We start from the raw sequence: 57671 nt of genomic DNA on the forward strand, positions 1-57671 counted from the left end.
CCGTAGAGGAGCCCGGCCACGACCGGCACACCGATGACGAACCACCGCCCGAGCCCGGGCAACGACGGGTTGGCCGCCCCCGGCACGGCGGCGTAGTCGGCGTGGCCGGTGAACAGCTGGGTGAAGGCGCCGATCAGCCAGCGGAAGAAGACCGCGGCCAGGCCCGTTCCGGCACCGACGACCAGGGCGAGCGCCAGCATCCCGCCGTTCGACCCGCGGATGCGGTCGAGGGAGAGCAGCGCCCGGCGCCACGCCGGGGCGCCGATGCCTCCCGGGTCGGCTGATGGGGTGGCAGCATAGGAAGGCATGAATTGCAGTATGCAATAGTTGTACTGGCCAAGGGAAGTGGGAGGTTCGATGGCGCGCGACGCAGAGACCCAGTGCACGGCTGGGTCCCGAAGCGAGCGTGACTGCGCCGCAGCACAGCTCGATGTCACAGAGCCGGCAGACGCCGGTGAGACAGACGAGATCGTGACGGCACTGCTCACGGCATCCCGCGTTCTGGTCGGGGTCTCGGCTCGGTCACTGGCCGGGGCGGAGGACTCCGTGACACTCACCCAGTTCCGCACCCTCGTCGTGCTGCAGGGTCACGGGCCGACGCGGCTCATCGCTCTGGCCGAGCGCCTGGGCGTCAACGCCTCGACCGCGCTGCGCACCGTCGACCGCCTCATCGCCTCCGGAATGGTGCGGCGGCGTGAGAACGCGAACGACCGGCGCGAGGTCGTCATCGACCTCACGCCCGTCGGAGCCACCGTGGTCAGCGAGGTGACCGCACGTCGACGGGCTGCCATCGAGGGCATCGTCTCGGCCATGCCGGCGGGCCGGAGACGGGGACTGGTGACGTCGTTGACCGCCTTTGCGGATGCCGCTGACGAGCCTGCGAGCAGCGACGACCAGGCGAGCCGGCTCGGCTGGTGAACCCCGTTGGGCTGGCGGGTCAGACGGCTCCGACGGCGAGAACCTCGAGCAGGTAGCCCTGGGCGGGGCCGATCACCGGCACCGGCAGCCCGACCGAGGTCAGCACGGATCCGGGCACGACAAGACCCGACTCCCCAGTTGCCGGCTCCCACCAGGCAGGGGGTGCGGCCTGCACCAGTGCGGGCAGTCCGGCCTCGCGGCGAACGCGCACGACGTAGGTGCGGCTCGGGTCGAGACCGGGCAGCGGCAGCGCCCCCGTGACGGCGTCACGACCGGTGACGAGCCGCACGACGGTGAAGACCGCCCGGCCACCGTCAGGGGCGACGGTGCCGGTCACCTGCACCGTGCCGTCGGGGCTCTCGCTCCGGGCCAGGTCGCCGGTGTGCAGCAGCGAGCGCAGTTCGCGAACCAGGGCCGCCCAGTCGGTGAGGGCCGCCAGCTCGTCGTCGGAGCAGGTGGTGATGTCCCACTCGAGGCCGGCGTGACCCTGCAGGGCCAACAGCATCCGGAAACCCAGGTCGAGCGTGCGATGGGTCGTGTGGGCCGTCGGCGGCCCGATGTGGCTGCCGATCAGCTCGGGCGGCACGAGCAGGCTGGTCCACCGCTGGATCGACGCCCGCTCGAGCGCGTCGTTGCAGTCGCTGGTCCAGATGCGGTCGGTGCGCTCGAGCACGCCGAGGTCGACCCGGGCCCCTCCACTGCTGCACGACTCGATCTCGAGCCCCGGGTGCGCGGCCCGCAGGGCGTCGAGCAGTGCGTAGAAGGCCAGCGTCTGTCGGTGCACCACGGGCGCGTCGACGACCGGGCCGGATGCCGTCGCCGCAGTGTGCACCGCCTCGTGCAGGTCGCGGTTGTGGTCCCACTTGAGGTAGTCGATGCGGTACTGCCCGACCAGCCCGCTGATGCGGTCGAACACCTGCTGCCAGGCGTCGGGGTTGGTCAGGTCGAGCAGCTGCTGGAAGCGCCACTCACGGGGGGCGCCATCGGTCGGGCGCAGCATCCAGTCGGGGTGCTCGCGCACGAGATCGCTGTCGTCGTTGACCATCTCGGGCTCGAACCAGAGCCCGAACTCGAGGCCGAGCCCTTTGACGTGGTCGACGAGCGGGCCCAGGCCCTGCGGCCACACGTCACTCGACACGACCCAGTCGCCGAGGGCGGCGCGGTCGTGGCGACGGCCCCCGAACCACCCGTCGTCGAGCACGAAACGTTCGACGCCGATGTGGGCGGCCTGGTCGGCCAGCGCCTTGAGGTGGTCGAGGTCGGTCTCGAAGTAGACCGCCTCCCAGGTGTTGAGGGTCACCGGTCGAGAACGGCTCGGATGGTTCGGCCGGGCGCGGAGGCTGCGGTGCAGACGACGCGACAGGCCGTCGAGGCCCTCGGTCGAGTGGACGAAGACAACCGTGGGGGCGACGTAGGTCTCACCCGGCTCGAGGCGCACCTCGCCGGGAGCGAGCAGCTCGCCGCCGCCGATCACGGCGTGGTGGCGACCCGCCCCCTCGGGCAGCGCCTCCACCAGGTGCTCGTGGTTGCCGCTCCATGCCGTGTGCACCGCCCACACCTCGCCGGTGCGCCAGCCGAAGCCGCGGGTACCGGCCATCATCAGCAGGGTGGCGTCGTGACCGGTGCGTCCGCGACGCGAGGCGCGCAGATGGGTGCCGTGGTCGAGTCGGCTGCGCTGGGGCGACCGCTCGCGGCACCAGCGACCGGTGAGGTCGAGCACCTCGTCGGCACGCAACGGAAGGGGGAGCACGGAGCGCAGCGCCGCCACGTCGACGGCGACTCCCTCCGAGCGCGCGTTCGTCACGGATGCCGTAACCCGCAGCACACCGTTCGGGTCGAGGTCGTGCCGCAGCACGAGCACCACGCCGTCGGTCGACCGGGCGGTCGAGACGATCGCCTCGTCGATGACCTGGCAGGTCACCTCACCCCACCGCACGGCGCCGGAGCCGCCACCGCGATGGGCGGCATAGCCCGGCGTGCCCGACCAGCCGTCGGCCTCACCGGGCAGCACGGTCAGCGGCCACGGCGCGTCGAGGGCGCTCGGCGGCACCGCCGCCGAGGTGGCGACGAGAAGCGCGTCGTAGGCGGAGGCACCGCCCTCGAGCGCAGGCCCCCAGTGGAGCACCTCGGGTAGACCGACATCCGCCGGCACCACCACGAGAGCGGTGCCGGCGGACTCGATGAAGATCGGCGAACCAGGTTTGATGACAGTCACGCTCAGCCTTTCGTGGCGCCGAGCGTGAGCCCCGCCACAAAGTGTTTCTGGAGCAGGAAGAAGATCACGAGGGTCGGGACGGCGACGATGATCGACCCTGCCGCCACGAGGTTGTTGTCGGTGAAGAACTGGCCCACCAGGTTGTTCAGCGAGCTGGTGACGGGGAACTTGTCACCCTCCTGCAGCAGCACGGTGGCCCAGAAGAACTCGTTGTAGACCCAGGTGACCTGCAGGGTGGCGAGCGCCGCCAACGGCGGGCGACAGAGGGGCAGCGTGAGAGTGAAGAACTGCCGCAGCACACCGGCCCCGTCGATCACCGCTGACTCGTAGATCTCTCGGGGGATGGTCTTCATGTAGTTGCTCAGCACGAAGGCGCAGAAGCCGGTCTGGAAGGCCACGTTGACGAGCACGAGGCCGGCCAGGCTGTTGAGCAGGTGGCCCGAGTCGTTGAGCCACGTCGGAACCTCGATGGCGCGGAACATCCGGTACACCGGGATGAGCAGAGCCTGCGGGGGTAGCAGGTTGGCCGCGAGGAACACCGAGAGCAACGTGAGGTTGAACTTGAACGAGAACCGCGAGACGACGAAGGCGATGCAGCACGAGAGGAACAGGGTGAGCAGCACGGCCGGAACGGTGATGATCGCGGAGTTGACGAAGTGCTTGCCGAAGTCGGCCTGCTGCCAGGCGTTCTTGTAGTTGTCGAGGGTGAAGCCACCCCAGGAGACGTAGCCGTTCTTGGCGGTGTACGCGTAGTCGCGGAAGGAGTTGAGGGCGGCGAGCAGCATCGGGCCGAGCCAGATGAGGGCGACCACGGTGAGGAACAGCGGCAGCAGCCAGCGCCGCCCGCTCTGCGGGCCGCCCTCTCGCGTCTTCGACAGCGGCGCCTGCTGTGCGGTGACCGGATCGGTGTCGGTGGCAGACACAGTCATTCCTCCTTCATGACGATGCGCAGGTAACCGACGACGAGCACGCTCGAGATCGCGAGCATGATCGTGGCCAGGGCCGAGCCGAAACCGATGCGGCTGGCCTCGCCCACGACGTTCTGGGTGACCAGCGTCGAGATCAGTTCGAGACCGTTACGGCCGCGGTTGATCACCCACACGAGGTCGAAGGCACGGAGCGACTCGATGAACGTCACGACGAGCACGATCAGGTTGATGGGGCGCATGACCGGGAAGACCACTTGGAAGAACGTCTGCCGGTCGGTGGCGCCGTCGACCTTGGCCGCCTCGCGAAGCGAAGGGTCGACGCCCTTGAGCCCGGCCAGGTAGAGCAGCATGATGTAGCCGGAGTGTCGCCAGGTGGCGGCCACCAGCACCGCCCACAGGTTGACGCTCGGGTCGCCGTACCAGTCGGTCGTGCCGCCGGTGATGGCGTTGAGCAGCCCCTGGTCTCGCGAGTAGATCAGCTGCCAGATGAAGCCCACGAGGGCGAGGGAGAGCACGACCGGGAGGTAGATGCTCGTCTGGTAGAACCTCGTGCCCCGCACCCCCTTGTCGATGAGTACGGCCAGGAACATCCCGAGGGGGGTCGCGATGAAGAACATCACTGCCAGCCAGATGAGGTTGTGCTGGATGGCCGGCCAGAACGGCGGGTAGATGGTGGCAATATCGACGTAGTTCTTGAAGCCCACCGACTTGATGCCGGAGAGCGGCCCGATGCCGTCCCAGTTCGTGAACGAGAGCAGCACCGAGCCGATCGCCGGCACCCAGACCAGCCAGAGCACCAGGGCGGTCGGCACGACCACCATCAGACCCACGACGACCTTGTCGCGCGTCGACAGCTGGTCGATGCCTTTGTACTTCCGTGCCATGGTGAAGCCCTCCGGGTCAGGAAGCGAAGATGCTCTTCTTCTGGGCCTCGATGCTGTTGGTCAGCCCGTCGATGTCCTTCGGGTTCTTCAGGAAGGTCTGGATGGCGGGAATCATCACGGTCGAGGCGAAGTCGGGGCGGGTGTCGCGGTCCATGAACTGGGCGATCGACTTGGCCGACTTGACGAACTCGGCCGACTTCTTCTGAAGCGAGGTGTACCCCGCCACGTCGGCGCCGTCGTTGGTGGCGATGACGCTCGGGTCGGCCTTGACCACAATGTTCTGTGCGTCGGCCGAACCGAGGTAGGCCAACAGCTTCTTGGCCGCGGCCTCGTTCTTCGGGTTCTTGCTCATCATCCAGCCGTCGATCGGGGCCTCGATAGCATCGGTGCCGACGGCCGGGTCGATCTCGGGGAAGGTGAAGAAGTCGAGGTCCTCCTGCTCGGCGCCCTTCTCGAACTGCTGGGCCACGAACGAGCCGAGAACGTACATGCCCGACTTCTTCTGCTGCAGCGACTGGGCCGCCTCCTGCCAGGTGCGACCGAGGGCGTCGGGCTGGTGGATCGGCAGCAGACCGGCCCAGGTGTCGAAGACCTTCTTGACCTTGGGGTCGGCCCACGACTCCTTGCCCGCCATCAGGCTGATGTGGAAGTCGTAGCCGTTGATGCGCAGGTTGAGCTGGTCGAAGGTGCCCATGGCGGGCCAGCCGTCCTTGTCGCCGAAGGCGATCGGGATGAGGTTGTCCTTCTTCATCTGAGCGCCGAGGGCGTTGAGCTCGTCGAGGGTCTTGGGCACCTCGTAGCCCTTGTCCTTGAAGACGCTCTTACGGTAGAAAACGGCCCACGGGTAGTAGGTGGCGGGCATGAAGTACTGCTTGCCGTCGTCGCCGGTCGACGCCTTCTTCAGGGCGTCGCTCATACCCGTGACGTTGGTCCACACGTCAGAGATGTCACCGGCGAGGTCCTTGTTCGCGAAGAAGCGCATGCGGTAGCCGGAGAACCAGGTGAAGACGTCGTCTGGCGCGCCCTGGAGGTAGTTGTTGATGTTCTCCTGGAAGCTGTTGTGGTCGATCGTGTTGATCTTGACCGTCGTTCCGGAGTTGGCTTTCTGGAAGGCGTCCATCACCGCCTTGATGGCGGCCTTGGGCGGGGCATCCGACTGGTTGGAGCCGGCGCTGACCGTGCCCGAGACCGGGCCGGTGGGCACACCGGTCGAACTGGGGCTGTCGCTGCCGCAGGCGGCGAGACCGCCGGCGCCGAGCAGCGCTCCGAGGCCCACGGCCCCGCGCAGCACCGTGCGACGGTTGACACCGCCGAGGGACGGGGGGATGAGCCGGGCGAGGTACTCGGCCTCGTTCGTCGGACGGGTCATGACGTGTCTCCTTTGACGCGGAACTGGGGCCCTGCCTCGGTCAGGTAGTGCAAAAGTCGAACATTCGCCCCCACAAACCACCAGCAGTGAACAGACTGTGGCAGCCCGAAACGGGCCTGTCAAGGGTGTCGACAGACGCTGTATCAACCTGTGACCTGACCTCAGAGGGCTGAACTGAGCCTGAATCGTGACGGATTCGCGCTCGGGCCGACGTCGGTTCATTCCACCGGACGACCGGGGGCTCCTCGGAAACAATGTTGGAAATTGTTGACATCTGCGAAGGAACGCACCAGCCTGTGTGTCATGCGAGCCTGGCCGACGAAGACCCTGTCCCTCGGTGGCGACTACAACCCCGAGCAGTGGCCCCGTGCCGTCTGGGACGACGACGTCACGCTGATGCAACGAGCCAACATCTCGTTCGTCAGCCTCGGCATCTTCTCGTGGAGCTGGCTCGAGCCCGCCAAGGGGGAGTACGAGTTCGAGTGGCTCGACACGATCATGGACAAGCTGCACGCGGGCGGCATCGCCGTCGACCTGGCGACGGCCACCGCCACCCCTCCCCCGTGGCTCTCCGCTGCCCACCCGGAGATCCTGCCCGTCGACGTGCTCGGGCACACCCTCTGGCCCGGCAGCCGTCAGAGCTGGTGCCCCACCTCACCGGTGTTCCGCGACTACGCGCTCGCGCTCACCCGCCAGCTGGCCGCTCGCTACCACGAGCACCCGGCCCTGGCGATGTGGCACGTCTCCAACGAGTACGCCTGCCACAACCTGCCCTGCTACTGCGACGAGTGCGCGAGACACTTCCGCTCGTGGCTGCGCCGGCGCTACGAGAGCCTCGAGCGGCTCAACGACGCATGGGGCACCGCGTTCTGGAGCCAGCGCTACACCGCCTGGGAGCAGATCCTGCCCACCCGACACTCCACGACGTTCAACAACCCGACCCAGGTGCTCGACTACAAGCGCTTCTCCTCCGACGCGCTGCTCGACTTCATGCGGGCCGAGCGCGCGGTGCTCGACGAGCTGTCGCCCGGCGTGCCGGTCACGACGAACTTCATGACCCTCGACCACTTCCGCCACCTCGACTACAACGCGTGGACCCCCACCGTCGACGTCGTCAGCACCGACCACTACATCGTCGATGCCTTGGAGCACCCCCGCTCCGAGCTCGCCTTCAGCGGCGATGTGACCCGTGCCCTCGCGGGTGGTGCTCCCTGGATGCTGATGGAGCACTCGACCAGCGCCGTCAACTGGCAGCCGACGAACCACGCCAAGGCACCCGGGCAGACCATCCGCGACGCGCTCGCCCACGTGGCCAGAGGCGCCGACGCCATCGCCTGGTTCCAGTGGCGACAGTCGCGGGCCGGCTCCGAGAAGTTCCACAGTGCCGTCGTTCCGCACGCCGGCCCCGAAACCGCCCGGTTCCGTGAGGTCGAGCAGCTCGGCCGCATCGCCGGCCGGCTCGGCGAGCTCGTCGGCAGCCGGGTGGAGGCCCGGGTCGCGATCCTGCACGACTACCAGGCGATCTGGGCCTCGGAGGGCCCGTGCCTGCCGTCGTCCGAGCTCGATGCGCTCGAAGCCGCCCGCACCATCCACCGCCTGCTGCACGACCGCGGGGTGACCGCCGACGTCGTGCACCCGGGGGCTGACCTCTCGAGCTACGCGGTCGTCGTCGTGCCGCAGCTCTACCTCGTCACCGACGAGCACGCCGATGCCGTGTCGGCGGCAGCGAGCGCCGGCGCCCAGGTGCTCGTCACCTACTTCTCCGGGATCAGCGACGAGCACGACCATGTTCGGCTGGGTGGTTACCCCGGCGCCTTCCGTGACCTGCTCGGGGTTCGCGTCGAGGAGTTCTTCCCGCTCGGCCCGGTCGAGACCGTGGCCCTGACCGACGGCACCGGAGGCTGGTGGAGCGAAGACGTGCAGGCGACCGACGCGACCGTGGTGGAGTCGTATGCCGCCGGGCCCCTCGTCGGCCGGCCCGCCATCACCCGGCGGGACGTCGGCACCGGGTCGGCCTGGTACCTCAGCACCCTGCCTGACGACGACCGCCTCGGGCGGCTGCTCGACACGCTCCTCGCCGCCGCCGGCGTCGAGCCGACCGTGGCCGGCCTGCCGGTCGGGGTCGAGGCCACTCGGCGCCGGGGCGACGACGGCTCCTGGCTGTTCCTGCTCAACCACACCGACCTGACGCACAGCCTGGCGGCGTCGGGGCATGACCTCGTGGCCGACACGGCCGTGGCAGGGTCGGTCGAGCTCGCACCCGGTGCGGTCGCCGTGATCAGGGAGACCTGAGGTGCTGGCCAGCCAGCGACGGTCGGTCATTCTCGAGCTGCTCGAGGAGGCGGGCGCGGTCAAGGTGTCCGACCTCGTCGAACGCCTCGGGGTCTCCGACATGACGATCCGCCGCGACATCGACCGGCTCTCGGGTGACGGGCTCGTCGAGCGCGTGCACGGAGGCGCTCTGGCCGTCGACGGTGAACGCAGCAGCGACGAGCCCGGGTTCTCGGCCAAGTCGCTGCTCCAGCGGGTGCAGAAGCAGGCCATCGCCCGGGCCGCTGCCGCACGCGTGGAGCCCGGCAGCGCCATCGGCATCTCGGCCGGCACCACCACCTACGAGCTGGCCAGGGCCGTCGCCGACATTCCCGGGCTCACCGTCGTGACGAACTCGATGCCGGTCGCCCAGCTGCTCCACGAGACCGGAGCCCTCGGTCAGACCGTCGTGCTCACCGGCGGCATCCGTACCCCGTCGGACGCCCTGGTCGGCCCGGTGGCGGTCTCGTCGCTGCGGTCGCTGCACGTCGACATCCTCTTTCTCGGAGCCCACGGCTACGAGGCGCGAGCCGGCCTCACCACCCCGAACCTGGTGGAGAGCGAGACCAACCGGGCGCTCGTGGCGGCAGCACGGCGCGTGTGCGTGCTCGCCGACTCGAGCAAGTGGGGCATCGTCGGGCTCAGTACCTTCGCCGAACTGCGCGACGTGGACGTGTTCGTGACCGACACCGGACTGTCCGAACGCGGCCGCGCCGCGCTCTCCGAGATTGTGGGCACGCTCGAGCTGACCCGCCCGTAGGGTGCGGTCATGAGTGCGACGACGCCGCCGCTCACCCGCGCGATGCGCCGGGGCTACGGCCTGGGGTCGGTGGCGACCGGTGCGTTCGGCACCGTGCCCGGCCTGCTGCTGCTGCCCTACCTCACCGACCGTCTGGGGGTGACGGCCGCCGTCGCCGGGGTCATCGTCTTCGCCCCCAAGGCGTGGGACGTCGTGCTCAACCCGGTCGCCGGTCGCATCAGTGACCGTTCGCAGCATCCCGACGGCCCTCGTCGGCCCTTCCTCATCCGCGCCGGCCTGCTGCTCGCGGTCGCCTTCGCCGTGCTCTTCCTCGGCCCGACCTCGCCACAGTGGGCGGGCGCCGCGTGGGTGGCCGTGGCCTACCTCGCCTGCGCCACGGCCTACGCCTTCTTCCAGGTGCCCTACGTCGCGATGCCGGCTGAGATGACCGACGACTACGACGAACGCACCCGGCTGATGACCTGGCGGGTCGCCATTCTCGCCCTCGCCATCCTCGTCAGCGGCGGGGCGTCCCCGGCCATCCGCGACGCTCTGGGCCTCGACTGGGGCTACCGCGCCGTCGGCCTGTTCGTGGCTTCACTGATCGCCCTCGGAGCCTGGGGCGCCTGGTCGGGAACGCGGGGGGTACCGGTGCGAATGACGACGCCGGTTTCGGTGTCGTTCCGCGAGCAGCTGCGGATCGTGCGCTCTGACAAGCCCTTTCGCCTGTTGCTCACGACCTTCGTGCTCCAGGCCCTGGCGACGGGAGCCATGCTGGCGGGGGTCGACTACGTGTCGCGCTGGATCATCGGCACGAAGATCTCGGCCACCCTGCTGTTCCTGTGTTTCGTCGCCCCCGCCCTGGTGGTCACTCCCCTGTGGCAGCGCTACGGCACCAGCCACGACAAGAAGCGCGGCTACCTGCTGGCCTCGCTGCTCCTCGGCGGCGGCGCACTGCTTCTCGTGCTCTCGCGAACGATGCCGACCTCGTTGCTGTACGGATGCGTGGCCGTCGTCGGGGTCGGCTACGCCGGGGCCCAGATGTTCCCCCTCGCGATGCTGCCCGACGTCGCCGGCCGCGGTGGTGACGCGCAGGCCCGAGCCGGTCTCTACACCGGGGTGTGGACGGCGGGTGAGACTCTCGGGCTCGCTCTCGGGCCCGCCGTGTACGCCGCCGTGCTGACGTTCGGCGGCTACGTGTCGTCGACGGGCGGGATCGTCGCGCAGACCGACGGGGCCGTCACCGCCATCGCCTACGGCTTCTCGCTGGTGCCCGCAGTCCTCGTTGCTCTCTCGCTGCTCGCCCTGCGCGGTTACCCCGCCGGAAAGGACAACCGATGACCCCGCTGTCGAACCACCAGGACCCCATGCGGGTGGAGCAGGTCAGGGCGGCACTCGAGAAGATGCGCGCCCATGACCTGCCCACGCACGGGGGGCGCACGCTGGCGTACGTCTACGACTCGGGCCTCGAGTCGGCCGACGCGGTCGGTCGCGAGGCCCTGGCCTCCTTCTGCTCGACCAACGGGCTCGACCCCACGGCCTTCCCGTCGCTGCTGCAGATGGAGAACGACCTCGTCGCCGTCGCCGGCAACCTCGTCGACGCACCAGACGGGTTCGCCGGCGTCGCCACCTCCGGCGGGACCGAGTCGATCCTGCTCGCCGTGCTGGCGGCCCGGGACTCACAGCCGGCCATCGGTGCCCCGCGGATGGTGCTGCCGACCACGGCCCACGCGGCCTTCCACAAGGCCGCCCACTACCTCGGCGTCGAGGTGGTTCCGGTCGCCGTCGACCCCCAGACCAAACGGGCCCTCCCGGAGGCGATGGCCGCCGCGATCGATGACCGCACCGTGCTCGTTGTCGCGTCCGCCCCCTCCTACGCCCACGGGGTCATCGACCCGGTCAAGCCCATTGCCGCCGCAGCGGCGGCGGCCGGGGTGCGGTGCCACGTCGATGCCTGCATCGGAGGGTGGGTGCTGCCGTACCTGCGAGCCTCCGAACCGCACCAGCTGCCGTGGACCTTCGCCTGCGAGGGGGTCACCAGCATCTCGCTCGACCTCCACAAGTACGCGTACACCCCCAAGGGGGTCTCGATCCTGCTGCACGCCTCCGCGGAGCTGCGTCGTACCCACCTCTTCGCGTCAGCCGCGTGGCCCGGTTACACGATGCTCAACACGACCACCCAGTCGACCAAGTCGGGAGGCCCCCTTGCCGCGGCCTGGGCCGTCGTGCACCACATCGGCGCAGAGCGTTACGCCGAGCTCGCCCGGACGGCACGCACAGCCACTATCGAACTCGCTACGGCGGTGAGCGACATCCCAGGGCTTTCCCTTGCCGCACAACCGGATTCCACGCTGCTGTCGCTCATGACGGATGACTCCTGCGACGTCTTCACCATCTCCGACGAGATGCTCACCCGCGGCTGGTTCGTGCAGCCGCAGATGCGGTTCGCCGACCTGCCCGCCACGTTGCATCTGACCTTCAGCGCGGCCACCGCTCGCTCCTCCGGCCAGATCGCACGCGATCTGGCCGCCTCCACCACCGCAGCCCGAACGGCCGGCCCGGTCACCGTGCCGGTCGAGCTGGTCTCAGCCGCGGGGGGCATCGACCCGTCGAGTCTGGACGAGCCCACCTTCGACGGGCTCCTGGCCCTGGCCGGCCTGGCCGGCGAAGGGGGACAGCTCGCCCTTCCGGACCGAATGGCACCGGTGAACGCCCTGCTCGATGCCCTCCCCCCAGCCCTGCGCGAGGCCCTTCTCATCGGCTTCATCGACCGCCTGACGCGGCCCAGCACTACCTGACCGGTCGCGGTCGCGCCTCAGTCTGAGGAGGCTCCGTGCACATCAAGGCCGTAAGCCTGACCAAGGCAAGCACGACTGAGGGCGGGCACCGACTCGGCGCCCGCCCTCTGACGTACCTACCTACTCACGCGGGGAGGATGAGGCCCGTCGTGGCCTTGGCCCGCTCGAGGCGAGCAGAGACGTCCTGCCAGTTGACCAGGTTCCACCACGCCTTGACGTAATCGCCCTTCACGTTCTCGTACTGCAGGTAGAAGGCGTGCTCCCACATGTCGAGCTGGAGCAGCGGGATCTGGCCCACCGGGATGTTTCCCTGCTGGTCGAACAGCTGCATGATGTGCGGCCGTGCGCCGATGGTGTCCCACGCGAGGATCGACCAGCCCGAGCCCTGGATCGCGTTGGCGTTGGCGTTGAAGTGGGCCTGGAACTTCGCGAAACCGCCGAAGTACTCGGTGATCGCCGCGGCGACCTCACCCTCGGGCTCACCGCCGCCGTCGGGGCTCATGTTCTGCCAGAAGACGGAGTGGTTGGTGTGACCACCCAGGTGGAAGGCGAGGTTCTTCTCCACCCCGTTAAGCGCCGCGTAGTCACCTGAGTCGCGCAGCTCCTCGAGCTTGGTGACGGCGGCGTTGGCGCCGTCAACGTAGGCCTTGTGGTGCTTGCTGTGATGCAGCTCCATGATGCGAGCGCTGATGTGCGGCTCGAGAGCTGCGTAGTCGTAGGGAAGTTCGGGCAGCGTGTAGGCCACGTGGCATTCCTTTCATCGGGAGTCGTCCGGCTTCTGTCACTCTATGCCGGTGGGTCGCCGGTGCGGCAAGGTGTCCCGGACGTCGCCTGATCCGGGCTTCCTCTGTCGCCGTCTGCCGACCTGCTTGTGACCTACCCGAGAACTGCGATCCGGCAACCCTGGGGCCGTTCGAGCAGGAGGGCGGATACGGTCGGCGATGGCGTCGCTGTAGCGGGCGAGCACGGGACCCGAGACGGCCAGCACGAGAACGTAGGCAGTGGCAAGGGGTTTGACACTGTCGTGCCCCGCCGCGGCGGCCAGACCGGCGATGACGATGGAGAACTCACCTCGAGCAATGAGGGCGGTTCCGGCGCGCAGGCGGCCCTTGAACGCCGCCCCGTCACGACCGGCCGCGTACCAGCCCGTGGCCACCTTGGTCGACGCGGTCACCACCGCCAGGGCCAGGGCCACCGGCAGCATCGGCACCACCTCGTGCACGTCGGCCGTCAGGCCGAAGCCGATGAAGAAGACCGCGGCGAAGAGGTCCCGCAACGGCTCGAGCAGGCCACGGGCCCGCTCAGCGACCTCCGTGGGCACCGCGATCCCCACGAGAAAAGCCCCCACCGCGGCACTGGCGCCGAGCCCCTCGGTGATGCCCGCAACAAGCAGGGTCAGCCCCAGGAGCAGGAAGAGCGACTCCTCATCCGATCGGGCGGCGAGCAGCTTCTCGATGCGTGACCCGGCGCGGCTCGCGGCCAGCAGGGCCAGCCCAACGGCCCCGACAGCGAGCGCGACGCCCGCCAGGGCCTGGAGCGGTCCACCGCCGGCGAGCATCACGATGAGGATCGGGAGGAACAGCGCCATGGCGATGTCTTCCAGCACGAGCACCGATAGCACCGACGGTGTCTCGCGGTTGCCGAGGCGGCCGAAGTCGGAGAGCAGCCGGGCGATCATCCCCGACGACGAGACCCAGGTGACTCCGCCGAGCGACAGTGCTGCCACGACCGGCAGACCGAGGAGCAGCCCCGCGGCGAGCCCCGGGGCGAAGTTGAGCACGAGGTCGACCACGCCTGAGGTTCGGTGCCGTCGAAGGCTCTGCACCAGCTCGTCCGCCGTGAACTCGAGGCCCAGCAGCAGGAGCAGCAGCAGCACGCCGATCTGCGAACCGACCTCGATGAAGGAGGCCGACTCGCGCACCGGGGCCAGCCCGCCCGTGCCGAAGGCGAGGCCGGCGAGCAGGAAGAGCGGGATCGGCGACAGCCCGAACCGGCGACCGAGCCAGCTGAGCACCGACAGGCCACTGACGATAAGCCCCAGCTCGACGAACAGCAGCGCGAGGTCGTTCATGGCTCAGGTGAGCCCGCCCATGGCCTGCACGGTCGGGGTCCACCCGCGCTCGACCAGCGCAGCGAGCTGCTCGAGGCCACTGCCGGCCCCGATGGCCACGAGGATGTCCCCCGCGTGGAGCGCGTGCTCGGGGCCGGGAGCAGGCACGACGTCGTCGCCTCGCACGATCGCCACGACCGAGCAGCTCGTGCGGGTGCGCGCCCGGGTGTCGCCAAGGGTGCGGCCGTCGTAGGGGCTCCCCGGGGCGATGGCGAGGCGGGCCGACTCGAGGCCGGGAACCTCCCGAGAGAGGTCTGCGAAGCGTTGGGTGACCCGTGCGGCGCCGAGCAGGTCTGCCAGAGCGCGGGCCTCGTCGGCTCGCAGGTCGATCTGGTCGGTGACGACGTCGGGGTCATCGAGGCGGTAACCGCCCAGCTGTGCGTTTCCGTCACGGTGAGCCACGACCACCAGCACCCGGCCCGAGCGCGTGCGCATCTCGTAGCGGATGCCGACGCCGGGCAGCAGGGTCTCCTCGATCTCCATGCGCCGATCCTGCCACCTCGGCGTCGTCGGCCGGGAGCACCTGCGGTCGCCAGAGGAAACGCTCCAACGAGCCATCGCGGCCGCTCAGCACCTGCTCCTCCCCGTCGACCGCGGGGTTCTTCACTCGGTCTGGCCGGGCCCTGGCTCCAGTCCGCGGATGAGCGAGGTGAGTCCCAGCTCGAAGCTGTCGTGGTCGATGCGGTTGGCCTCGTGGCGCAGGCGGTGGGCCTGGCTCAGGTGGGGGTAGCGGTCGAGGTAGACCTGCACGTCGTCGGCGAACCCGGAGCCGAAGGGTGTCGAGGCGGCGCCGATGACGAGGTACTTCACCGCACCGGAGATCTCGGTCGCTCTCCTGGCGGGCCAGCCGGCGCCGACGAGTCCCCCGTGCACCGAGTTGGCCATCTCGAGAAACTGCTCCCGCCGTTGGGTTCCCGAGGCGATCACCGGGGCACAGTTCGGGTGTGCGACGAGCACCGAGTGGTACGACCGGGCCCAGATGAGCAGACCATCGCGCCAGCCGCGCGCGAAACCACTGGTGTCCACCTCCCGTACGACCCGGTTGGCCACGGCGTCGAGCACCTCGTCCTTGGTCGCGTAGTGGCTGTACAGCGACGAGGGCTGTACGCCCAAGGTGTCAGCCAGGCGGCGCATCGACAGTGCAGCCAGGCCCTGTGCGTCGATCAGAGTCAAAGCCGCATCCCGGATGCGGTCCGGGCTCAGCAGCGGTGTTCGTGGTCTGGCCATGGCTCCCCTCCCTCTCTCTGGCCTCGCGCCTGCCGGTGCGAGATCTTGCGAACCGAATGCTGTTCGGTTAATATCCGAACAGCATTCGTCAACGATAGAGGAGTCCAGTCATGGCCCGCCCCACCCCGCCCCTCTCGCCGCTTCACCTGTTCGACACCGACAGCCTGATCGGTGAGGACGACCGGAGCATCCGCGACACGGTGCGCCGGTTCGTCGACGACCGGATCCGCCCCGAGGTGGCGCAGTGGTACGAGTCGGGGTCGCTACCGGCGCGCGACCTCGCCCAGGAGCTCGGCCGGCTCGGGGTGCTGGGGATGCACCTGGAGGGTTATGGCTGCGCCGGGATGAGCGCGACGGCCTACGGGCTGGCCTGCCTGGAGCTCGAGGCCGGCGACTCCGGCGTGCGCTCGCTCGTGTCGGTGCAGGGCTCGTTGGCGATGTTCGCAATCTGGAAGCACGGCTCGGAGGAGCAGAAGCAGGAGTGGCTGCCGCGAATGGCGGCCGGCGAGGCCATCGGCTGCTTCGGCCTGACCGAGCCCGACTTCGGGTCGAACCCCGCCGGCATGCGCACCCGTGCCCGCCGCGACGGAGACGACTGGATCCTGACGGGCAACAAGATGTGGATCACGAACGGTTCCATCGCCGACGTCGCGATCGTCTGGGCCCAGACCGACGACCGCATCCGCGGATTCGTCGTGCCCACCGACACCCCCGGCTTCTCCGCCCCCGAGATCACGCGGAAGCTGTCGCTACGAGCATCGGTGACCAGCGAGCTCGTGATGGACGAGGTGCGCCTTCCCGGGTCGGCGATGCTGCCTGAGGCGGCCGGCCTTTCCGGGCCTCTGTCGTGTCTGAACGAGGCCCGCTTCGGCATCATCTTCGGCGCCCTCGGCGCCGCCCGCGACTGCCTCGAAACCGCAGTCGCGTACGCCCGGGAGCGCATGATCTTCGACCGTCCACTGGCGTCCTACCAGCTCACCCAGGCCAAGCTCGCCGACATGACCCTCGAGCTGGGCAAGGGCATGCTCCTGGCGCTGCACCTGGGCCGGCTCGAGGACGAGGGAGGGATCGCGCCGGCACAGGTCAGCCTCGGCAAGCTCAACAACGTGCGCGAGGCCATCGCCATCGCCCGTGAGTGCCGCACCATCCTGGGCGCGGCGGGAATCACCACCGAGTACCCCGTGATGCGCCACGCCAACAACCTCGAGTCGGTACTGACCTACGAGGGAACCTCCGAGGTGCACCAGCTCGTGATCGGCCAGGCTCTTACCGGTGAAGCCGCCTTCCGCTGACTCGGCACGGCGCCCTCAGGCCGGATGAGCGTCGGCCCGGTCACCGCCCGAGAGATGCGCGCCGACCTGCCCGACTGCCCGTAGCGTGTCGACGAGGTGACCGAGATTCTGCGGGTCGGGCCACGACGACAGCTTGACCGCCACCGTGCGAGTCGATCGACTGACGTGGATCATCTGGCCGTGAATTCCCAGACAGACGAGGTTGTCGCCGGTCACGCCCGGGATGAACCAGAACTGGTTGCGATACCACCCACCGGGAAGCACCGCCTCATCCGGCGACGCCGCGAAGGCCGCGCGCACGGCACTGCCGGGCTGGTAGGACTGCTCGATCCAGGCCGCGGGAACGACCTGCCTGCCATCGACCATGCCGTCATCGAGCAGCATCTGACCGAAGCGTGCCAGATCACGAGCCGTCGCCGAGACACCGCCGTCATGGATGGCGTTGCCGACCCAGTCCACCGTGACTGCGGCATCCGACTCGGCGCCCATCGGCGCCCAGATCTGCTCTGAGATGAGCTCGGCCATCGGTGCGCCCGCAACCCGTTCGCAGACCCAACCCAGCAGATCCGTATCGGCCGAGCGGTAGGTGAAGCGGCCATCGTGGGGGCCGTCCCGCCCGAGGGTCGCAAGATAGGCGTAGGCGCCAACCGGGTCGCCCGGCTCGAGCGGGCGCCAGCCCATGGATCGTTCCATCACACGGACCTCCGCATCGGGGTCGGTGTAGGTCTCACGAAAGGCCACACCGGTGCGCATGTCCAGAACGTTGCGAACCGTGGCTCCGTCGTACCCCGAGCCCGCAACCTCGGGAACGTAGCGCGTCACCTCGGCTTCCGGGTCCAGGTGGCCGGCCTCCACCAGTCCGGCCGCGACGCAGCCCACGATGGACTTCGACACCGACATCACCAGATGCCGGGTGCCGGTGGTCATCTCCCCCAGGTAGCGCTCTTCGACCACTCGACCCTCGTGCAGCACGAGGAACGCGTCGGTGTGAGTCTGAGCCACGACCTCATCCAGGGTTCCGCTCGACCCGTCGAGCCGAGTGAGCCGCAGCTCCCCGATCGGGTGCGGGTTCTCGGGCAGCGGTCGGGGCGTGGCCGACCCGGCGGCGATGACCTGGCTCGGCATCACCTCGTCCATGTGCTGGAAGGCCCATCTGACCTGGTCGGGCTCCTGCCAGTTGGTCAGGTCGGCCGGTGCATGCGTGGATTCGTTCTCGTGCACAGGCACTCCTATTTCACGTAGGCGATGGGCAACGGGGCAGTGACGTCAGGCACCGGCTCCGTGCGGTACATCCCCGCGATACCCGCGATGTACTGCCGGCAACGGTCGGTCAGCTCGCCACCACGCTGCATCCGGCCCTTGGTCACCAGTACCCCCAGGTCGGCGCCGTGGAACCGGTAGTCTCCCGGGCCGTAGACCCGCAGGAAGAACGCCTCGTCAGCATCGGTCACGTCATGCCAGTCGTTCGTCACATGGCTGAACACCATCGCGCCGTCCTTCTGCAACCGGTACGTACCCGTGCGGGGGGCCGCCAGGATGCGCTCGACCGCGTCGGCCGGCTCCTTCATGATGAGCTGGGCCCAGACGTCGACTGCGGCCAGCTCGCGCCAGCGTTCGTTGATCTCCTCGACGTCGATCGTGTAGTCGACGTCCATGAACTCCAGCAGATGGAAGAGGAACAACGGGGCGTCGGCGTACGCACCGGCCGTGACGTTGGTCATCGACGAGGCGCCTGAGATACGCGGGTTGACCTCGCCGAGGTAGACCTGGTCGGTGTCGGTGTCGATCAGAACGTCGACCTCGAGGAAGCCCTTGTAGCCCTCCTGGGCCAGCCGGTCGCCCATGCGTTGCACGTAGCCGATGGCGCTCGCTCGTTGGGAGCTGCTCAAGGCCTCGGGAAACAGGTCGTTGCCGCACCAGCCGCCCTGGTAGGGGGTCAGCTCGGGGTAGCCCGTGAGGTCGGTCATGAACGGGCCCACGATGGTGCCGTGCGTGGTGATGCAGGCCTCGACGGCCGCCGCCAGGTGGTTGATCCGCTTCATCACCTTGAGCTCCTGGCCCACGATGTCGTCGCGATACTCGTCCCAGTCCGTCTCCGACGTGATGAAGAAGGTGGTCTTGCCCGAGTCGCCATAGGGAGTCTGCACCACGAGGTCAGACCCGAGGGCGGCTTCGGACGCCAGCGTCTCCAGCTCGGCCCAGGTGTCGGCCCGGCCCAGCACGTTGGGCACCGAGGGGGCGCCGGCCTCGTTGCCGAGCCGGGTCGTGACGATCTTGGAGTCGAGACTGCGGCGCAAGGAGTCGGGGGGCAGAATCAGGGTGTAGCCCAGCTCCCGGCAGATCTCCTCGGTCTCCTCGTCGAAGAAGACCATGGCGACCATGGGGGTTCCGCCCCGGTTCTTCAGGTAGCCCTGCACCTCTGGGTCTCGCAGCAGGTAGTTGACGATCTGCTCGCTGGACTCGAAGGCGATCTCCGGCCGGTTGGTCGGGGCGAACACCCGCGGATGGGCACCGTCCCACGAGTCGTAGTAGGCGACATAGTGGAAGTTGCGCACCCAGCGGTCGATGCCGAGCAGGTTGAACGCCGTCGGGCCGAAGAAGTAGATCGGCTGTTCGTTGGTACGGAAGAACGTTCGGATCTCCGAGATGTTGTCCAGGCGACGTCTACTCATGATGCACTCCTTTGTGCGGGCAGCTCCGTGGGACCAGCGCCGGTTGGCCACATCCTATTCACAGGCCCGTGACGACACCCGGCAGCCGTTGACGCACCCCCCGGGAGGTGACGTTCGAGAGCGCGCCACCGACGGCGTCGAAGGCTTTCACGGTGTCCTGGAGGAAGGCGGGGTTACCAACCGTGGGCCAGCTGGACAGCTTGACGCAGACGGTCCGCGTCCGGCGGTTGACGTGCACCATCTGCCCGTACACGCCGAGACAGACCAGCACATCCCCGTACGGCCCGGGCCGCAACCAGAACTGGTTGCGGAACCAGCCACCGGGGAACATCAGCTCGGCGGGCGAGCGGGCGAACGCGTCCCGGATGTCGGCATCGACGGCCCAGGCCTGGCGCAGCCACCGCGCCGGCACCACGATCTCCCGACCGCCGTCGCTGCCCGGCACCGTGCCGCCGTCGAGCAACATCTGGCCGAACCGAGCCACGTCCCGGGCCGTCGCACTGAGGCCGCCGTCGTGCATCGGAGCGCCCGCGCCGTCGCAGCTGAGAAAGGCGTCGTGCTCCGCGCCCATCGGAGCCCAGACCTGCAGGCTCAGCAGGTCGGCCATCGATCGTCCGGAGGCGCGCTCACAGACCCAGCCCAGCACGTCGGTCTCCGCGGAACGGTAGCGAAAGAGACCTCCGTGCGCCGAGTCTGCCTCCAGCGTCAGCAGGTACGGGTAGAGGCCGCCTCGGTCGCCATCGTCTCCGCGCTGGCTGGCGGCCACCCAGCGACCCAGCTCGCTTGCCTCCGAGGTGGGGTCGTCGTACTCCTCTCGGAAGTGGATGCCGCTGCGCATGTCGAGCACATCGCGCACGCTGGCCCCGGCGTAGCCCGAGTCGGCGAGCTCGGGAACGTAGTCCGTCACGAACCGAGCCGGGTCGAGCTCCTCCCGCTCGATGAGGATCGCCGCCACACACCCCACCAGGGGCTTGGTCACAGACATCAGCGCGTGGGTGAGATCCGGGTGGCCGTGATCGGCATACTCCTCGAACACCACGGTGCCGTCGTGAAGCACCACGCAGGCGTCGGTGTACGAGTCAGCGAGCACCGAGGAGAGCGGCGCCGAGGTTCCGTCGACACGGTCGACGGCCACGGCCCGCACATCGACGCCGGACGAGGCGGCCGACAGCGGCCTGGCCGTCTCAGCGGAGCGCACCACCAGTGTGGGCATCAGGTCGGACATACGCCAGAAGGCCCCTTGGTTGTGCGGGGCGCTGCGACCGTCCGGGCGGTCATCGCTGTCAGCCATCCTGCTGGCCCCTTCTGGTCGCAAGCTTCATCCCCGGACACTACGCACCCGGCGACCGGCTCGACCGCGGCCTGGGTCAGGTGGCGCTGTCGAGACCGGTGGCTCGCAACGCCAGCCACACCCGCGCGGCGACGTCAGGATCGGCGAGGCTCCCGCCCAGGAGACCCTCGGCACGCACGATCCTGGCCCGAACCGAGTTGCGGTGCAGGCCGGTTGCGTGCGCCACGGCCTCCCAGCGGCCACGGTGGCGCAGATAGGCAGCAACCAGCGGGACGAGCTCAGCGCCTTCGCCGGTCAGGGCCCCGATCACCTCGTCGGCCCACGCCTGCGACACGAGGGGGGTGACGTCCGGCCGCCACACGTGCACCCCGCGCAGCGGCAGCGCCCGGCACCAGTCGTCCACGGCGCCGTGCACGCGGCTCACGTCGCCGAGCCGCAGGAGAGGTCCCACTCCGATCGCGCACTCCTGCGCGTGCGGCGTCAGGGCGGCATCCCGACTCTCGTCGTCCACCCAGTCGTGCGTCGCGTGCAGCAGCCCGGTGGCGACCGTGCCGGTCACCATCCCCCACCACGGCGCACCCGCCGGCTCCAACGCAGCAGCCAGGCTCTCCAGCGCCACGTCACCCGTGGGGCCCACCGCGACCAGCACCCGCACCCTCGGCGGCGGCGCGGACACGCCCAGCGCGTGCGCGAGGTCAACGGCGGCACGAACGTGGCCGGCCCGAACCAGGTGCGCGACCCCAGCGGTGAGCGCCCGCGTCGCGCGGACGGTCTCTTGGCGGTGCGCCGCGTCGGAACCGAGCAGGGCCAGCGACGACAGCAGCAAGCCGCGCAGCTGCCGAGACATCGATACCGGCGAGACCGTGCCGAGGTAGGCAAGAATCTCTCCGTTGCCCACGACGGGGTGCAGCGAGGCGACCTCGCGGCCGACCGGAAAGGTTGCGGCGCTTCGAGCCCCGGCGGGCCTCAGCCGACGCACCTCCTCAGCCAGCCCCGCCGCATCCGTCTCCCGCTCGGGGGGCTGCGTCACGAGGGGCCGGCCCGACGGGTCGGTGAGCGTCGCCCAGCCACCGACCGCGTCGGCCAGGACCGCCAGCACCGCCGACGCGGGTTCGTCCGAGGCTGCCGCCGAGACCAACCGCTGGTGGACGTCGATGGCAGCGTGCAGGGAGCGCTCCTGCTGCGCACCGACGGAGGACCAGAACGTTCGGGTGACCGTCTGGAAGGGCACCTCCGCGGGCACGACGAGAAGCGGCAGCCCCAGCCGCGCACAGGCCCGCTCCAACACACGGGGCACGGCCACGTGCACCGGGCCGAGCCCCAGCCCGAGGGCCGAGACCCGAGCACCGACGAGGCGCCGGACGTAGGCACCGCACCCTGCTCCGGTGAGCGGCAGGGCCAGCCCGGTCGTCAGGAGCAGCTCACCTCCGTGCAGGTACGCCGTCGGGTCGGCGAGCTCGCTGATGTGCACGGCATCGAGGACGGCCGCGCCGGGTTCGGATGGCACGTGGGGGACGAGGGCTCTCGGGAGCAGCGCGACGAGGTGGGCGACGGTCAGCGGGGCTGACTCCACTGAGGTTGTTCTATCCCGAACCCTGTTCATCTGGGTCATCCTATCCAGTGACGGTTGAGACAGAGTCTCTACGCTCGGATCATCCAGCGGCCCCACAACCGGGACCCGGACATCCGCAGAGGAGCACAGATGACCGAGGCAACCACCCTGAGCAGCGCGGTCGACGAACCGGCGGTCACCCAGAAGCGCTGGCTGCGTACCGCGATTCCCGGTCCGAAGTCGCTGGCCCGGCAGGCCCGTCGCGACTCCGCCGTGCCCAACGGCATCGGCACCGTGCTGCCCGTCTTCGTCGGGAGGATGTCGGGCGGCATCGTCGTCGACGTCGACGGCAACCAGCTGGTCGATCTCGCGTCCGGCATCGCCGTGACCTCGGTGGGCGGCGCTCACCCCGCGGTGGTCAGTCGGGTGCACGAGCAGGTCGACCGGTTCAGCCACACGTGCTTCCTCGTCACCGAGTACGACGGTTTCGTCGAGGTCGCCGACACCCTCAACCGGCTCACGCCTGGAGACCACGCGAAGAAGACGATGCTCTTCACGACCGGCGCCGAGGCGGTCGAGAACGCCGTCAAGATCGCCCGCAGCGCGACGAAGCGTCAAGCCGTCATCACGTTCGGCCACGCGTACCACGGGCGCACCCTGCTGACCATGACGATGACGGCCAAGAACGCGCCGTACAAGGACGGCTTCGGGCCCTTCGCTCCGGAGGTGTACCGCGCGCCGCTGGCCTACCCCTACCGGTGGGGCACCACCCCCGAACAGTGCGCCCACGAGGCGCTGGCCGCCCTCGACGACCTCGTGGTCAAGCAGATCGGAGCCCACAACGTGGCCGCCATCGTCATCGAGCCGATCTCGGGCGAGGGTGGCTTCATCGTGCCGCCGCCCGGCTACCTCGCCGGGGTGCAGGCCATCGCCAACGCCCACGGCATCGTCTTCGTCGCCGATGAGGTACAGACCGGCATCGGGCGTACCGGGGCGATGTTCGCCTCCGAGCACGCCGGCATCGTGCCTGACCTCGTCGTCACCGCCAAGGCTCTCGGCGGCGGCCTGCCGCTGTCTGCGGTCACCGGTCGGGCCGAGCTCATGGATGCCGTGCACCCCGGCGGGCTGGGGGGCACCTACTCCGGCAACCCGGTCGCCTGCGCGGCTGCCCTCGGCGTCTTCGAGGCGATCGAGCAGGACCACCTGCTCGACCGGGCCCGCGAGATCGGCGAGCTGATCACCCGACGTCTCCACGCCCTCGCGGCCGAATGCCCGTGGATCGGCGAGGTGCGTGGCGTCGGCGCCATGCAGGCCGTCGAGTTCGTCGTGCCCGGAACCACAGAGCCCTCCCCCGAGGCCACCGCGGCCGTCGCCGCCTTCTGCCACCACGCCGGCGTGCTGGCCCTGACCTGCGGCACGTACGGCAACGTCGTACGGATGCTGCCCCCACTCGTCATCTCCGACGAGCTGCTTGAAGACGCCCTCGGCGTCTTCGCCGACGCCTGCCGGAGCCTGTCATGACCGCGATCGCCGCACCGCTCACCGAGACGAGCTTCGACCCCCGCACCGGCCACCCGGTGCTCACCCTCGCGATCGCCGGCCCGATCGAGGTGGACGAGGCGGTGCGCGCCGCCGCGTTGGCCGCCGATGCAGTCGCGAACACGTCACCAGCCGTCCGGGCCGGCTGGCTCGAGGCCATCGCCGACGCCGTGCACGCTCACGCCGACGAGCTGGCGGAGGTCGCCGACCAGGAGACCGGCCTCGGCCGCGTCCGGCTCGATGGTGAGGTGCTGCGGTGCGCCGCCCAGCTGCGCTTCTACGCCGCGGTCGCGCGCGACGGCGGCTTCCTCGACGTCGTCATCGACCGCGCCACACAGGCCCAGCCCGACCTGCGCCGGATGAGGGTGCCGCTCGGCCCGGTCGCGGTCTTCGGCGCCAGCAACTTCCCGTTCGCGTTCGGCTCGCTCGGCAACGACACCGCCTCCGCACTAGCGGCCGGCTGCCCCGTTGTGGTCAAGGCGCACCCGGCACACCTGGCCACCCACCAGCTGCTCCTCCACATCGCGACCGGCGCGCTCGTCGCGGCGGGCGCCCCCGAGGGGAGCCTGTCTGCGGTCATCGGTTTCTCAGCAGGGACCGAGCTCGTGCTGCATCCCGCCGTGCGGGCGGTCGCCTTCACCGGCTCGCAGCAGGCGGGCCTGGCGCTCGCCGGGCTCTCGGCGACCCGCACGGTCCAGGTGCCGGTCTTCGCTGAGATGAGCACGGTCAACCCTGTCGTCGTCACGTTCGCCGCGCAGGCCCGGGCGGCCACGATCGGCGACGGGTGTGCCACCTCGTTCACGATGGGCATGGGCCAGTTCTGCACCAAACCGGGCCTCGTCCTCGCGCCTCGCGGGTCAGCCATCACCGCGGCGATCGTCGCGTCGGTGCAGCGGCAGGAACCGCGCGGCCCGCTGCTGACCGCCGGAATCGCGGGCGCCTACGCCGCCGGCATCGACCGGCTCCTCTTCGCGGGCACCACGATGCAGGCCTACGTCGTCGAGCCTGGCCCGGGCGCGGCCGTGTCTGCCGTGGTTCTGTCGGCAGACGCCGAGCTGCTCGTGCCGGGGTCGCCCCTGCTCGAGGAGTGCTTCGGCCCGGTGGTTGTCGTGGTCGAGTACGACGACGTCGCCCACCGGGACTCCATCCTGGGCCGGCTGCAGGGCTGCCTCGTCGCGACCGTGATGACCGACGGGCCGCACGACCCTGAGCTGCCCGGCCTCGTCTCCGGGCTCACCGGCCTCGCGGGGCGCGTCGTGGTGGACGCGTGGCCGACCGGGGTCGCCACCACCTGGGCGCAGCACCACGGCGGGCCCTGGCCCTCGACGACCGCCCCCGCCGCCACCTCCGTGGGATCGGGCGCGCTCGACCGGTTCACCCGTCCGGTCGCCTACCAAGGTGTAGCGGATGCTGCGCTGCCCGTCCCGTTGCGCACCGAGAACGAGTGGGGCCTGCCGCGCCGCCTCGACGGCATCCTCGCCACAGCGGACTCTGCACCTGCGACTGCCCCGTCCGCGCCCGCGCGCCCGAGGACACGGGCCGCGAAGAGCGCCGGGACCACGGGCACCGCGAAGCGCACCAGAACCACGAAGGCCGCCGGTACCACGGGGGCCGCCGGTACCACGGGGGCCGCCGGTACGTCGGGGGCCGCGAAGAGCGCCGGAGCCCCGAGGAGGTCGAAGAGCGCGACCACACGCGCCTCCGGTTCCGTCGGCTCCGCGGGCAGTGGGGCAAAGGCCGCGCCGTGACCGCGCCGTTGGAGGGGATCGTCGTCGCCGACTTCTCGCGCGTGCTCGCCGGACCGTACGCGACGATGCTGCTCGCCGACCTCGGCGCCACCGTGATCAAGGTGGAACGTCCTGGCGTGGGCGATGACACCCGCGCGTGGGGCCCGCCGTGGGCCGCAGAGTCGAGCTCGTACTTCGAGTCGGTCAACCGGTCCAAGCTGAGCGTGGTGCTGGACCTGACCGACCCGGCAGACCTTGAGGTCGCTCGGTCGCTCGCGGCCAAGGCCGACGTCGTGATCGAGAACTTTCGGGCCGGGACCATGGGCCGCTACGGGCTCGACCACGAGTGCGTGGCGGCCGGCAACCCCGGTGTCGTCTACTGCTCGATCACGGGCTTCGGCTCGGGAGCCGGCGCCGCACTGCCCGGTTACGACTTCGTCGTGCAGGCGCTCGGGGGTCTGATGAGCATCACCGGCGAGCCCGACCGGGACCCGATGAAGGTGGGGGTTGCCCTCGTCGACGTGCTCACCGGCAAAGACGCGACGATCGCCATCCTCGCTGCCCTGCGCTCGCGGGACGTTCACGGGCTCGGCCAGCGGGTGGAGGTCAACCTGCTCTCCAGCCTGCTGGGGTCGCTGGCCAACCAGGCGAGCAGCTACCTCGCGACCGGGCGGCCGCCCGAACGAATGGGCAACCAGCATCCGTCGATCGCACCGTACGAGACCCTGGACTGCGCAGACGGGGTGATCGCGCTTGCGTGCGGCAACGACGCCCAGTTCGTGCGTCTGGTCGACGTGCTCGGGAAGCCCGAGCTCGCGACCGACCCGCGGTTCGGCAGCAACGCCGAACGGGTGGCGAACCGGGTCGAGCTGGTTCGTGCCCTCGAGGAGCGCCTGGTGACCAGCACGGCAGAGAAGTGGGAGCAGGCCCTGCTCGAGGCCGGGATCGCCGCGGCCCGGGTCGGTGACCTCGGGTCTGCCTTCACTCGGGCCACCGAGCTGGGGTTGGACCCCACCTTCGCGGTCGGCCCCGGTCGCACGGCCCAGGTCAGCCACCCCATCACGTACTCGGACCATGCCCCGCGACGAGACCTGCCGCCGCCGGGCCTCGGCGAACACGGCCGGCTCGTCCGCGACTGGTGCGCCACCCCGGCCGGTAACCCACTGGTGTTCCCCGTCCGCACGCACGGTTCGGCGCGGCAGCCAGCGAGCTGAACGAGGTGCGTGTCTCCGCTGAGGTGACCCTGGAAGACCCACAAACCAGCTGATAGGGGTGTACGGCGGCGCGGCAGGCCGTGCAGGAGGTCCGACGATGGTTCGACCCAGGAAACCGCGTGAACCGGGCAATGCCGTGGGGCCGGACCGACGCAGGGGCACGCTTCAGGACTCGCGAGCGGACCCACCGTTGTTGTCTCTCGCAGCACAGGCGGGTAGCGCGACCATCCCGACCCCTATCGAACCAGAGGCCCGTCATCTAGAGTGGATCGGCAAGAGCAGGGGGGCAGACGATGAGGCTGTATCTAGCCGAGGAGAACGCGGCCCGCCTCGCCAAGTCTCGCGGACCGAGCGCGACGGTTCCGGTCAGCCATCCACTCCTGTCATTGCAGCGAAAAGCGGGGAACCGCGCCGTTTCGCAGCTCATGACCGCCGTCGCGGATGACTCACCTCCGCTGCGGCGTGCTCAGGAGGTCCGTCAGCCTCTGAGCACCGGGCGGCCGAGTGATGTGGATGAAGCAGGGCACACGACGGCCACGCCCGAGACCGCTCAGCCAGCTCTTCAGAGAGGCATGACGCAGCCAGTCGTCACAGACTGGCTTGGCTTCATACCGGGTCTGAGGTCACATACTGACCGAGCAGCCGTCGAACTCCTCATGGCGCTCGGATTTCGCGATGAGAACAAGATCACGAACCTTCTCTTCTGGGCCGACCATCCCGAAATGATTCTACAGAAAATTGACCCGGCGCAAACCGAGCTGGTCCGTCTGTGGATTTCTATCCGCGACACCACCGTGCGTCCAGCACTCAGGGACACGGCCCACAAAGCCACCGGCAGCGGTAAGCACAAGGATGGCAGCCCCAAGCCTAAGCTCGATCACGGTTCCCACCTGTCGACGAGCGCAGCTGACTTCATCGCCAAGAATCGCGCGCAACTGGGGTTGTCCGAGGAGAACGAGAGTCGCTCGGCGCACTTCTACAGCAAGGGTAAGCGTGCTGAGCTCCGGGCTATGGATCCAGAGAACGTGGCCAAGTACGCATCAAAATATAGCCAGGCGACCAGCCATTTTGAACGAAGCAAGGTGCTCTTCAGAGAGAGCTCCTTGGGCCAATGGAAGAGCGGGGAGGACGTCGCATTTGTTGCGGCCATAGCCACGAGAGAAGGCGGCGCAGGGATATTCCGCACCGACACGGAGAAGGTGGTTTCAGGAGGAAAGGACACGCACAAGAAAGGCGCCAGCGGACTCGACAACCTAGGCCGCGACGAGTACCGCAAGGAGTTCGAGAAATCGGGCCTATTTATCGAGAAGGTCGACCGTGACGACCCCGACCTGAAAGCGAAGAACCGGAATCCGGCCTGGATCGAGGCGCGAGACCTCATGTTTGCCCACATGATCACCACGGCAAACCACGAAAAGCTCTTCCGGACGTCCTATCTAGCTTCTGCGGCAAAGAAGGCCAAAGTCACGGTCGACGGCGAAAGTTTGTGGGCGGGGCTGAGCGACCCGGCGAGGCGGTCATGGCTAGCCCTGTTCTACTCCGGAGTCGGCCATGTTGCTGGCACACTCAAGACCCTTTTTGACGAGCAAAGAACTTCCGGCAGGGCTGTCGACCTCAATGACATAGTTGGAAAAGATGACTTCCCCAGCATCAACCGCGTGATTCTTGCGCGAGCGACCGCCCTCAGAGCAGCCACCTTCGAACACCTCGACGCTCTGTGAAGAGCCCGTTCGCCTGGGCGGGGTCGAGGCACCATCCATTCGGCAGCACGTGAACACCTGACGGCGCCTGGGCACCCCTTTCGCGGCCCCCCGTCGTGATGGATCCCATCTGGTGCCAACGGTTTCAGTTGCTAGGGTGACGAACGAACCCAACCCTTGCAACGAAGCAGCTGGAGGCATTCCATGACCACGGAGTATGCGGTCGTCGACCCGAGCACGAGCGAGCAGGGGCATTCCTACCCCACGGCCACTGCCGAGACCATTGAGGCGGCCCTGGCCTCCGCAGCTCAGGCTCACCGCGACTGGTCCCGCGGGTCGACGGTGGCCGAGCGCGCCGCCCTGGTCCACCGGGTCGCCGAGCTGCACACCCAACGCCGCGACGAGCTCGCCGCGATCATCGTGCGCGAGATGGGCAAGCCGACCGAGGAGGCCCTCGAGGAGGTCGACTTCGCGGCGGCCATCTACGCGTACTACGCCGACCACGCCGCTGCTTTCCTGGCCGACGAGCCCATCGACCTGCCCGCCGGAACCGGCACGGCCCTGGTTCGCCGCAGCTCCGTCGGCCCCCTGCTCGGGATCATGCCGTGGAACTTCCCCTACTACCAGGTCGCCCGGTTTGCCGGTCCGAACCTGGTCGCCGGCAACACCATCGTGCTCAAACATGCGCCGCAGTGCCCCGAGTCGGCCGCCGCCATCGAGACGATCTTCCACGAGGCCGGCTTCCCCACCGGGGCCTACGTCAACATCTACGCCACCAACGAGCAGGTCGCCGAGATCATCGCCGACCCCCGCATCCAGGGAGTCTCACTGACCGGCTCCGAACGCGCCGGGGCCGCCGTCGCCGAGATCGCCGGTCGCAACCTGAAGAAGGTCGTCCTCGAGCTCGGCGGCTCCGACCCCTTCATCCTGCTGAGCACCGACGACATCGACGCCGCCGCCGACGCTGCCGTCGAAGCGCGGGTCTACAACACCGGCCAAGCCTGCAACGCCGGCAAGCGCTTCATCGTCGCCGACCACCTCTATGACGACTTCCTGAGCGCCTTCACCGCCAAGATCCTGGCCATCCCCACCGAGTCGCCCCTCTCCTCGCTTCAGGCCGCTCAACGCCTCGCCGAACAGGTCCAACGCGCCGTCGACGGCGGGGCCATCCTGCACACCAACGGCGAGCCTGACGGCGCCTTCTACCCCGCCGGCATCCTGACCGACGTCACCCCCGACAACGACGTCTTCACCGAAGAGCTCTTCGGACCCGTCGCCATGGTGTTCAAGGCCGACTCCGAGCAGGCCGCCATCGACCTGGCCAACCAGACGCCCTACGGCCTGGGCTCCTACGTCTTCACCACCGACCCCGACCAGGCCCAACGCGTCGCCGACCAGCTCGACGTCGGCATGGTCTTCGTCAACGGTGTCGGCGCCGACGGCGCCGAGCTGCCTTTCGGCGGCGTCAAGAGATCGGGCTTCGGCCGCGAGCTGGGCCGCTACGGCATCGAGGAGTTCGTCAACAAGAAGCTCATCCGCTCCCTTCCCTGAACACCGCCCTGAAGTCTGCTGCTGGGCGGCCCACCTCCGATCGGTTCAGGTGCGCCACCGCGCCCAGGCGGCTTGCTTCGTCGTGCCGGCCAGCCCACCGACCGCGGTCCAGGAGTTCGCCTCGGCCAACGACCGAGCGCTGGCGCCGAGGGCCTCGCCGACGGTCTGGCTCAGGCCGAGCAACTCTTGAAACGCGGCGACGTCGGTGCTGCGAGCGAGGGCGTCGATGTACTCCCGGGCAGCGGCGGCGAGGGCGACGGGATCGGCGGGCTCAGTCGGCATGCTCATGGAGGTCCTTTCTACCCCGCCAGTATTTCCCGTCGTCGCCACGCGCGGCAACTACCGACCGACGAGGGTCACCTCACGGTGGTCGTCGACGTCGTCGAAGGTGCGCACCCAGGTCTCGCCCGGCCACCGGTAGGTGACCGCCCCGGCAGACGGCCGGTAGGCAGCGGTGTAGAGGGTGCCGAACCCAGCCGTGTACTGGTCGGCTCGCAGCGGTTCCTGCAGGAAGGCATCGACGAGCCGATGGCGTGGAGTGTCTTCGTCCAGAAGCCGGTTCAGGTGCTGCTGGCGAGGCAGGCTGCCCAGCCGACGAGCGTGCTCGGGACGCTCCACGACGTCCAGGCGGTGGTTGGTGGCCACGGTGAGGTCGCTGACCTCGATCGGCTCGCCCGGGGTGACGAAGACGGTGGCGTGCGCGCCGGAGGTGTCGGCGAGGGTCACGTTGTAGGACTGCGACACCGGTATCCGCCTGAGGGCCGAGACTGCGGCGTCGACATCGGCGCAGGTCTCGAGGAGGTAGCGGATGACCAGTGGGATGCCGAACCCGTCGCCGACGTCGGGGCGACCGCCGAAGGTCAGCGACGCGACGAGGCCGTCCTCGTTCATGCCATCGAGCAGGCCCCAGAGCAGATCGCTCGTACCGATGACCTTCCGATGCCCTGACCAGTTCGTCGAGGCGATGACTCCCTCGAACAGGTTGAGGTCGTAGTCGTAGTTGCGCACCAGCAGCGGATCGGAACCGGCGATGACGGCTTGGGAGCATCCGCAGGCGAACGACGGCATGCGCCACATCGAGAGCAACCTGGCCGCGACGGTGTCGTTGTCAGTCAGCCTCACCAGCTGTTCCCAGACGGGCACGAGCTCGGGCATGTGGTCGAGCAGCCGCTGGCGGCATTCGGCCAGGCTCGGTCGCTCGGAGAGACCTTGAGACGCGTACCACGAGGAGTAGGCCCCCCAGGTCGCGTCGTACAGTGCCTTCCATCGCGGGCCGGGGGTGTCCTCCTGATACGCAGTGAAGCGCAGGGGGAAGGTCGCGGCGCTGGCGATGGGGCTGCTGGCGATCCAGTCGACGGCACTGTGGGAGGCGTTGCTCCAGGCCAGCCCGTAGTCGACCCAGCCGCGCCAGTCTGTGAGGTCCGTCGGCATGGCGGGGGCCTGGCCTCGATGGTCGTCAGGGGCCGGGGGGCAGGAGCTCTTCGTGGTGGTTGTCATGAGCGTCAAGTTAACATTGACGACTTGGTAGCGTCAAGAATCTCTTGACGACGCGAACCGCGGGCCTCGTCACTGTCGGTTGGCAGCAGGGCCGACCACCCCTGCCGACCACCCCCGCCGACCACCCCGGCCGACCACCCCCGCCGACCACCCCGGCCGAGAGGCCCGCGGGTGAAGGGTGAGACATTGGGTGAGCACGGGCGCTTCACGCCCGAGACGAAGGAGTCAGCCGTGGTCGCAACCGCCGATATTCAGATCGACACCGACACGCTCCGTGTCACCAGGTGGACAATCCCTGCGGGGGAGGCGATCCCGATGCACGTTCACGAGCACGACTACGTCGTGGTTCCGCTGGTGAGCGCCACGATGCACCTGAGCTTTCCCAACGGTGACGAGACCGTGTCGCAGATCGAGCTGGGGCGCAGCTACCACCGACCGGCCGGTGCCGAGCATCGCGTCAGCAACCACGGCGAGAGCACCATCGAGTTCGTCGAGATGGAGATCGTCCGAAGCCAATGAGGCCGGGCCCCTCGAGCGGGGCTCAGCCGAGGCCGAGCAGGTCGCGAACGTCGGCGGCGCTGATCGCTCCAGTGAGGGCGCCGCCCTCGTCGACGACTCGCTGGAACAGGTCTCGCTTGCGCTCCTGGAGCGCGACCACCTTCTCCTCGATGGTGTCGGCCGAGACGAGGCGGTAGACGGTGACCGGGCGCTTCTGCCCGATGCGGTGAGCCCGGTCGATGGCCTGCGCCTCGGCAGCAGGGTTCCACCACGGGTCGAGCACGAACACGTAGTCGGCCTCGGTGAGGGTCAGACCGAACCCGCCGGCCTTGAGGCTGATCAGAAAGGCGGCAGACTCTCCGTCACGGAAGCTGCGGATCACCTCCTGCCGGTTCTTCGTGGCGCCGTCGAGGTAGCAGGTGCGCAGACCGGCCCCCGAAAGGGCCCGTTCGACGATGCGCAGAAAGCCGGTGAACTGGCTGAAGACCAGCGCGCGATGCCCCTCGGACGCCAGCTCGCGCAGCTGCTCGACGAGGAAGTCCACCTTCGCGGCGGTGGCCCGACCGGCGTAGGCCGGATCGACGAGGGCAGGGTCGAGCGCGAGCTGACGCAAGCGGGTGAGGGCGGCGAGGATGGCCACCCGGTTCGACTCCGGGTCGTCGAGCAGGCCCAGCACGCGCTGCCGCTCACGCTGCAGGTGCTGGTCGTAGAGGTGCCGGTGCACAGGATGCTGCTCGACGGGAACCACCTGGATCTGCTTCGGCGGTAGGTCGACCGCCACCTGCTCCTTGGTACGCCGCAGCATGAGTGGGCGGATACGTCGGCGCAGCAGGTCGAGCAGCTCGGGCCGCTCCCCCGACTCGATCGGCTTGCGGTAGTTCTTGGTGAAGACGTCGGGGCGGGGGTAGAGCCCGGGCGCCGTGAGCGAGAGCAGTGACCAGAGATCCATCAGAGAGTTCTCGAGCGGGGTGCCGGTAACGGCGATGGTGAACGGGGCACCCAGCTTGCGGGCGGCCACGTGGGTCTTGGCCTGCCGGTTCTTGACGAACTGGGCCTCGTCGAGCACGACCCCTGACCATCGAAGGTCGTGGAAGGCCGCGTCGTCGAGCCGCAGCACCGCGTAGGAGGTGATGACCACCTCGGCGTCGGCCACGGTCTCGGCCAGCGAGGTGCCCCGCTTGCGCTCGGTCGCGGTGACCGCAACGACGCTCAGGTGGGGCGCAAAAGCCTCCAGCTCGCCCAGCCAGGTGCCGACGACGCTGGTGGGCGCCACCACGAGCACCGGCCCGTGCCGACCACCGATCTCGCCGCGGTCGTGGGCCCGAGCCAACATCGCGATCGTCTGCAGCGTCTTGCCCAGCCCCATGTCGTCGGCGAGGATGCCGCCGAGCCGGGCGTCCCACAGCCGCGAGAGCCAGCGATAACCCTCGACCTGGTAGGGCCGCAGCGTGGCCCGCAGGTCGCTCGGCACCGGGACCGGTGGCGTGGCTGCTGTGTCGACCGACGCCAGGGCCTCGACGTTGGCGGCCCAGCGGGCGCTCTGCTCGTCGACGACTCCGAGCGCCACCAGCTCTTCCCAGAAGTCGGCGTGGTGGGCACTGAGCCGCAGCCCTCCCGACTCGGGGTCGGCGATCTCGCGGGCCTCGTCGATGAGCGAGCGCAGCCGCAGCAGCTCGGGCCGGTCGAGGCGGAACCACGAGCCCGAGTCGAGCAACATGATCTCATCGCCCCGGGTGAGGGCGGCGAACAGCGGCTCGAACGGCACCTCCTCGCCCTCGACCTCGACGGAGACGTGCAGGTCGAACCAGTCGGACCGGTCGCCGTCACGCGGCTCGAGGCGGCCCCCCGACGGCCCCGCGCCCTGCAGGTGCCCGGGGGCGGTGCCGGCAACACCCTCAACTCCAGCGACACCGGCGGAGAGCGAGGGGTCGAGAGCAGGGTCGAGGGCGCCGAGCCGAATGACGGGCGCCGTGGTCACCTCGTCGTACGCGGGGAGCACCCCGTCGAACTCGACGGTGACGTGCTCGTCGTCTTCGAGCGTTGGCAGCAGGTCGGTGACGAACCGAGCAGCATGGATGCCGGTGAGCACGACCCTTGAGACCAGGTGCAGCACGCCGGTCGAGTCGGCGCGGGTGGCGCCCGGGATGGTCTGCACCGAGGTGGCCGCCGCGAGCGCCGTCGCCTCGGCGGCCCGGTCACGCGAGCCACCGCCGAAGCGTTTGGTGCCGAACGACCTCAGCACACCGTCGTAGGCGGCGCCGAGGTCAAGGCATACTTCGCCCGGCACGTCGGCAGTGATGCGTGCGTGGACGGTGACCGTCGACCCCTGACGGTCGCTGCGAGCCTCCCCCGGCAGCGGCGCGGGCAGCGGCACCTCGCTGCGCAGGCGCACCTTCTCGCGCAGGCCCGGAACGGTCGTGCGCAGGAACGACGCCCGCTCGGCGGCGGGAACGCGCAGCCCGGTCAGGGCCTGCGTCAGACCTCGGGTGTCGAGGCCGAGGTGCTGCTCGAGCGGCACGAAGGTGAGCGAACCGTCGGCCCCCTCGACCGCGACGGCATGCACCGGGTCGCCGAGGCCCGCCAGCTCGTCGATGCCGAGGTCGGCGGCGGAGTCGGGCAGCCCCTCGACGGTGGCGCGCAGCAGCAGGTCACCCGACTCGTCGTCGGACCGCAGCACCGAGAGCACCAGTCGGGCCGCTTCGTCGGCCACGAAGACCGGGCCGGCCACCCCCTCGCCCGCCATGATCTCGATGCCGACCTCGCGAGCTTCACGCAGCAACGGCCACACGTCGGCCGACGCGTCGAGCGCCAGGGGCGGCGACGTGCTGAAGTAGGTCGTGCCGCCCGACCCGTGCCGGGCCGCATCGCGCAGCCGCGTCAGGATGCGTTCGTGCTCGGGCAGGAAGCGGATCCCGGTGCGCCACTGGGGCAGTGCCTCCTGCCACGACAGGCTCTTGTGCCAGCCGCCGACTCGGGTGCGACGGGTCGGACGCAGCCCGTAGCCGAGGTCGGCCTCGCTGCGCCAGGCCACCGACGAGCGGTAGATGGTGTCGACGAACAGGCCGGCCGGCATGAGGTCACCTCGCGGTTCGGGCCGCACGGGTTCGACGGGTCGAGGCCCCTCCCGAGGCTGAACGTGACCGAGCACCTCCGACCAGAGCGCGAGCGGCGCGGCCGGCACGGGCGCCGGCCTTGCGGCATCCGACCCCCCGGCGGTGTTCGGCCCCACCGGGATGCCGTGCGCGACGTCACGGGCGGTCAGCAGCAGCGCGACGGCGTGCTTGCAGTCCATCCCCACCGGGCAGCTGCACCGGGCCCACCACTCGACGCCGCGGGCCCTGCGCTCGGGGCTCGACTCGACGATGACCTGGTAGGTGTCAGTACGTGATCCCGACACGGTGCCCAGCAGCATCGAGCCCTCGGGCCGCGTGGCCAGCGAGCGGACCCGTCGCTGCGCGGCGTACGCCTGGCCGCGTTCGAAGGTGCGTGAGCCCACCTGCTGCTCGATCGAGTGGTCGCTGAGGTCGCCCACCCAGCTCGCTCGACCCACGCTCCATGCCACCACTCGACTCTAGGCGTGAGGGCAGACACCGCGAACCGCCTTCCACAGGCTCAGCTGCCCCATTTCTGAGCGAGGGCTCGAATCACCTTCGCGTTGCGGTTGGTGGCCACGCCCATGGCCTTCTCGACCCACGCGTTGGAGCGCTTGGCCTCGTGGTACGGCTTGTCGTAGAGCAGGTGCACAGAGCGGCCCCTGACGACGAGGCGCTCCCCGTCGGGCGGGTCGGCCTCGATCGTGCCGGTGGCGCCAGCCGTCGGCGTCGCCTTCAGGAGGCTGACGTAGTGCCCCCCGCTCGGTGGGTCGGTCGACGAGATGATCTCGACGTCGGCCGCCAGGGCGGCCAGCTCGACCGGGGTCAGCGCCACGACGGGAACCTCGAAGCCCCGGTCGGCCTCGAGCACCTTCTCGACGGCCGCCTCGAGCTTGGCGCGTGAGCGCAGCCCAGAGGTGAGGCGCACGTTGCCGGTCTGGATGTGGGTCTCGACGTTCGCGTAACCGGCGTCGGTGAGGGTCTGGCGCAGCTCGGCCATCGGATAGCTCCGCCTACCGACGTTGACGGCACGAAGGAAGACGATCCAGGTGGCCATCCCCACAGGCTAGCCAACCGGCGACGTGTGACCAGGAGGCGTCAGCCGGCGCGCGGGGCCGGCACCAGATAGACAGGGACCGGCGCCGACCGGAGGATCTTGGAGGCCCGGGAGCCGAGGAAGAGCCGAGCGGCCGGAGCCGACGAGCTCGGCCCCACGACGAGCAGGTCACCCTCGTTCCAGGGGACATTCCAGATCGCCTTGCCCCACGACAGGCCCTCCCCGACCACGAGGGAGGTGGCCAGCCGGTTGCCGAGGTCGGCATCCACCGCGCCCACCTCGGCCTGGAGGGCAGCCTTCGTGCGGGTCACCCACTGCTCGACGACGAGGTCGTCGGCGGACTCGTCGACAGACCCGAAGAACCGCTTGGGCGGTCGCACGGCGAACGACACGGCGCGGACGTCTGCGCCGACGGTCTCGGCGAGGCCCACGCCCACGGTGGCCAGGTGCGCCCCACCCGTGGATCCCCCGAAGCCGATGCTGACCCGGCGGATGCGTGCGGTCGGGCCGGAACGGAACCCACGCGGGGCGAGGAGCACCGGCAGGGGCGCGGCGTGCACGAGCCGGTCGGTGACGCTGCCGAGCGAGATGCGGCCGAGGGAGCCCTTGCTCGACGATCCGAGCACCAGTGCCGACGCGCCGGTTTCGACGCAGAGCTGGAGCAGCCCTCCCGGGATGGATGTCGCCTGGCGCACCTCGTAGGTCGCCTCGATGTCCTTCGGGAGGCTCGCTCTGGCCTGGTCGAGAACCGAGTGGCCCCAGTCGGTGAGCGGCCCGAGGTAGTCGCCGTCGACGAAGTCTGGCACCCCCGCTGCCTGCGGGGTGGCGACGACGACAGCGACCACGAGCGGCTCACCAGTGGACCGCGACATCACGCTGGCCAGCTCGAGGGCCGACGTGCCGCTGTCCTGCGCGGTGTAGGCGACGACGATCGTCATGGGTCAGACCGGCGCCACGAGCGAGGCCGCTTCGACGTGCGTCACCGGCACCCCCAGCTCAGCCGCCCGGTCGACGACCTCGAACCGCTGCCACACCGAATCCGACGCCGGGAGCGTCACGACGACGATCTGGTCGGGACGGAACTCCTGAACGGCCTTCTGCAGAGCCCGAATGGGGCGGTAGTCGCCCAGAGCGCCGGTGGCGTCGAGCTGGTGGGCCGACAGTGTCTCGAGGGTCCGGTCCAACCGCTCCTGCGCAGCCGCGACCGTCGCGTCATGCACCGACACGGCGCCGTGCGTCCACGCGGTGCCGGTCTCGACAGCACTGGCCGGTACACAGACGAAGTACGTCGCCTTGCCACTGGCGTCGATCCGGTCCAGCTCGCTGATGAGCTCGTCAGCCTCCAGGGTCTGGTTGGCCAGCACGAGCACGCGACGCGCGTCGCCGGTCGGTTCGACCTCGGCCCTGATCGGCAGCCGAGCGATGCGGCGCTTGTTGATGAAGAAGAGGATGAGCACCACGCCGAACGACAGAAGGCTCAGAACCAGCTGGATCCGCACGTCGGCGGTCAGCCCCATCTGAACCAGCACCAGGATGATGCCCAGGGCCGTCGCCGCCGAGAGGCCGGGGAACCACCACATCTTCACCTTGATCGTCGACTCGTCGGTTCGATATCGCAGGATGATCTGCGAGATGGCGATGAGCAGGTAGACGAACAGGATGATGGCACCAGAGGAGTTCAGCAGGAACGAGAACACCGTGTCGGGCGAGATGGCGGCCATGATCACGGCGAGGAAGCCGACGACCGACGAGGCGAGGATGGCGACCACCGGCACGCCGCGCGAGTTGACCGACACCATCGATGCGGGGGCCTCGCGACGAGCCGCCAGCACGAACAGCATGCGAGACGCGGTGTAGAGGCCGGAGTTGAGACACGAGAGCACCGCGGTGAGCACGACGGCGTTCATCACGTCGTCGGCGTAGGGGATACCCATCTGCTTGAACGCCGCGACGTACGGCGAGACGGCCAGGTCGGGCGAGTTCCACGGCAGGATGACCGACAGCAGGAAGATCGAGCCGACGAAGAAGATCGCGATGCGGGTGATCACCGAGTTGGCGGCCTTCGACACGGCCCGCTCGGGGTCGTCGGACTCGGCCGCGGCGATGGTGGCGATCTCGGCGCCGACCATCGAGAAGATGACTGTGACCACCCCTGCCGTGATGGCCGCACCCCCGTTCGGGAAGAAGCCGCCCTGCTGCGTGAGGTTGCTGAAGTCTCTGGTGGCGTTGGGCCAGATGCCGAAGACGAAGAGCCCGCCACAGATCAGGAAGATGATGATCGCGCCGACCTTGATGCCCGCGAACCAGAACTCGAACTCGCCGAACGAGCTCACCGAGATGAGGTTGGTACCGGTCATGAGGAGCATCAGGAAGAGGCTGAGAAGCCAGGTCGGCACGTCGGGGAGCCAGAAGTTGGCGACCTTCGCCCCGGCCACCGCCTCGAAGCCGACGACGATGACCCAGAAGTACCAGTACAGCCAACCGACGGAGAAGCCGGCCCAGTCACCGAGCGCCTTGCGCGAGTAGTCGGCGAAGGAGCCGGTCGAGGGTTGTGCCACCGCCATCTCGGCGAGCATGCGCATGACCATGATGATGAGCACGCCACACAAGGCGTAGGTGATGAACGCGCCCGGCCCGGTGTCGTGGATGACCGTGCCCGACCCGACGAACAGGCCGGCGCCGATCACGCCACCCATGGCGATCATCGTCAGCTGACGTTGGTTGAGAGCCTTCTTCAGCTCGGGGCCACCGCCGGACACCTCAGGCCTCCCCGCACACGAGGAACAAATGGTGAAGTGGAGCTGAACGAGACATGAGGATGCCCTCTCGGTCGGTCCGACGCGGCGGCACTGCCCACGACGCTTCGCTCAAAGTAACGACGGTCGGGTGATCTGTCTACGGCATCGAGCCCGGTCGGTAAGTGTCGGCTTTTGTGACGTATCGCCACCAGCGCTGCTGTGACCACTGGCGTTGTAGCCGGTGGAGCCACGTCGCGTCGAGCAGGTGGGCGGTGGCACGGCAGGGTCGGGCAGGGTCGGGCAGGGTCGGGCAGGGTCGGGCAGGGTCAGGTGGGGTCAGGTGGGGTCAGGTGGGGTCGGGTGGGGTCGGGCAGGATGGGCGAGGTGACGAACGGCCCAGCGGCATCCGACCCAGGCGAGCTGAGGCTCGGCGACTTTCCCGTGCAGCGACCGGTCACGACTCGCTGGTCCGACAACGACATGTACGGCCACCTCAACAACGCGGTCTACTACGAGCTGTTCGACTCGGCCATCAACGGCTGGCAGGCCGAGCACGTCGCCATCGACCCCCTCACCGACCCGACGCAGGGGGTCGTCGCAGAGTCGGGTTGCACCTTCTTCGCCGAGGTCGCCTTTCCGGCTCCCCTGGTCGTGGGGCTTCGGGTGGTGCGGCTGGGTTCGAGCAGTGCCACGTACCAGCTCGGGCTCTTCCTCGACCCCGAGCGCAGCGCGGAGGTGGACCCCGACCTCAAGGCGCTGGGGCACTGGGTGCACGTGGAGATCAGCGCAACCACCCGCCGCCCCCACCCGCTGCCCGATCGACTGCGCACGCTGCTGGAATCTGCGGTCGTGGAGGGGGACTCACGATGACTGACCACCCCGAGGAGTCGTGGGAGGCCTGGGTCGGGCGGGTCGCCGGGCAGCTCGAAGCGCTGGCCGGCGACGGCTTCGCCACGTTTGCGGCTCACCCCGCAGCACCCGTCGGTGACCACGGTGGTGCTCACCCCCGCAGACGCTGGCGCAGGGGCCGGCCCGCTCGGATGCCGTCCACCCCCCGACCGTCGACGGTCGCCGCCCCACCGATGGCGGAGGTGCTGCTGCAGGTACGACTGCTCGAGGGGTGGCTTGCGCTCGAGTGCATCGGTGACACCGAGTTCGAGGGGCTCAGCGACCTCTCGGTCGCGCAGCAGGGCCGGCTCGTCACCCTGGGCTGGGAGCAGGACGACCACGAACCGACGTTCAGCAAGACCTACTCGCGGGCCGAGTCAGGGGTGGCGGCCGACCTGCTCGCGCGCAGCCTCCGCGAGGTTCTCGGGGCCGACTGGCCCAGCCAGGTCGACACGCGTCACGGCTGAGGCGGCCGGTCACCAGTGCGAGGCGGTGGCCTTCGACTGCCGGCCGCGAGCGCGAGCGAACTCGGCACCGGCTCGGTTCATGCCGGCGCGGTACAGCGGCCGTGCGAATCGCTTGATACGCCAGATGATCTGGCCTTCTGGGTCGGTCAGGATCAGGTCTCGTCGGGCGTCGATGCCGTGGATGACCGTCGACGCGACCCGGTCGGCCGTGCGGCGCGAGCGGGTGACCATCGCCGCGCCCGCCTGCTCCACCTCGGCGTCGGCACCCCGGAAGGAGTCGGTCAGGTTGGTTCGGAAGAACGACGGGCAGACCACCGAAACGGAGATACCGTGCGGGCGCAGCTCGTGCAGCAGGGTCTCGCTGAGCGCCACGACCCCTGCCTTGACGGAGTTGTAGGCCGACATCCCGGGAGCATGGACAAGACCGGCCAGCGACGCGGTGTTGACGATGTGGCCACTGCCCTGTTCTTTGAACAGCGGCGTGAACGTTCGACATCCGCGCACCACGCCCAGCAGGTTGATGTCGACGATCCACTGCCACTCCTCCATCGTGGCCATGTCGATGCGCCCGGCGGCGGCTACCCCGGCGTTGTTGACGAGCAGGTCGAGCCCACCCATCGACGCCAGCACGTGCTCGAGTGCCGCGCTCCAGGCGTCGTCGCTGCGCACGTCGAGCGGCAGGTAGTCGATGCGGGGCGGGAGGGTGGCCGGTCGGTCGGCACTGATGTCGGTGGCGAGCACCTGCTCGCCCCTGACGCCGAAGGCCGTGACCAACGCCAACCCCAGCCCGGATGCCGCGCCGGTGACCAGCACGCGGCGCGGCTTTTGAGGGCGTGGGCGTCGGCGTGAGCGGAGCGACGGGAGCGACATACGGGCGACCCTAGTCGCGCCGTTCATGAGCGTCTTGGGCCCTGATGGGCCCGTCCGGGTGCCCGAACCGGTTACTACCTGGTATCAACCCTGCCTTTGGTAAAAGATTGGTACGGAAACCGCACATCACGGGACGTCTCGGGCACCCGCCGCCGATACTGGTCACAGCCGGATCCCCATGCTTGAGACGATCCGGGCGGGGAGGCGAAGGCGGTGTCAGATCGATGGCGGGTGCTGCCGAGGCACCGCCTGGTGCGCTGCCTCGAGGACGCGTTACCGACCGGTGTCGCGCTCATCGTGGCTCCGTTGGGCAGCGGTAAGACCACTCTCCTCGAGCAGTGGTCCGGCCGCTCAACGCGACCGGTGCACTGGGTCGACACGTCCGGCCCCATCGACCTACACCCCCTCACCGTGGCGATCAGCACTTCGACCGGTCCGCCGGGGTCGATCACGGTGGTCATCGATGACGCGCACGGCATCGCATCGCACGACATGGAGGTGGTCGAGCACTTCATCGAACGATCGACGCCGCACGCCACCATCCTCATCGCCTCACGCACGATGCCCGCCTTCAACCTCGCGCACCGCGAGTTCCCGACACCGGTGCTCATCACAGGCGAGGCACTGCGCTTTCGTCCGCGCGAGGTCGCCGCCCTCTTCCGAGACGTCTACGGGACCACCTTGGATCCGGCGGCTGCGGCGCAGCTCGCTCACGACACCGACGGCTGGGCCGCGGCCCTGCACCTGCACCACCTCGGCCTGGGCTCTCGAACCGGCCGGCCGGGTTCTGCAACCGCGGCTCGTACGACGAACGACCAGTACCTGCAGGACTACCTCTCTCGCGAGGTTCTACGCCCCCTGCCGCCGCCACTCGTCGAATTTCTCCGGCTCACAAGCGTGTTCGACACCGTGACCCCGGGGCGGTGCGACGAGCTGTTGGGGTGGACCGGGTCGCGCAAGGTGCTGATGGAGCTGACCCGCCGTGAGGGGCTGGTCCGTCGCGACCCGTTCGACCCCGACTGCTTCCACTACAACCGGGTCCTGCGCGACCATCTCCGCATTCAACTGCGCGAGCAGCTCGGCGCCGAGACCGTTCGCACGGTGCGCGCCTTGGCCATCGACGTGCTCGTGCGGGCCCAAGCGCCGGGCGAGGAAGCGACCGCGCGAGCCCGGGCGGCCGACTGGCCGGGCCTGTCGAGCCTGCTGCGAGTCCACGGCGCACTGCTGACCCGACCGGACATGTCGACGTGGCTCGACCTGCTGCCTCCCGACGTTCGAGACCACGACCCCTGGTTCATGCTGGCGACGGCACGACGGCTACTCGCCGACGGACGGCCCGAGGACTGCGAGAGGACCGCCCGTCAGGCGGCCTCGCAGATGGTGGACCGGGAAGGTGCCCGCCTCTGCGAAGACGTTGTGGCCGAGGCGCTTCGCTGGGCGGGAGGGGCAGCAGGTTCGGTCGACGACCCGCTTGCAGCCTGGGCGGCGGAACCGGAAGCGGCCCGGCTGCTCTCTGCGGTCATGGCGGTGCTGATCGACTCCGCCGACCCGGCCGAGGCGCTCGATGCCGTGCACGCGGACAGTCTCGCGCGGGGAGAGACGTGGATGGCGCGGATCGCCCTGACGATCGGGCTGATCCGAGACGGGGCCGGCCAGGGCATCGACGCCGCTCTGCGAGTGGCTGCAGAGCGACGGGCTGTCGGTGACCCGGCCGGGGCCTTCCTGCTCGAGTGCGCCGTTGCCCTCACCGAGTTCCGCGCCGGGCACCCCGACCTCACGCTGCTCGAGAAGCTCACCGTTCGGGCCCGTGGGCTGGGGTCGGTCCCCGGCGTCGCCTGGCTCAGCTCCGGTCTGGCCCTCGCTGTCGCGAACGCCGACCTGCCCGAGGCCTCCGCCGCCGCCTCGTCGGCTGAGGCCTTGGCGCGCGCCTCCGGCGTCGCCGGAGCTCACGCGACGGCCTACGCGGCTCTGGCCATCGTCAAGCCCGGCAGTCGGACGGACCTGCTCGAACTGGCCCGAGAGCTCTCGGTGACCCCGGTTGGGCGAAGTGCTGGGCCTGGGCCGCGTGGTCATGTGCACGCAGGTGCCGGGCCGGTGGGCACCCACGGAAGCTCACGGACGATCCGTCCTTGGGAGTGGCTCAGTGGGCCGGCCGAGCGTCTGCGCGCACCGCCTCCGGAGCCGAGCCCTACGGCGTCCGCCCTGGAGGTGAGCGTCCGCTGCCTGGGCTCGTTCGACCTCACCATCCACCAGGTCCAGGTCAACCTCGCCGAGGTACGTCCGGTCGCCCGGGGCGTGTTGCGCGCGCTGGCGATCCGGGCCGGCACGCCCGTGCACCGGGACTGGCTCGTGGAGCAGTTCTGGCCGACGCTTCGCCCGGCGGCCGGCATCCACAACCTGCACGTCGCCATCTGCGCACTCCGCCGATCTCTGGAGCCGCACGCCCCCGGACGGTCCCACACGCTGCTGGCCCGGGGCGGGGACACCTACACCTTCGCTCGCAGCCTCAGCCTGGTGACAGACCTGCAGCGGGTGATGGCGCAGCTTCGGATCGCGCGAGAGCTCGGCCGCGATGGTGACCCTGCCGGCCAGGGCCGAGCCTTGTCCAGCGCTCTCGAGCTGTACACGGACGACGTGCTGCCCGACGACGGAGCGGCCGAGTGGGCGCTTCAGATCCGAGAACACGCCCGCCTCTCCGTAGCGCAGGCCGCCATCCGGCTCTGTGCCCTCTGCCTGCGAGCCGGCAGCGCAGACGCCGCCATCGCCGCTGCCGAGCGCGCCGTGGCGCTGGACCGGTGGAACGACTCTGCGTGGCGCGCGCTCATCGCGGCCCACACCCGGGCCGACGACCCGGTGGCCACCGACCAGGTCCGACACTCCTACCATCTCCTTCTCGAGTCGATCCGAGGGGACGAGCATGATTCACGACGGGCTGTTGAGCGCACGACCGGCCATCTGATTCCCCTTGACCCCGGTCAGGAACGCTTGAAGAAGGCGAGCTCACCCACGGCCAGCCGACGGTTCGACGCGGCACCGTAGGCCGCCTCGACGGTGAGGCGCACCTCGGTCACGTTGCTCACGGCGATCGGCACCTCCTGCGGGCCCGGGGAGTCGCCGAGCGTCACCGAGTCCAGCTTCTGGGTGCTGCCGTCCTCCAGGGTCAACATGACTCCGAGGGTCGCGACCCTGGCCGTCGTCAGATAGCCCTTGGGCGACTCCGATGAGCCGTTGAAGACCTGGATGGTCAGCAGGCGGACCGGATCGGCGAAGGTGGCCTGGATGTACTGGCCCTTGCCTGCGCCAGGGCGGGCGGGAGACCAGTACGTGTTCGTGGCTCCATCGCGGAGCGCGGCGGCGGGATGGCTCTTCACGGCGCTCGAAGCGGTGATGGACGTGGGGTTGACCACTTGCGAACCAGAGATGCGGTCTTGGACGGCGGCACCCCTGGAACCGAGGTGGGGCAGTGCGAACCAGACCCCGGCGCCGACGATACCGAGCGCGATGACGGCCCTGACCAGGGTGCGGTAGCCGCGCCGGCGCCCCCGTCGGCGCTTGGGCCGGTCCCCGGCCAGCGGACCCGCCTTGGGAGAACGCTGGAAGAGACGTCGGTACCACGGGAGGTCTGAGACGACGGGGGCATCGACGAGGTCAGCACCGCAGCGACGGCAGAAGCGGCGGGGCGCGACGTTGCCCGCACCACACGCCGGGCACACCGTCTCACCCGGCAGGGGAACCCGGTCCTCCGGCGGGAGCTCGCGTCGACGGGGCTTGGGCGCCGCGACACCAGGTCGCACCGCAGTGACGGCCTGCTCGACCGGGGCGACGGGCTTGGGCGGGGTGTTCACCTTCTGGGCCGCTGAGGTGGGGGCCGCTGCTTTCGCAAGGGGAGCGGCTGGCTCCGGCTCCGGCTCGGCAGCCGGTTCCACCTGAGGGGCGCTCGGCTGAGGTTTCTTGGCCTCCCACTCCAGAAATGCGCCGCACGCACCACAGAAGGACTCACCAGCCTCGTTGGCCGACCCACACTGGTCGCAGCTGATCATCGCCCGCCTCCATACCTCATGCCACTCGCGTCTTCGCTGCCTGACCCACATCACGGTTCACTCCCCGAGACCACACTCCGCTCGGTGACCTCGGTGACCTCGGTGACCTCGATGACATCTGCGACGTGCACCGGTTTCGCAGACCGGACGACCGCCTCGAGGCGACTGCGGTCAAGGCTCCCCAGATCGTCGACCAGCACCCTGATCCGCACGACCGGGTCAGGGTCGCCGGGCAGCGGCGTGCCTGGCGTCACCGACCAGATGGCCCCCCCGGAGTCGGTGACCTCGACCTGCGCCCCGGTCAGGTGCGACACGACCTCCCGTAGACCCAGCCGAGTGCCGCGTCGACGGTGCGTGGGAACCGACGCCCGCACCGCGCGTCGCAGGTCTGCGGTCCGGGTCTGGTCGTCGAGGTCCACCGCGACCCACCCGGCGAGCCAGGCCAGGAAGTCCGGCGGGGTCAGGTCGGGATCGACGTAGGTTGCCAGGTTGTCGAGCGAAGAGACGAGCGGAGCCAGGCTGTCGTCGAAGGCTCCGACGAACCGCTCTGTGAAGCCCTCCTCCTGGTAGACACCTGGAAGCTGGAAGAGCACCGGGAACGGGCTCTGCAGGCCATCGACCCGCCCGCGCATCGTCATCGCCCCTTCGTCGCCCGGACCTGGTGGCCGAACGAGAAGACGAGGGCGTTGGCGTCGAGCTCGATCCGATCAGCCTGCTGGCCGCGTTCGGAGGTCAGGGGATCCACCGCGAAGAGCCGTACCTCTTCGACGAGCTCGGTCGCCGGAAGTCTCTGCAGCACCGCGTACACCTCACCCGCCTGGACGGGTCGCCCAAAGGGCCAGCCGCTCCCGTCGGGTCCGCCGCGCAGAGGGTCGAAGTAGCGGTACAGCGCCCGCAGGGCCGCCTCGCGAAGGTTGCTCGGGTCGGTACGCGGACGCGCCGTGAGACGGGCGACGATCGTCACGCCCTGGTACAGGGGCGGCTCGACGACGAGCCGCGTCCCGACGACCCGACGCTCTTCGAGGTGCTCGGTCAGCGTCGCCAACAGCGACTCGGAGGGGATCAGATCTTCGAACCGCAAGGTGTCGTCGGCCTCGTGAGGGGCCGCCGGGACCACGAGCAGCCTTGCTCCGCAGTTCGGCTCGGTGATGCAGCGGACGCGGGCCAGGGTGGGGGTCGATCGGATGGCGAGCACCTCGAAGTCCTCTGCCGTCACGGCCCGGTCGAGGGTTCTGAGGTCGAGCGGTCCCCGCACGCGCACTTCCTCGAGCGTCTCAGCCGACACCCCACCCAGGGCAGGCCGCCGGTTCTCGACTCGTTCGACCATGGGGATGGAGGTGCGCAGCACCCGTAGGGTTCGGCTGGCCACATTGCCCCTGGGCCCGCCGCCGAACCGATACGACTGCAGCCGGAGCGGGGCGGCCTTGGGGGGGATGGCCCCGTAGCGCCGCACCGTCCCGTCTGCCTCCCGAACCGCCGGCGGCAGCTCGATGACCCCGGCGGCGGAGTCGACGTGAAAGACGCGGTCATCCGGCCCGTGCTCGGCGAAGGATGAGACCTCGGCCCACTCCTGCCATCCCGACCCGCCGGCGACCTCGAGCACGAGGGGCGAACCATCCCTGACGAGTGGGTGGCGGGCGAGCGCGAAGCCCTGACCCGACACCCCCTCCGACAGCCCGAGCACCTCGTCGAAGACCAGCTCCGCGTTGACGGCCCCGATCGTGCCACCGATCGTGAAGGCCGTCACCGAGCGAACCTGCGGTGACACGCGATAGGGCGGGTAGTCCCCCACTGGGTCGGTGACGACACAGCGGAGCCAGCCACCGTGGACTCCACCCGAGATCGACGCCAGGTGAGCGGCCGGCACGTGGATGATCACGTCGCCCGGACGGTTGAGGCCCCCTGTCTGGTCGGTGTCAAGGTCGCAGGGCTGCCATCCGTCACGGGTCCAGGCCTCCCATCTCAGCGGCGGGAAACCGGGATGCACGCCGGCACCCTGCACGTCGCAGTCCAGGCGCAGTGCGACGGCGCAGCGCGGCGCGGCGTCATCGAGACCGAAGAGCAGCGCGTCCCCCAACGCCGGGGGCTCGCCGAAGCAGGCGATTCCCGACTCCTCACGCAGCTCGAGCGCGCGTTGGACGACATCGCTGCCGGCTACCGCGGTCGCCACGGCCACCAGTCGACGAGGTGGGATGCGGAGGTCGCTGGTCGTCTCGAACACGACTGCGTCTTCGCTCTCGGTCCGCTGCGTGGCGACCTGGACACCCGCCGCGACCAGCACCGGCTCCGGTTGCGGCGCCGAGAGCCAGAACGTCGTATCGGCGGTAGCCGCTCCGGGGGCGTGCGGACGAACCCCCACCAGGTCGAGGAAGGCCAGGTAGAGCTTGTCGGGCACCCGGTTGAGCCGGTAGATCAGCTGGTCGACCATGAAGGCGAAGGTCTCGATCAACGTGACCCCGGGGTCTGACACGTTGTGGTCGCTCCATTCCGGGCTGCGCTCCTGGACCATCCGTTTGGCATCGTCGACCAGGTCCTGAAAGTGCCGGTCGTCGAGGTTCGGCAAGGGCAGACTCATGGCGCATCGCCCTCCGAGGGGATGACGTAGAAGGGGAAGACCAGGTTGCGGGGGTCGTTGGTGCCAGAGACGGAGTAGTGGATATCGATGTAGAGCGTGCCCTGGTCGACCGCGTCGAAGCGGACGTCCACGTCTTCCAGCTCGATCCGGGGCTCCCACCTCTCGAGGGCGACCCGGACGGCGTAGGCGATGTCGCCAGCGGTTCCGGCGTCGGCCGGGGCGAAGACGTAGTCGTGCACGGCACACCCGAACTCCGGCCGCATGGGTCTCTCCCCGGGGGCTGTGGCGAGGATCAGCCGGATGCTCTGCTCGATCTCTCTCGGGCCGGAGACCAGGGTGATGCCTCCCGTGGGGTCGACGCTCACCGGGAACCCCCAGCCGGTACCGATGAACTCCTGCGCCATCTCACCCTCCGATCAGCACGGTCGGGCAGCCAGGAGGAATGATCGGCGCGCCGCAGCCGCAGAGGTCGCCGACCCGCAGCGCGGGACGCTTGCCGATCAGCACGGTGACGGATCCGGGGGCGAACGGACTGGGAGGGTGGGGACCGGCGGGCGGCGGCATGGCGCACGTATGGAGGTCTCCGGCGACCGCCGCAGGGAGACCGCCGATGAGCACGGTCGCGACTCCCGGACCGGTGACGACCCCGGGGTGGGCTGTCAGGTCGCCGACGCGGGCCGCAAAGGGCATCTTGCCCTCCTTTCCTTGGGCTCGGTCTGATGGTGGAATGGGGTCGGTTGCTGTGAGCCGGTCAGTTGATCTGCACGAGGCTGCCCCTGACGGTCGTGATGCCGCCGGAGCCCAGCTCGGCCATGGCCTGGCCGTCGATCTTGACGTTGACTCCCTTGAGCGTGAGCTGCCCCTGCGCCTCGATGGCGATCGTCGCGGCCTTGAGCGACAGGCTGCCGCCGGAGGTCTCGACCGAGACGTTGCCGCCAGTGGTCGAGATGCTCACGTTCTGCTTGGCCGTCACCGTGACCGGCCCCTCGGAGATGATCTCGATGGCAGCAGCGGCCTTCTGCACCAGCGTGACTCGCTGCTTACCGTCCGCCGTCGCGAGCGTGAGCCGTTCCTCGGTCGATGACTCGATCATCTCGATGACCATCCCGCTGCGAGACACGAACGCCCGCCGCTTGATCGAACCGCTCGTGGCATCGACGTGCTCGTTCCAGCCCACCTTCGGCACGTCCTTGCCGTTGTAGAGGCCGCCGATGACGTAGGGGTCGTCGAAGTCGCCCGTCCCGAACGCCACGAGCACCTCGTCGCCGACCTCGGGAAGCACCAGCGACCCCCGGTTCTGACCGGCACCCAGCTGCACGGTGCGCGCCCACCCCGTGACGTACGTGTCGGACATGAGGGGGAAGGTCACCCGCACGCGACCTCGACCGTCGGGGTCCTTCACGTCCGTGACGAGGGCCGGCATGACGCCACTTCTCTGCTGGCCGGTCCCCCTTCCGCCCACGCCGGTGGCGAGTCCGTAGATGGATCGCTCAGACGAGCTGCTCACCGTGAAGCGGGTGAGATAGCCGTGGTCGCCGGTGAACTCGTGTCGCACCCCGCTGAGGACGTAGCGGCCATCGACCGGCGCCCCCACCTTGGCGATGGTGACCGGGGTACCGGACCGCAGCAGTGGGTGGCCCCTCGCAGTTCCCTCGATCTCCGCGAAGGACCCCCCGATCCGGTCGGCGATGGCCTTCGCCGTGGTCTCCAGGGCCGACAGGACTGAAGCGGACGAACGAGACTCGACCCAGTTCGGCCCTTTGAACACCTGACCGAGGCTGGCCGGGCTGACGCCGTCCAGCGCAGCGCCGTTCGTGGTGGCCGAGGCTCGAGCCACCAGGGCCTGCTTGGCCTGGGCGTCCCACCCCCGCACCTCGACCTCGGAGACCTGGTCGGAGGCGGTGATGCCGGCCCGGATCGAGAACAGGTTGACGCCCTTCTCCAGCACGAGCGGGTCCTGGCGGGCCTCGGTCTTCCCCGATGCTGCAGACGCCTTGGCCGGCCTGCGGAAATGGAGGGCCCCATCACTGACGGTCACCTCGGCACCGACGTCCGCGGCCAGCTCGCGCAGGAAGGCCCAGTCACTGACGCCGCCCTGCCCGACGTGGTCGAGCACCGGCTCGAACGAGTCGATGACGCCCGCCTTCAACCCCGCTCGCCCCGCGACGGTCCGGGCGATGTCTCCCGCCTTGACGTTGACGTAGGCCTCGGTGCGCTGTCCGTGGTGGAGCCGATGCGAGTGGTCGTAGCCACGCACGAGGGTGCGCTCGCTCCCGTCGGAGGCGATCTCCAGGTCGATCCCCGTCACCTCGCCGGTCAGCAACAGGTCCGGCCCGCTGGATCCGCTGCGCTGTACCGAGATCTTCACGACGGATCCGACCTTGAAGGCGCTCGTCGCACGGACGTCGGCGTCGAAGTCGACGAACGTGAGCATGAACAGGTCGGGCACGTTGCGGCTGTCATCGATGACGACCTGGCTCAGGCGGGCCTGAACGGCATCCGAGAGCGGGGCCCCCTCCACGTCGATCCGGAAGGTGCTGGTCGTCGCCTCGAGCTCAGACGCCATGACTCGTCCCCTGGTCTGCGAGGAGTCCGACGCGCCCATGGTGGACGAGACTGCTCGGGCCGAGATCTTCCGTCGAGGGCATGAGCAGGGTGTTCCCGGGGCGTAACCGCATCGGGTCGTCGATCCCGTTGATGGCGGCCACGGCTCGCCACGCGGTCGCGTCGCCGTACTCGCGATAGGCCAACATCGCCAAGGTGTCACCCTCGACGAGAACGTGGATTCGCCGGGGCACCAGTCCTCCCGAGGTGGGGTTCTGCTTGGGCGCGTCGCCGGCGAGCTCTTCCAGCTGAACCGTACAGATGGCTCGGATCGGCAGGCCGCTCGGCGCAAACATCGTGTACTTGGCGGTCACCCCGCTGACGTAGGCGAGGAACCCGGTGAGCCCGCCCCACCGGAAGAGCACCCAGGGCGGTGACCCCTTGTCCTTCTGATGCGAGGCGGTCGTGGGGATGCAGCAGGCGAAGAGCTGCTCCACACTCTTGACGACGCTCGCATCCTGGGTGTCCGAGGCGTCGAAGAACATCTCTAGGGACAGCTTGGCGGGCTCCGGCCCGGTGAACTGAGGCGGGCCGGACTTCTTGTTGCCGGATCCGGTGCCTCGCACCCACCGGGCCGTCTTGGTGAGGCTCAGCTCTTTCGGGTTGAACTGGAAGAGGATCTTGCCGATCTGCGGGCCGGGTTTGGACAGCGTGCCGTCGGGCGACGGCTCGTGCAGCAACAGGTAGGCATGTTCCAGCTTGGGCCGCCCGTTCGCACCGAGCTTCGTCGCTCCCGCGGCCGTCGCGTCCATGGCAACCGGCGAAGCCATCAGGCCCCCTGACCGGTCGTGATGAAGCCGTGGTGCGCAATCTCCACGGTCTCGGTGACGACCTTGGCCTGGTCAGAGTTCAGGGACGGGCCACTCCATCGCACCGGCACCACATCCAGCAGGCCCCACGTCGCGATGACCTTGCCGTCGCCACGCATCGCCACGATCGTGCCGGTTCGACGGGTGTAGCCGGTCTGGATGCTCGACAGCCACTTGACGATCTTCTCGGTGTCGCGCCCTAGTGGGCGGGTCAGCTTGATGTTCGGATACCGCAGCTTGGTCGGCAGCTGCCACGTGAAGCCGTTGTTGCCGCCCTCCTCGCGCGTCTCCAGAACCACCTCGCAGCCCAGGCCCTCACAGCTACTGAACTCGCCGAGATCCTGGTCGTCGAGCTTGACCTGGAAGCTCACCGAGACTGCGACGTTGACGTCCTGGATCATCGCTCCCCTCTCACCATGCATCCGTGCGCTGACCACGACGCTCGCGGTCGACCAGCAGCTCCGTGCGCAGCCGAGACGCCAGCGGTTCGTACAGTCGCCGTGCGAGCTCGTCCAGCTCCTGGGCTGTCGTAGCGGTACGGGCCGACGGTGTTCCGGCGGGCTCTTCGCGGATGCCGCTGGGCCCACTGACCGTCACCACCTCGCTCACGCGCGACTGGCCTGCGGAGACCGGCGCCTCAGCAACTCCTGCCGCCACGGGATCGAGAGTGGGTTGCACCGCCAGGCCTATCTGCCCGTTGCCCGCCGGCGAAGAGACCACCGGCATGTCGACGGTGGCCGGGCTCTCGTACGGTGCGGCCACGCTCAAGGGGCGACCTGACGTCGCCACGGCCTGCCGAGGCCCCCGAACCAGTCCGGGTAGCCACCGCTGCACCGGGAGGTCACCCGACCCCGGGGTCGTCGGCGTGAACGCCGAGGTGATCGGCCGCAGGCCGACCGGGCCGGAGGCGGGCACACGCGCCGGGTCAGACATCACGGCGCTTGCCGGCCCTGCCCCCGACGACCTCTGCACCGCGAAGGAGCCCTGCTGAAGTGAGGTCCCGGGTGGGGGATGCGCCCCGGACGGTCCGGACGGTCGGGACGGCGACAGCGGCCCTGACCACGCCGTAGTTCCGGTAGCGGGTGCCCCCGGTCGCACGACCACGAGCGGCGGCAGAGAGTCCTTTCGGCGCTGGAGCACGGGCGTCTCGATACCCGGCTCCTGCCGCGTCTCGGTGGCCGCGACCGGCCAGGACTGAAGGGCCTCGTTGCTCCGCGCCTCGATGGTCGACTCGGGCCGCTCAGCGGGAGCCACGACGATCTGCGGGTCGGGTGAGGGAGGCCCACCGCGGTGTGATCGCTGTAGCGCCAACGTCGGACGTGCTGTTTCCATCGTCACTCGACCCGAGCCTGAGCTCGGAGGACGTGGCTGGGCCCTGTCTGACGTCTGGACCGAGGTGGTGCGGGCCGGCTGGGCTGGACCGTGGGGGCGGGCGGCAGCCGACCGCTGCAGCTGGACCGTCGAGCGTTGCACCTGAGCCGACGAGGCAGCGGAAGCCAGCACCCGTACGGACGGGGCGGCAGCCGGGGCCACCGGCATCCGAACCAACGGCCCGGGCCCGGCTGCAAGGACGGGCAACGTCGGGAGCTCTGACGGTGTGGGACCAGCGAGGCTGGCAGCACGCTGGACTGGCGCGTACCGAGCTGACCCGGACCCGGACCCGGCTTCGTGCTGTGGTGGATGGCCGCCTTCCGGCCACGCACCAGCCTCGGCCCCGTTGGCGACGCCGCGCGCCGGCCCGTCTTCGGCGCCGTCAATGTCGGTTGCCTGGTTCAGCACCTCTGGGTGCGAGGGAGCCGGGCTGCGAGACACCGTTGGACTCGACACGACGACTCGTTGGGCCACTGCGTCAAGGGTGTTGGCCTCGGTCAGCGGGGCCGGCCGCGTTCCCGACCCGGTCACGGGCATGGCCACCAGAAGGTCGTCAAAGGGCTCCACCACGATGGGCGCCGGGCCCACGTCCACCTGCACGTCCGAGACCCTGGCGTCACGAACCTCCTCGCGCGTCGAGTCGCCACCACCGGTCCCGTGCTGGGTGCCGGAGTGTGCCGGTGTCGACGGATCGCCCAGTGGAGAGTGCGTCAGGAGTTGAGCTGAGTCAGGAACCGTGCCCGCCTCGGTCACCGACTGCTCCGACGGTTGTGGCCCCTGAACGTCAGCCGCCGCCGGGGAGGTGGTTCCACCCGGTGGTACGAACGACGCCTGCACGATCGGGGTGTCGGTCGGCGGCTGACGGACCGGAAGGCTACGGGTGAGGGGCCGCGGCCCTTCCGGCAGCGGCGTTCCCAGGCCCAGCCGCCCCGGTCGGGTGGCTCCGCGAGGGGATGGCGTCGAGCGTTGGACGTTGGGTATGAGCGACCCGAACGGGGCCGCAGGGCGGGGCCACGTCGTTGGGGTCCCGGGAATGTCGACAACCGTTGCGCCCCCAGAAGCTCCGTCCTCCAGCCTCGCAGCTCTCGCCGTCTCACCGACGGCTGCGGTGTCGCCGGAGGGGCCCGGCGCTTGGGGGGCTGCGACCGTTCGCTGAAGCGATCGTGAAGGACGGCCGAGCAGCGGGAGCTCCGGGAGCCGAGCGAGGTCTACGCCTACGGAGGTCGGGCCCTGGCGATCGGGCGCCTCAATGGCAGCAAGGTCATCCGCCGCAGGATCGATATCCGGCCCGACCTCCGCGTTGGGGGCCACCGCCGGGAGTGCCTCGGCCGCGAGCTGCACGATGGGGAGCCCCCGGGCCGGCGCCGCGACGAGGCGGCGCAGGGTCGCCTGCTCGGGGTGGACGATGCGTGGGAAAGCCAGTCGGTCGGCATCCGGTTCCGACGATGCGTGCGTCCTGCTCACCACGGGCGGGTGCCGCGGGTTCGTCCCGTCCGGATACGGGTTCCCCATCGGGGGCGCAGCCGCGCGCAGTGACCCGCCCTCGCTGTGGTTCGCGGCGGTCATCGGGCGGCTGCTCAGCTCGCGAGGCATCACCCCGAGGAACGCCGGCGAGCTCCAGGCCGCCAGGGTTGGCGCGAAGGAGGTGAAGCTCGCCACGGTCGGCATGTCAGTCACCTGTCGCTGCAAGGGCTCCATGCTGGCCCAGCCCGCCGGCGACACCCTCGCAGGAGCAGATCTCATCGGTGCGGCTGCCGGCACGACCGCGTCATCCGACGCAGCTGCCTCGCGCTCGCGCGACCCCTTCCACGGCCATTGCACCGTTCACCGCTCCTCTGCCATTCGAGAGTTGATGTCTGCGATCTCCTTGACGTAGCGACGGCGTTGACCGTGCTCGAGGTCGAGGATGTCGTCGAGATCCCAGTGGAAGTGGTAAGCGACGTACGCGACCTCTTCGTGGATCCGGTCGGGCGCGTACGTCACGATTCCCCCAGGCGCCCACCGGAAAGGTCCACGGCAAACCGGTGGGAGCACTCTGGGCAGGTCACCGCGGCGCGGGTGTGGCCTTCCGTGTTGACCCGGCGGTAGAAGTCCTGCAGGAAGGCCACGTCACTGGCGAACATGTTCTCGATGACGTTGGAGGTGATCGCGGGCACAGTACCCAGGGCGAGGATGACCCGAGCGAGCAGCACCACGGTGGTGAAGGCCGGGTTCTCCATGACCCGAGCGTCATAGAGGGGCAGTAGCTCGTCACGCGCGGTCGCGAGACGCATCGTGCCGCTTCGGTGCACCACACCGTCGCCGTCCACGTAGCCGCGGGGCAGCTCGAACTGGAACTCGGTGCGCAGCACAGGCCGCTCGGGGGCGAACGACACCGGTCGATCCAGGTCGAGCGTATCGACCGGAGCAGCCAGCGTGTTCTCCCGCGAGCGCTGCATCACGCCACCGTCGACTCGTCGAAGCACATCGTGAACTTCTCCGTTGCCGCCTCGGCTGCTCCGGCCTTGAGGCTGCTCACCTCGACACTCTTCACCCAGACGTTCGTGAAGCTGATCGTCTTGATCGTCTGACCCTTGTAGTCGGTCACCTCGACCGCGGCCGTCTTGCGGGACCCGGCGACGTCACCCTCCATCACCTTCTTGAGCCAGTCGGTGATCGTCTTGCTGTCGGTGAGGCCTCTGGTCACCGTGATCTCGCCCCCCTTGGGACGGCCGATGAGGTTGCGAACGATGAACTTGCCGTCCTTGGTCTGCTGCTTCATCTCGATCTTGTCCACCTCGGACTTGAGGCCGCTGACCTCGATCACCTTGGGGACCTCGATGCCATCGAGGACGAACTTGAAACCGTTGGCCGCTGCAGAGTCGAGCGGGTCAGCTAGTGGCATGGCCGTGCACTCCTATTCGTGTTGGGGTCGGGTCACTCGTTGACGAGGCTGACGCCGCCGGAGAACTGGGACAGCTGGAAGATGACGAACTCTGCAGGCTTGACCGGCGCGATACCGACCTGGCAGACCACCTGACCGGCGTCGATGCCTTCGGCCGGGTTGGTCTCGGAGTCGCACTTGACGAAGTACGCCTCATCCGGCGTCATGCCGAACAACGCGCCCTTGCGCCACTCGTTGACGAGGAAGGCGCTGATGGTTCGCCGAATCCGAGCCCAGAGGGCTGGGTCGTTCGGCTCGAACACGGTCCACTGCGTACCGATGAGAATCGACTCCTCGACGTAGTTGAAGAGGCGACGCACGTTGAGATAGCGCCAGGCCGGGTCACTCGAGAGGGTGCGCGCCCCCCACACCCGGATGCCTCGGCCAGGGAAGGTCCGAATGCAGTTGATCCCGACGGGATTGAGCAGGTCATGCTCCGCACTGGTGATCCTGGTCTGCAGGCTGATCGCCCCTCGGACGATCTCGTTGGCGGGCGCCTTGTGCACCCCTCGCTCACTGTCACTGCGGGCCCAGATACCGGCCACGTGGCCGCTCGGCGGGACGAACTTCGCCACCCCGGAGGCGGGGTCGAACACCTTGGCGTACGGCCAGTAGAGCGTCGCGAACTTCGAGTCGTAGCCGGCCTCGCCCACCCGCCAGTCCTTGATCTGCTGGGCGTTGAGGTCAGGTGGCGGGTCGAGGATGGCGACCCGGTCACCCATGAGCTCGCAGTGCGCGATGACGGCGAGCTGCACGGCCTTGAAGCCCTCCGCGTCGATCGCCCCCTGCTCTAGAGCCGAGACGAGATCGGGGACGGCCACCATGGTGACCTCGTCGACCGCCTCGAGGGCGCTGAACCCGGTGCGTCGGGCCACGTCCCCGACGTAGTCGCTCGGTGACACCGGTACTCCCCCGGCGACCGCCACCTCGTCGCTGACCGTCGCGGGCGCGGTCAGGTCGGTGGTGCCGTTGGCCGGCTTGGTCACCGTCGCCGCCTGAGGCTCCTCGACGGTGATGATCTTGGACTTCTGGTTCACCTTCGTCACGACGTAGTCGGCGCCCTTGGTGGCGCTGAGGTTGTCGAAGGTCTCGGTCGGCTTTCCGTCCACGGCGACGACGAGCTTGAACTGGTCGGTCGACGACGAGCCCGGGCTCGCGTCCGTGACCTCGATGGTCACCGACTTGCGCGCGGCCGAGCCGATGGCGGTCATCGTCAGGCCGCCGAGGATGGCCTGCGGCGGCCCGACCTCGGGCTGCTGCCCGGCCGCGGCGCCGTTGCCGTTGGTCGGTGAGCTGCCGTTCGTGGCGCCGGCAACACCGCTGCCGATCCGAACGATGAAGCAGTTGTTGCCACCGTTCTGCATGTACCCATAGACCGCATGGGCCAGATAGGTGTCCGGCTGGAAGTCGCCGAAGGTCTCGGCGAACTGGGTCCAGTTCGAGACGAGGGTGGGTTGGTTCAGTGGTCCACTGTCCGCAAATCCCACAAAGGCCGCGACCGCGGTGCCCACGCCTTCGATCGGCCGCGAACCGGCCTCGACCTCTTCGACGTAGACGCCGGGTGACAGATAGTTCGGCATGCCCCCTCCTCGACTGGTTCAGGCGCTTCTCGGCCGGGTCCGGGAGCGCTGAGACCCAGCCTTCGTCACCCTTGCCCCTCGAGCACGTCCGTCAGCGCGTCTGCTCGGGTAACAGCGGCTGCCCCATCGGGCGACGGGGACAGTCGTCGGGCGGGCCAGAACGGATCCCGCCGACACCGATCCCCAGAGCACCGTCCCGCGGCGCCATCCGACCGGATGCCGATCACGCCGTTCCCGAGCGGACACCTCACTCAGCGGTGGCGTCCTCGTCTTCCTCACGCTGGACGAAGGCGCCCTGCACCGCTTCCTCGTCTTCCTCACGCTGGACGAAGGCGCCCTGCACCGCTTCCTCGTCTTCCGCCGCGCGCTGGACACCGAGGGAGGCTGGGCGAGACATGACGTGCTCCGCATTGGCCGAGGCCTCGCGCTCGAAACGGTCCGACGGGTCGCTCACCTTGATCCCACCCTCCATGGGAGTCCCGTCGACGGGCCCGGAGCGCTGCTGGATCACGTGGGTCAGCTCGTGGGCGAGCATCGTCTTGCCGGCCTGCGAGTCGGTGTCGTAGCTGCCCCGCTGGAAGACGATGTTGGACCCGACCGTGAAGGCGTGCGCACTGACTGCGCG

49 protein-coding genes (2 of these 49 running past the window's edge) are annotated in these 57671 nt (G+C 69.3%); 15 read left to right on the forward strand and 34 right to left on the reverse strand.

Annotated elements, in window-relative coordinates:
- Positions 1-308, reverse strand: the beginning of a protein-coding gene (locus BA895_RS17345) for a chloride channel protein (RefSeq protein ID WP_139142737.1). The gene continues 1480 nt to the left of window position 1, outside the view; only the first 308 of its 1788 coding nucleotides appear in the window; its start codon is at positions 306-308; its stop codon lies off the left edge, out of view.
- A gap of 49 nt (positions 309-357) precedes the next feature.
- On the opposite strand from BA895_RS17345, the gene BA895_RS17350 reads away from it, so the two are divergent.
- Positions 358-918, forward strand: a complete 561-nt coding sequence (locus BA895_RS17350) for a MarR family winged helix-turn-helix transcriptional regulator (RefSeq protein ID WP_083283506.1) — start codon at positions 358-360, stop codon at positions 916-918.
- Between the two features lie 19 nt (positions 919-937).
- Here BA895_RS17350 and BA895_RS17355 read toward each other — a convergent pair whose 3' ends face one another.
- The 4 genes from BA895_RS17355 to BA895_RS17370 are packed head-to-tail and all read right to left on the reverse strand — an operon-like array spanning position 938 to position 6315.
- A complete protein-coding gene (locus BA895_RS17355) occupies positions 938-3133 on the reverse strand; it encodes an alpha-galactosidase (RefSeq protein ID WP_254666535.1) in 2196 nt (731 codons plus the stop codon).
- A gap of 2 nt (positions 3134-3135) precedes the next feature.
- On the reverse strand, positions 3136-4062 hold the full coding sequence (locus tag BA895_RS17360) for a carbohydrate ABC transporter permease (RefSeq protein WP_083283482.1): 927 nt from the start codon (positions 4060-4062) through the stop codon (positions 3136-3138).
- Positions 4059-4946 carry a carbohydrate ABC transporter permease gene (locus BA895_RS17365; protein ID WP_070193107.1) on the reverse strand — a complete coding sequence of 296 codons (888 nt, stop codon included), beginning with the start codon at positions 4944-4946 and terminating at the stop codon, positions 4059-4061. The genes BA895_RS17360 and BA895_RS17365 overlap by 4 nt, the downstream gene beginning before the upstream one ends.
- Positions 4947-4962: 16 nt before the next feature.
- Complete coding sequence (locus BA895_RS17370) at positions 4963-6315, reverse strand: ABC transporter substrate-binding protein (protein WP_070193108.1); 1353 nt, start codon at positions 6313-6315, stop codon at positions 4963-4965.
- A gap of 303 nt (positions 6316-6618) precedes the next feature.
- On the opposite strand from BA895_RS17370, the gene BA895_RS17375 reads away from it, so the two are divergent.
- Genes BA895_RS17375 through BA895_RS17390 form a run of 4 tightly spaced genes read left to right on the forward strand, consistent with a single transcriptional unit; the run spans position 6619 to position 12162 of the window.
- Positions 6619-8607: a beta-galactosidase gene (locus BA895_RS17375; RefSeq protein ID WP_070193109.1), complete on the forward strand. Its 1989-nt coding sequence runs from the start codon at positions 6619-6621 to the stop codon at positions 8605-8607.
- Position 8608: 1 nt separating this feature from the next.
- Positions 8609-9385, forward strand: coding sequence for a DeoR/GlpR family DNA-binding transcription regulator (locus BA895_RS17380; protein ID WP_070193110.1), 777 nt, complete (start codon positions 8609-8611; stop codon positions 9383-9385).
- Between the two features lie 9 nt (positions 9386-9394).
- Complete coding sequence (locus BA895_RS17385; protein ID WP_070193111.1) at positions 9395-10705, forward strand: MFS transporter; 1311 nt, start codon at positions 9395-9397, stop codon at positions 10703-10705.
- Positions 10702-12162, forward strand: coding sequence for an aminotransferase class V-fold PLP-dependent enzyme (locus BA895_RS17390; RefSeq protein WP_070193112.1), 1461 nt, complete (start codon positions 10702-10704; stop codon positions 12160-12162). The genes BA895_RS17385 and BA895_RS17390 overlap by 4 nt, the downstream gene beginning before the upstream one ends.
- A gap of 124 nt (positions 12163-12286) precedes the next feature.
- Here BA895_RS17390 and BA895_RS17395 read toward each other — a convergent pair whose 3' ends face one another.
- From BA895_RS17395 to BA895_RS17410, 4 genes are all read right to left on the reverse strand, one after another.
- On the reverse strand, positions 12287-12907 hold the full coding sequence (locus BA895_RS17395) for a superoxide dismutase (RefSeq protein WP_070193113.1): 621 nt from the start codon (positions 12905-12907) through the stop codon (positions 12287-12289).
- 36 nt (positions 12908-12943) lie between these two features.
- Complete coding sequence (locus BA895_RS17400; RefSeq protein ID WP_070193114.1) at positions 12944-14233, reverse strand: cation:proton antiporter; 1290 nt, start codon at positions 14231-14233, stop codon at positions 12944-12946.
- 3 nt (positions 14234-14236) lie between these two features.
- Entirely contained in the window at positions 14237-14755 is a 519-nt protein-coding gene (locus BA895_RS17405; protein ID WP_070193115.1) for a cation:proton antiporter regulatory subunit, read from the reverse strand.
- Positions 14756-14875: 120 nt separating this feature from the next.
- Positions 14876-15499, reverse strand: a complete 624-nt coding sequence (locus tag BA895_RS17410; protein WP_070193116.1) for a TetR/AcrR family transcriptional regulator — start codon at positions 15497-15499, stop codon at positions 14876-14878.
- Positions 15500-15609: 110 nt separating this feature from the next.
- Between BA895_RS17410 and BA895_RS17415 the strand changes: the two genes are divergently transcribed.
- Positions 15610-16791: an acyl-CoA dehydrogenase family protein gene (locus BA895_RS17415; RefSeq protein ID WP_070193117.1), complete on the forward strand. Its 1182-nt coding sequence runs from the start codon at positions 15610-15612 to the stop codon at positions 16789-16791.
- Positions 16792-16806: 15 nt separating this feature from the next.
- On the opposite strand, the gene BA895_RS17420 is transcribed toward BA895_RS17415, so the two are convergent.
- From BA895_RS17420 to BA895_RS17435, 4 genes are all read right to left on the reverse strand, one after another.
- Positions 16807-18012 (reverse strand): serine hydrolase, encoded by a 1206-nt coding sequence (locus BA895_RS17420; protein WP_139142738.1) that lies wholly within the window; start codon positions 18010-18012, stop codon positions 16807-16809.
- 8 nt (positions 18013-18020) lie between these two features.
- Positions 18021-19463, reverse strand: coding sequence for a biotin carboxylase (locus tag BA895_RS17425; RefSeq protein WP_083283483.1), 1443 nt, complete (start codon positions 19461-19463; stop codon positions 18021-18023).
- A gap of 58 nt (positions 19464-19521) precedes the next feature.
- The gene (locus BA895_RS17430; RefSeq protein ID WP_070193119.1) at positions 19522-20754 is read right to left on the reverse strand and encodes a serine hydrolase; all 1233 of its coding nucleotides are present in this window, start codon (positions 20752-20754) and stop codon (positions 19522-19524) included.
- A gap of 76 nt (positions 20755-20830) precedes the next feature.
- Entirely contained in the window at positions 20831-22327 is a 1497-nt protein-coding gene (locus BA895_RS17435; protein ID WP_070193120.1) for a PucR family transcriptional regulator, read from the reverse strand.
- 129 nt (positions 22328-22456) lie between these two features.
- Between BA895_RS17435 and gabT the strand changes: the two genes are divergently transcribed.
- The 5 genes from gabT to BA895_RS17460 all read left to right on the forward strand — a co-directional run bounded on the left by gabT (position 22457) and on the right by BA895_RS17460 (position 30037).
- Positions 22457-23827: a 4-aminobutyrate--2-oxoglutarate transaminase gene (gene gabT, locus BA895_RS17440; RefSeq protein ID WP_070193121.1), complete on the forward strand. Its 1371-nt coding sequence runs from the start codon at positions 22457-22459 to the stop codon at positions 23825-23827.
- A complete protein-coding gene (locus BA895_RS17445; RefSeq protein ID WP_070193122.1) occupies positions 23824-25593 on the forward strand; it encodes an aldehyde dehydrogenase family protein in 1770 nt (589 codons plus the stop codon). Before gabT ends, BA895_RS17445 begins: the two co-directional genes overlap by 4 nt.
- Complete coding sequence (locus tag BA895_RS17450; protein ID WP_070193123.1) at positions 25590-26786, forward strand: CaiB/BaiF CoA-transferase family protein; 1197 nt, start codon at positions 25590-25592, stop codon at positions 26784-26786. The genes BA895_RS17445 and BA895_RS17450 overlap by 4 nt, the downstream gene beginning before the upstream one ends.
- Positions 26787-27442: 656 nt before the next feature.
- Positions 27443-28507, forward strand: a complete 1065-nt coding sequence (locus tag BA895_RS17455) for a hypothetical protein (protein WP_070193124.1) — start codon at positions 27443-27445, stop codon at positions 28505-28507.
- A gap of 183 nt (positions 28508-28690) precedes the next feature.
- Positions 28691-30037, forward strand: coding sequence for an NAD-dependent succinate-semialdehyde dehydrogenase (locus BA895_RS17460; RefSeq protein ID WP_070193125.1), 1347 nt, complete (start codon positions 28691-28693; stop codon positions 30035-30037).
- Between the two features lie 45 nt (positions 30038-30082).
- Here BA895_RS17460 and BA895_RS17465 read toward each other — a convergent pair whose 3' ends face one another.
- The gene (locus BA895_RS17465) at positions 30083-30325 is read right to left on the reverse strand and encodes a hypothetical protein (RefSeq protein ID WP_070193126.1); all 243 of its coding nucleotides are present in this window, start codon (positions 30323-30325) and stop codon (positions 30083-30085) included.
- Positions 30326-30376: 51 nt separating this feature from the next.
- Positions 30377-31534, reverse strand: coding sequence for a C45 family autoproteolytic acyltransferase/hydolase (locus BA895_RS17470; RefSeq protein WP_083283485.1), 1158 nt, complete (start codon positions 31532-31534; stop codon positions 30377-30379).
- 171 nt (positions 31535-31705) lie between these two features.
- On the opposite strand from BA895_RS17470, the gene BA895_RS17475 reads away from it, so the two are divergent.
- Entirely contained in the window at positions 31706-32053 is a 348-nt protein-coding gene (locus BA895_RS17475; RefSeq protein WP_254666537.1) for a cupin, read from the forward strand.
- Between the two features lie 22 nt (positions 32054-32075).
- Here the strand turns inward: BA895_RS17475 and BA895_RS17480 are convergent, their stop codons facing one another.
- Genes BA895_RS17480 through BA895_RS17495 form a run of 4 tightly spaced genes read right to left on the reverse strand, consistent with a single transcriptional unit; the run spans position 32076 to position 38940 of the window.
- Positions 32076-35594 (reverse strand): DEAD/DEAH box helicase, encoded by a 3519-nt coding sequence (locus BA895_RS17480; protein WP_070193241.1) that lies wholly within the window; start codon positions 35592-35594, stop codon positions 32076-32078.
- Positions 35595-35644: 50 nt separating this feature from the next.
- A complete protein-coding gene (locus BA895_RS17485) occupies positions 35645-36181 on the reverse strand; it encodes a DUF1697 domain-containing protein (protein ID WP_070193127.1) in 537 nt (178 codons plus the stop codon).
- Between the two features lie 41 nt (positions 36182-36222).
- Positions 36223-37119 (reverse strand): universal stress protein, encoded by an 897-nt coding sequence (locus tag BA895_RS17490; protein ID WP_070193128.1) that lies wholly within the window; start codon positions 37117-37119, stop codon positions 36223-36225.
- A gap of 3 nt (positions 37120-37122) precedes the next feature.
- The gene (locus BA895_RS17495; RefSeq protein WP_083283487.1) at positions 37123-38940 is read right to left on the reverse strand and encodes an amino acid permease; all 1818 of its coding nucleotides are present in this window, start codon (positions 38938-38940) and stop codon (positions 37123-37125) included.
- 363 nt (positions 38941-39303) lie between these two features.
- On the opposite strand from BA895_RS17495, the gene BA895_RS17500 reads away from it, so the two are divergent.
- Positions 39304-39789, forward strand: a complete 486-nt coding sequence (locus BA895_RS17500; protein WP_254666538.1) for a thioesterase family protein — start codon at positions 39304-39306, stop codon at positions 39787-39789.
- Entirely contained in the window at positions 39786-40274 is a 489-nt protein-coding gene (locus tag BA895_RS17505) for a hypothetical protein (protein ID WP_070193130.1), read from the forward strand. The genes BA895_RS17500 and BA895_RS17505 overlap by 4 nt, the downstream gene beginning before the upstream one ends.
- Positions 40275-40283: 9 nt before the next feature.
- Here BA895_RS17505 and BA895_RS17510 read toward each other — a convergent pair whose 3' ends face one another.
- Positions 40284-41087 (reverse strand): SDR family NAD(P)-dependent oxidoreductase, encoded by an 804-nt coding sequence (locus tag BA895_RS17510; RefSeq protein ID WP_254666539.1) that lies wholly within the window; start codon positions 41085-41087, stop codon positions 40284-40286.
- 270 nt (positions 41088-41357) lie between these two features.
- Between BA895_RS17510 and BA895_RS17515 the strand changes: the two genes are divergently transcribed.
- Positions 41358-44183 carry a BTAD domain-containing putative transcriptional regulator gene (locus BA895_RS17515; RefSeq protein WP_139142739.1) on the forward strand — a complete coding sequence of 942 codons (2826 nt, stop codon included), beginning with the start codon at positions 41358-41360 and terminating at the stop codon, positions 44181-44183.
- Here the strand turns inward: BA895_RS17515 and BA895_RS17520 are convergent.
- From BA895_RS17520 to BA895_RS17580, 14 genes are all read right to left on the reverse strand, one after another.
- Positions 44120-44989: a discoidin domain-containing protein gene (locus BA895_RS17520; protein ID WP_175442364.1), complete on the reverse strand. Its 870-nt coding sequence runs from the start codon at positions 44987-44989 to the stop codon at positions 44120-44122. The two genes, BA895_RS17515 and BA895_RS17520, sit on opposite strands and share 64 nt — an antisense overlap.
- A 245-nt stretch (positions 44990-45234) precedes the next feature.
- Positions 45235-45822, reverse strand: coding sequence for a phage tail protein (locus BA895_RS17525; RefSeq protein ID WP_083283488.1), 588 nt, complete (start codon positions 45820-45822; stop codon positions 45235-45237).
- Positions 45819-47759 (reverse strand): putative baseplate assembly protein, encoded by a 1941-nt coding sequence (locus BA895_RS17530; RefSeq protein WP_070193134.1) that lies wholly within the window; start codon positions 47757-47759, stop codon positions 45819-45821. The genes BA895_RS17525 and BA895_RS17530 overlap by 4 nt, the downstream gene beginning before the upstream one ends.
- Entirely contained in the window at positions 47756-48163 is a 408-nt protein-coding gene (locus tag BA895_RS17535; protein WP_070193135.1) for a GPW/gp25 family protein, read from the reverse strand. Before BA895_RS17535 ends, BA895_RS17530 begins: the two co-directional genes overlap by 4 nt.
- Position 48164: 1 nt before the next feature.
- On the reverse strand, positions 48165-48449 hold the full coding sequence (locus tag BA895_RS17540; protein WP_070193136.1) for a PAAR domain-containing protein: 285 nt from the start codon (positions 48447-48449) through the stop codon (positions 48165-48167).
- 61 nt (positions 48450-48510) lie between these two features.
- Complete coding sequence (locus BA895_RS17545; protein WP_070193137.1) at positions 48511-50325, reverse strand: VgrG-related protein; 1815 nt, start codon at positions 50323-50325, stop codon at positions 48511-48513.
- Positions 50315-51133 carry a LysM peptidoglycan-binding domain-containing protein gene (locus BA895_RS17550; protein ID WP_083283489.1) on the reverse strand — a complete coding sequence of 273 codons (819 nt, stop codon included), beginning with the start codon at positions 51131-51133 and terminating at the stop codon, positions 50315-50317. Before BA895_RS17550 ends, BA895_RS17545 begins: the two co-directional genes overlap by 11 nt.
- The gene (locus tag BA895_RS17555; protein ID WP_070193139.1) at positions 51133-51573 is read right to left on the reverse strand and encodes a phage tail protein; all 441 of its coding nucleotides are present in this window, start codon (positions 51571-51573) and stop codon (positions 51133-51135) included. The genes BA895_RS17550 and BA895_RS17555 overlap by 1 nt, the downstream gene beginning before the upstream one ends.
- Positions 51574-51583: 10 nt before the next feature.
- Positions 51584-52504, reverse strand: coding sequence for a hypothetical protein (locus BA895_RS23665; protein WP_139142742.1), 921 nt, complete (start codon positions 52502-52504; stop codon positions 51584-51586).
- A 1863-nt stretch (positions 52505-54367) separates the two neighbouring features.
- Positions 54368-54526: a DUF6760 family protein gene (locus BA895_RS24035; RefSeq protein WP_175442365.1), complete on the reverse strand. Its 159-nt coding sequence runs from the start codon at positions 54524-54526 to the stop codon at positions 54368-54370.
- Positions 54523-54981, reverse strand: a complete 459-nt coding sequence (locus BA895_RS17565) for a hypothetical protein (RefSeq protein WP_254666540.1) — start codon at positions 54979-54981, stop codon at positions 54523-54525. The genes BA895_RS24035 and BA895_RS17565 overlap by 4 nt, the downstream gene beginning before the upstream one ends.
- On the reverse strand, positions 54981-55427 hold the full coding sequence (locus BA895_RS17570) for a phage tail protein (RefSeq protein WP_070193141.1): 447 nt from the start codon (positions 55425-55427) through the stop codon (positions 54981-54983). Before BA895_RS17570 ends, BA895_RS17565 begins: the two co-directional genes overlap by 1 nt.
- A 32-nt stretch (positions 55428-55459) precedes the next feature.
- A complete protein-coding gene (locus BA895_RS17575) occupies positions 55460-57046 on the reverse strand; it encodes a phage tail sheath subtilisin-like domain-containing protein (RefSeq protein ID WP_070193142.1) in 1587 nt (528 codons plus the stop codon).
- Positions 57047-57293: 247 nt separating this feature from the next.
- Positions 57294-57671: the 3' portion of a DUF4157 domain-containing protein gene (locus BA895_RS17580; RefSeq protein ID WP_070193143.1), read on the reverse strand. Its footprint extends 327 nt past the window's final position; only the last 378 of its 705 coding nucleotides appear in the window; its start codon lies off the right edge, out of view — the gene reads right to left on this strand; the stop codon is at positions 57294-57296.

Source organism: Humibacillus sp. DSM 29435, assembly GCF_001758225.1.
In the GTDB taxonomy this organism is placed as follows: Bacteria; Actinomycetota; Actinomycetes; order Actinomycetales; family Dermatophilaceae; genus DSM-29435.

What these genes read in the sequence shown, in the direction of transcription:
- BA895_RS17530 (WP_070193134.1), bottom strand. Translation starts at nt 47,759, where the DNA reads ATGAGTCTGCCCTTGCCGAACCTCGACGACCGGCACTTTCAGGACCTG.
- BA895_RS17360 (WP_083283482.1), bottom strand. Translation starts at nt 4,062, where the DNA reads ATGACTGTGTCTGCCACCGACACCGATCCGGTCACCGCACAGCAGGCG.
- BA895_RS17385 (WP_070193111.1), top strand. Translation starts at nt 9,395, where the DNA reads ATGAGTGCGACGACGCCGCCGCTCACCCGCGCGATGCGCCGGGGCTAC.
- BA895_RS17575 (WP_070193142.1), bottom strand. Translation starts at nt 57,046, where the DNA reads ATGCCGAACTATCTGTCACCCGGCGTCTACGTCGAAGAGGTCGAGGCC.
- BA895_RS17400 (WP_070193114.1), bottom strand. Translation starts at nt 14,233, where the DNA reads ATGAACGACCTCGCGCTGCTGTTCGTCGAGCTGGGGCTTATCGTCAGT.
- BA895_RS17555 (WP_070193139.1), bottom strand. Translation starts at nt 51,573, where the DNA reads ATGATCCAGGACGTCAACGTCGCAGTCTCGGTGAGCTTCCAGGTCAAG.
- BA895_RS17545 (WP_070193137.1), bottom strand. Translation starts at nt 50,325, where the DNA reads ATGGCGTCTGAGCTCGAGGCGACGACCAGCACCTTCCGGATCGACGTG.
- BA895_RS17415 (WP_070193117.1), top strand. Translation starts at nt 15,610, where the DNA reads ATGGCCCGCCCCACCCCGCCCCTCTCGCCGCTTCACCTGTTCGACACC.
- BA895_RS17485 (WP_070193127.1), bottom strand. Translation starts at nt 36,181, where the DNA reads ATGGCCACCTGGATCGTCTTCCTTCGTGCCGTCAACGTCGGTAGGCGG.
- BA895_RS17405 (WP_070193115.1), bottom strand. Translation starts at nt 14,755, where the DNA reads ATGGAGATCGAGGAGACCCTGCTGCCCGGCGTCGGCATCCGCTACGAG.
- BA895_RS17505 (WP_070193130.1), top strand. Translation starts at nt 39,786, where the DNA reads ATGACTGACCACCCCGAGGAGTCGTGGGAGGCCTGGGTCGGGCGGGTC.
- BA895_RS17445 (WP_070193122.1), top strand. Translation starts at nt 23,824, where the DNA reads ATGACCGCGATCGCCGCACCGCTCACCGAGACGAGCTTCGACCCCCGC.
- BA895_RS17390 (WP_070193112.1), top strand. Translation starts at nt 10,702, where the DNA reads ATGACCCCGCTGTCGAACCACCAGGACCCCATGCGGGTGGAGCAGGTC.
- BA895_RS17570 (WP_070193141.1), bottom strand. Translation starts at nt 55,427, where the DNA reads ATGCCACTAGCTGACCCGCTCGACTCTGCAGCGGCCAACGGTTTCAAG.
- BA895_RS17410 (WP_070193116.1), bottom strand. Translation starts at nt 15,499, where the DNA reads ATGGCCAGACCACGAACACCGCTGCTGAGCCCGGACCGCATCCGGGAT.
- BA895_RS17490 (WP_070193128.1), bottom strand. Translation starts at nt 37,119, where the DNA reads ATGACGATCGTCGTCGCCTACACCGCGCAGGACAGCGGCACGTCGGCC.
- BA895_RS17350 (WP_083283506.1), top strand. Translation starts at nt 358, where the DNA reads ATGGCGCGCGACGCAGAGACCCAGTGCACGGCTGGGTCCCGAAGCGAG.
- BA895_RS17365 (WP_070193107.1), bottom strand. Translation starts at nt 4,946, where the DNA reads ATGGCACGGAAGTACAAAGGCATCGACCAGCTGTCGACGCGCGACAAG.
- BA895_RS23665 (WP_139142742.1), bottom strand. Translation starts at nt 52,504, where the DNA reads ATGGAAACAGCACGTCCGACGTTGGCGCTACAGCGATCACACCGCGGT.
- BA895_RS17535 (WP_070193135.1), bottom strand. Translation starts at nt 48,163, where the DNA reads ATGGCGCAGGAGTTCATCGGTACCGGCTGGGGGTTCCCGGTGAGCGTC.
- BA895_RS17375 (WP_070193109.1), top strand. Translation starts at nt 6,619, where the DNA reads ATGCGAGCCTGGCCGACGAAGACCCTGTCCCTCGGTGGCGACTACAAC.
- BA895_RS17465 (WP_070193126.1), bottom strand. Translation starts at nt 30,325, where the DNA reads ATGAGCATGCCGACTGAGCCCGCCGATCCCGTCGCCCTCGCCGCCGCT.
- gabT (WP_070193121.1), top strand. Translation starts at nt 22,457, where the DNA reads ATGACCGAGGCAACCACCCTGAGCAGCGCGGTCGACGAACCGGCGGTC.
- BA895_RS17370 (WP_070193108.1), bottom strand. Translation starts at nt 6,315, where the DNA reads ATGACCCGTCCGACGAACGAGGCCGAGTACCTCGCCCGGCTCATCCCC.
- BA895_RS17525 (WP_083283488.1), bottom strand. Translation starts at nt 45,822, where the DNA reads ATGACGATGCGCGGGCGGGTCGATGGCCTGCAGAGCCCGTTCCCGGTG.
- BA895_RS17425 (WP_083283483.1), bottom strand. Translation starts at nt 19,463, where the DNA reads ATGAGTAGACGTCGCCTGGACAACATCTCGGAGATCCGAACGTTCTTC.
- BA895_RS17470 (WP_083283485.1), bottom strand. Translation starts at nt 31,534, where the DNA reads ATGACAACCACCACGAAGAGCTCCTGCCCCCCGGCCCCTGACGACCAT.
- BA895_RS17550 (WP_083283489.1), bottom strand. Translation starts at nt 51,133, where the DNA reads ATGGCTTCGCCGGTTGCCATGGACGCGACGGCCGCGGGAGCGACGAAG.
- BA895_RS17540 (WP_070193136.1), bottom strand. Translation starts at nt 48,449, where the DNA reads ATGCCCTTTGCGGCCCGCGTCGGCGACCTGACAGCCCACCCCGGGGTC.
- BA895_RS17460 (WP_070193125.1), top strand. Translation starts at nt 28,691, where the DNA reads ATGACCACGGAGTATGCGGTCGTCGACCCGAGCACGAGCGAGCAGGGG.
- BA895_RS17455 (WP_070193124.1), top strand. Translation starts at nt 27,443, where the DNA reads ATGGCGCTCGGATTTCGCGATGAGAACAAGATCACGAACCTTCTCTTC.
- BA895_RS17565 (WP_254666540.1), bottom strand. Translation starts at nt 54,981, where the DNA reads ATGCAGCGCTCGCGGGAGAACACGCTGGCTGCTCCGGTCGATACGCTC.
- BA895_RS17430 (WP_070193119.1), bottom strand. Translation starts at nt 20,754, where the DNA reads ATGGCTGACAGCGATGACCGCCCGGACGGTCGCAGCGCCCCGCACAAC.